We start from the raw sequence: 57,671 nt of genomic DNA on the forward strand, positions 1-57,671 counted from the left end.
GATTAACGCTTCTCTGAAGCTATATTCTTATTTTGAACTACAAAGAACTTATCTCCATTTGTTGTTCGCTTATGTACCAACGATCTTTAATTTGAACGGTTTGCGGAATAACCAAACTGTAATTTTTACCGGCTGCCGTAGCAAACTGTATGGTTATCTTAGTGATTTTAGTCATTATAGGCAACCCCTCCTGCCCTTCGTTTAACTGAATTTCGTCGTTTATGGTCAGGATGTTCGTTATCCTGGCGCCCTTAAGGCTTATACCCTGCCTGTTAATTTCGTATTGCAGCGTTTCAAAACTATTAACGGCGTTATCGGTCCCAATGGTTGATGCCTCATCGATCATTGCATCGGTATACACACTTTCCTTATCAACACTTTTAATAAAAAAGGTTAGCGCGGTAACATCGGGATAAATTTGTTTAAAGCCCGCCAGGTCGTTATTGGCAGTAGCCCTAAAAAAGCGTTCAGCAAGTTCGTGGGGTGTAGATTGTCCAGCGGCAAATCCGCAATACAAAAGCAATAAGTAAAATAATTTCATACCCTAATTTAGTTGGTTAGTTATATAACGCCAAAATGCAGTGGTAATATATACATTTTCAACAAATAAATTAAAATGGAAGCCCAGTTAATTGCTTAGATTTCTATTCTTTTAAAGATATAAACTTCTTATATTCTGCATTAGCAATAGAGTCCAATTCTAAACTGCTATAGTACTTTAAACAGGCTGAAAGAATAAACTTTTTTTTCACGTTTGTTTTACCATCTTCATCTTCAAAAGGCAATACTACTTGTGGTAAATCCCCAACTACTTTTTTACCTAAAAGATACGCTCTGTCCAGAACAATTGGAGTAAGTTCATCGTAAACAACAATTGGATCTTTTTTTCTAATTTGCCTGATAATAGTATCAGAATATCCTTCTGTAATGCAACCACAAAACACATGGGTTTTATAAGCATCAGTCCAATCATTTGTCAAAATGTGTGTATCGTTTATCTTACGGGATGCGCATCCCGTAAGAGTAATAATCAAAATTATAAATGCATATTTCATAGTTAACTATTCTAAAATCTAAGATTGCAACGCCTCAAAGAAATAACTACGTGTTTACTGCCTATTATTTTAAGGCTAAAAATTTTCTGTATTCTGCGTTAGCAATAGAATCTAATTCCTTACTCTTGTAATAGTGAAAGCAGGTAGCCATGTAATAATTTTGCCCCTCGGTACAATTTTCACACATAGATGGGGGAGGTATGTCCTTTGAAATCAATTTACCTAAACTCCTTGCTTTTTGCAGGCTTTCTAAACTTAAGCCATCATAAGGATTTAGCGCATCTTTCTTTTCAATTAATTTAAAGATAGAATCGTGTGCATAGCTTTCCTTTAAACACGTTATAAAGGCCTGGTCTTTGAAAGCATCGATCCAGGGGTTATCTGCACGATTGTAATCAAAATTAGAATAACTGTTTTTTGCACAACTATTTAAAATTAATATAAAACCTAAAAAGAATATATATTTCATATACCCATATTCTGTTTTTGGGTAATCACATCTCTGCATAACCAACAATACTAAATTTAGCTTTTTTTAAAAGAATTTTCCTTTTTTTAAGGTCACGCTTATTAAGTACATATATAACTCTTTTTGTTTCATTTAATTTTAGAATAGTAAAAAGGAAATCTGTCACTCCTATTGTATCAATAAAATCTGCATCAATAATTTTAGACTTATTTGTTTTTAAAAAATCTTTCCGTTTTACAATTCTATTCAATTTCTTATCAGGAAATTTTCCGTCTTCTTGTGTCCAAATTGTTAGCTGTTTGGACGGCGCTTCACTAAACTCATAAAAATTCAGAGAAGTGCTTGAAGATGATTGTAGTGTGAATTTAGTGAATTTTTGAACTTTTAATTGCGCTGTTTCTTCTAAAAGTAAATATAATGTATCTTGGGTTTTGATATATTCGGCGTCTTGGGCGAGGCTCTTAAATGCAATAAATATGAACAGGAGAATTTTTTTCATAACTTTAAGGTTCGAACATTACAGATCCAGCTACTAAATATTTAGTAAAGTAAAATAAATTTACTGAGTTAGGAGGATAAATAGTATTAAAAGATGAGCAAAACTGTAATCCCCATAAAGCTCAAGTGTGTAAAGTAGTCATCCCAATTCCAAGGTATTACTTGCTCAGAAGGCTGGAGTGGGATTACATTGTCCATAGGGGAATGTATTGCTACTCCATTTGGAAGTTCCGGGTGCGTCGTCAGATAGATTTGTTGCGGCGTATATAATGTATTTTTAATTTCAGTTAGTATTTGCTTTATTGTAGGTGTCATATGATTGACAAAAAAGTCATGCTGATTCTGATTTCCTGTAAATCCATTATAATATGTATTTATACATTCATCAAACTTCATATCATTTATGTCTAATATTGCCATCCCTATTTCCGGATTTCTTAACTTGACATTTAGAAAAGCATGAAGACATTCATGTATAATAGCAACAGCTAACACATCGTCAGATGTATCAAGTAGATGCGATTTGTCTATTTTGATAATGTTGCTTAACACGTTAGGAGAGGAATACGGTTGCAATTGACATAAACCATAAATCGTGGTGTTATTTGTTTGAGGTATCTCTTCGATAATAAACTTAGCATTTATTTTTGTGTTGTCGCCGAAGACGTTAATGAACATTTGTTTAAATGTAGGGGAAGTAACTACTTTGTTATAAATAGAATTAAACTTTACTTCTTCAGGAGTAGTTCCTGAAACTGCGGACATATCAATATTAAATGGTGACACAAAAGATTTATCTATATCAAATGACAATCCTGTCTTAATAGTTTCATTTATCAACTGTTTTATCCAAGCTACATTTTCTGGCGTATATCCGTTTTCTTGCAAGAAACTTGTTATTTTAATTACTTTGTCAAGATTATTAACATTATTCCAAAAATCCTTTTGCGCTATTGTAAGCTTATTTACAAAACGTGCATATTCGGCATTTGTGGGGCTGTATAAAACCTATAACAGCATCATCGCTATTATCTATAGAATGTCCTGGATTCGTAATTATTCCGTAATCGTTGCCCGGTGTGGGGTACGGTACGCCGGGTATAACGGTAGGAGGTGTACCGATTGTGCTGCCCGGGGGTGTAGGGTTAAAAGGGCCACCTGTGGGACTGCCGGTAGTGCCTCCACCATCACCAAAGCCGCTAAAACTATAAAGCGTAAATGTTCCATAATTGCTACCGCCAGACGGCACCTCTAAAGGCGTTGGGCATTCGCAGCCAGGACAAGCTACCCATCCATCTTTTACACTATGCCAGGTATAGCACGTACCGTTTATATTAATAACTGTACCACTGTAACCACCGCCGTTAGTTGTATATTCTTCATCTAAAGGTATAAAAGTCATTCCACCTGCCTCTTCCGAAGGAGAAAGCTCTATCCCTCTTGAAATTTTGTCTAATTGCTGTGGTGTAAAGCGATACTTCATTAAAAAGGTTAAATAACCTCCATTATATGGATGAAGAAAGAGATTTCCTGTAAACCATTATCAACATCCCTATATACTGGAAAAGACAACGAATGGTAGTTTCCACGTTGAATTAATAAAACTTTATCTGTATCAATATAAAATCGTATTTTGAATTGTATATAATCTTTTGGCTGATGCTGTTCTCTTTGGTGCTTTGTAATTTAAATTTAGAGAGAGCGTTCATAACACCTGGCATAGATTGTATATCATCCAATGATATCATGCGTTGTGTGACATTGCTTTGTTGATTAGAAGTCACAGATATTTCATCTTCCTGACAATTTGTGAGTAGTAAAAGGGCTAAGAAAAAAGCAAATACTTTGAATCGCAATAAATTTGTCTTCATATTGGTTTATAATTTGTTATGACAATCTTACAATTTGTATTTCAAACATCCTTACGGTTTTCCTCATTTTCATTACGGAAAATCCGCACTTAACATTTCGTTAAGAATTGCTAAAACAAAACAGCCTCCCGAAGATCGTGAGGCTGTTTTTATAAATCGTAATAATTACATCATATTAAAATGCAGTACTTATGTTTAATGTAAAACCTGTACTCTCCGGCACAAAGCGGCATACACCGCCCACACACACAAGGCCACCACGCTGGCGGCCATAGTTAGCTGCAATACGTGTAGCACCTATGCGGTAGGCACCCCCCATGTTGTAATAATGCGTGCGCTTGGTTGTATCATCGTTACCATAGTTGTAAATATCCCACACATAAAACGAGTACTTATCATCTATATTAAGCTCCAGTGTACCCCCTGCCCAGTTTTTCTTATCGGCATCGGCCCACATGTGCTCGCCTTCAAGGCGAATAGAACGTGTAGGGCTAAAGTTATAAATAGCCTCGGCATTTACAATATTGGTTTTTACCTTATCGCCGCCCTCCTGCCATTCTTTGTTATAAAACTGGTTAATGTAGTAAAATGCCGTATGCCAGGTTTCTGACAGCTGTTTTTTAACCTCAACATTATAATCTGAATAGTATTTTTCGCCTACGCCAAAAAACTTGGTATCGTAAGTAGCGGGGGTTAAGCGGTAATCTCCGGCAAGGTTATACCAGCTTGAAGCGTTAAACGCTACGTTAGTACCGTATTTACCACCCACAGCCGTTTCTTTGGCAAAGTTGTAAAAAACGTCAATCTGTCCTCCGGTCTCTCCTGCTTTCATTATGCTGGTGCCTATAAAGTCAACTTTAGTCTGCGCCTGGTAAACATAAATATTAGCCAGGTTGCTGTGGTGCTGTTTTGTAAGCGCCGGTGTAAAGTTTAACACCTTATCGTTATAATTAAGCGTGCTCGATGTAGCATCTACCGCCATAGGCTCCCTTTCAGACAGAAATTTAAAATTCTCGGTACGCCTAAGTGTAGCATCTATACCAAGGCCCTCTTTAGAATAGCCCAGGTTAACCAGCACGGCGTTACCGGCCTTTACAAAACTATTATCTATAGTATTTTGTGCATCAAGCACTCCATCTTTAGATTTATAGCTGTACTCGCCCGATGCGTAAAATGAATTATGGATAAAGTTAAACCTTCCGCTCACGGCATTGGTAAGCGCATCATAAGCTGTTATACCCTCAGGCAGCTCCTCATAACGGCCTACATAACTTGCTCCAAAAGAAAGGTCAGATTCTTCAAACTTAAACAGCTTGCTAAGGTTAAAGTCTGAGTCAAAACCATAAATATCGCCCTTGGCAACATCAAAACCACTACGCTGGCGGCCGTATAAAGCAGTAAGCTTTACATTATCGCTGGGGCGGAATATAATCCTGCCACCGCGAAGGGCGGTGTTAATACCCAGCGCACGGTCTTCCCATGCGCGCAACAGCATACCGCTGCCAAACTGCTCGTAAAAATAACCGGCAGTAAACTCAAACATGCCAATTTTATAACCTGCAAAATAAGTAGCAAGATCGGTACCCTTAAAACCCGGGTTGTAGTTTAGCAAGGCATTAGGCTCATAAGCCTCTACCTGTACCCCTGCCGAAAATCCACCTACCTGGTAGTTTACAAGCAGGTAATTGTTAGAGCGTATGGGCTTGCCGTTTATAGGGGCATTATCCTGGTCTACACCAGTACCTTTATCGTTAAGGTACCATTGCGAGTTAGATTCAAAGCCGCCGTACACCCTGCCGTAATCTTTTTTAGTTTCCTGTATTGTGTCGTTTTCCTGCGCGTAAACAGATCCTATAGAAAGCGGAAGCAGCAGTAGTAATAATTTCTTCATTTATATTAAAGCGTCTTCAGTTTTTCGTAAAGTTCTTTTTCGGCACCCTGGCTGTAACCATTGTGTATGTAAACTATTTTTTTGTTTTTAACAACTACAGTATATGGCACGTTAGCAATAGCTAAAGCCCTTTTTAAGTCCTGGTTGGTATCCAGCAAAATAGTATAAGGCCATTTTTTACCGTTTAGTAAAGGCTTAACACGCTTAGTAGTACGGGTATCATCTATAGATATGGCTACCACCTCCATATTCAATTCTTTGCTCCACTCTGCATAATTGCCGTTTATGGCATCAAGCTCATTAATGCATGGCACACACCATGTTGCCCAAAAAGAAAACACATAAAGTTTATCTTTCTCGCCAAAATCGGTCTTTACATTATAACTTTTATTGTTTTCAGATTTTATGCTCACGCTTGGCATCTCTTTTTGCGCATGGGCAGCTGCGGTAACAAATAAGAACAGCATTAATAGCTTTTTCATTTTTATAAATTTTTGTTAAATATTCCCGAGTCGCAATATTAAAAAATTTTTAAACTACAACCCCCTTTTTTAAGATAAATTATAACCCTATAGAATTTGTAGAATTATTATAATCACAGTTTTACGTCTAAAAATATAATTTTGGAACACTTTTTCGCACAAAATCTTAATAATAACTTTTTTTAGAAACATTTTTATTGAAAATATTTTACATAACAATTTTTTTACATAATTTTCGGCTCTATTTAAAAACGAAAACATAAACTAATATTAAAAATTACCTTTTAGATGAAAAAAACTTTACTTACTGCAATGTTTGCATTTGCCTGTCTTACAGCAAGTGCGCAAACACCTAATGATAGCCAGTCTCTTGTAGACGGCTCTAACGCCCCTGATTTTACCGCTGTAGATATTAACGGCGTTTCGCACTCACTTTATGCTGATTACTTAGACCAGGGTAAAAGTGTTGTAATAGATTTTTCTGCTACATGGTGTGGCCCATGCTGGAACTACCACCAAACACATGCTATGGCCGATTTTTATGAGGCTTACGGACCTAATGGCTCTGATGAGGCTGGGGTAATTTTTGTTGAAGGTGATGTTGCTAACACCACACTTGAAAACATTTATGGCGAACAGGGCCCTATTGCGCCAAGCCAGGGTAACTGGACAATTGGCAGCCCATACCCAATTATTGAAGATACCGAAGCTTTAGATCTTGGCGCTGCAAGCAAATATGATGTTGATTATTTCCCTACAATGTATGTTATTTGTGCTAACACTAAAACTACACTTAAGGCAGATCAGCTTCCTGCTGCACAGCTTAAAGCTAAAATTGGCACATGCCAAACATTAACAGGTGTGCCTAACCACGGCCAGGTTACACTTGCTACCACTACTTACAGAATTTGCGAAGACGGACAGCCAACTAACATTGCTGCTAAACTTAAAAACTTTGGTAACAACCAAATTACTGCTGCTACTGTAGTGGTTAAAGAAAATGGTACCGTTGTAGCTACTAAAAACTACACAGGCGCACTTAACCAGTTTGCTACTGCAGCAAGCGCTACTGTAGAGAATGTTGCTTTACATGCAGGCTCTGCTTACACTGTAGAACTTTTAGACATTAATGGTAGCGATGCATTTAACGAAGAACTTACTACTGTATCTTTTACCGTTGTTGCTGCTGAAGAATCTGAAAACAACATCTACGTACAGGTTTATACTGATAACTATCCTACAGAGATTTCTTGGGAACTTAAAGATTCAAGTGGTACTACTGTATTCCAGGCTGGCCCTTATGCAGGTAGCGCTAACGGTGGTGGAGCAGATGCCAATACAGTTAAGGATTATTATTTAGAACTTGAAGGAGATGCTGATTGCTATACTATAGTTTACAAAGATTCTTACGGAGACGGATGGTCTTTAGGAACAGAAGATTTTAAAGGTATTAAAGTATTAGACTATGCCGGCGAAGTTATTTACGAGCAAAATCCGGGTAACTTTGGCACAAGCCTAAGTGTAAACTCTGCGTTTAAAACAGATGGTACCATGGGCACAAGCGCTATAGCTTCTAAAAAACTTGGTGTGTATCCTAACCCTACCACTGGCATCCTTAACTTTAGCACTACAGAGGCTGTAGATGTTACAGTAACAGATGTTACAGGCAAAACTGTTTACACTGCGAAAACAGTAAATGATGGTGGCAGCGTTAACCTGTCTTCTTTACAAAAAGGCATGTACATTGTACAGCTTAAAGGTGCTACTACTCAAACTACAGAAAAAATTATTATTCAATAAGCGCACACTGTAGCAACATATATTACAAATAAGCTATCGGGTTCAGCGTGCTGCAGCCCGATAGCCTTTTTACTTAAATACAATTGCATTAATTAACTACACTTTTATATTACTTATTATCATGAAAAAAATTATTTTATTAGCTGCCCTTGCATTAGGCTCTTTTGTAAATGCACAGCAAATTACTGTAAACACACCGGGTGGAGGATCTCTCGAGGAAGGTGAAGTTTACACAACATCAAGCGTAGCGCTCCCCAATTTAAACGCAGATAACAAACTACGTTTTAATATTACTAACAATACTGAAGAGGATATTTATGTAAAAGTAAAAGTAACCTCTATTGATGGTAACGAAGAAGGCGGCAGCGTACAGCTTTGTTACTGGGTATGCTTTTATGACATAGCAGTTGGTACAGTAGTGCCTGATTTTACAGCAGGTACAGAAATTGCACCGGGTGCTACTACAACTTCGTCTGAAGATCACTTTATCAGTTTTTACACCGGTAACGGCAATGATGATGTAACCTACGGATTAGCATTTATTAAAACCGATGTTAACGGTACAGAGCTTGAGACACTTTTAAACTTTACATACAAATACCAGCCAACAGCAGCTGTTAAAGACCTTGCAGGTTTAAAAAACATGGGCCTTTCTATAAGCAACACTGTGGTTAAAAATGCATTAAATATTGATGCTACTGTTAATGCAGATGCACAGATTTATGATATGAACGGCAGGGTAGTATTTACAGGTAAAGTTGTAAATGGTACTAACGCACTTAATCTTTCTGGCTTAAGCACTGGTGTTTATACTGCAAGATTTAAAACCGCAGACAATAAAACTGCTGAAATTAAGTTAGTTAAAAACTAATTTATTCCATTTTATCATATCAGGAATACCTGTAACATTTACTAAATGAAAAAGTTATATACACTGCTTTTGTTTGTGGCACTATTATCCGGTTGTTCATCTGATTATCAGATACTGGACTCTATTACGCCACCTATATTAACGGCAGACAGTTCTACCGCAACCATTGGCGAGACTATTACGTTTACCGCTAAAAATGTTGATGGCGAAGATATTACTGCCAGTACAGAATTTACTGTAAATGGTAGCGCCATAACAGGTAATACGTTTACTTCTCAGGAAGAAGGTTCTTTTGAAGTTTTAGCATCGTTTCAAACCGTTAAGAGCAACCCATTAGTGGTTACTTTTGATGACGGGTCGCAGATAAACTTTAAAAAACGTGTGCTTATAGAAGATTATACCGGCACCTGGTGTGGCTTTTGCCCACGTGTAGCACATGCTATAGAGCTTACAGTAGCGCAAACCGATGCTGCTGTTCCTGTAGCAATACACAGGCCAAGCTCTAACCCGTCTGATGGTAACTATGATCCTTACAACTACGACACATCTGAACTGGAGGCTACATTAGCTGCGGCAGGATATCCTAAAGGGTACCTAAACCGCACCCTAAGATGGACGTTTCCTGAGCCTAACAATATAGCGCAGGCAATTGCTCTTACCCAGGGTGAAAATCCTAAGTTGGGGTTAGCGCTTACACCAATAGTTAGTGGCAATAACATCAACCTTAATGTAAATGTTAAGTTTAGTAAAGACTTTACGGGTGTTAAACTGGTGGTATACGTACTGGAAAATGGCTTACTATACGAACAACATAACTATACCGATTATTATGGCGGTGTAGATGTTATAGAAGAGTATCACCACAACCACGTACTAAGGAGCATCCTAACACCTCAATTAGGCGAGGCAATTAGCGCTACCGAAACTACATCGGGCCACACATTTACAAAATCATTTAATGTTTATGTGCCGTCAAACGTTGCAAATATGGCTAACTTAGAGTTTGTTGCTTTTGTGCTTGATGCAAGCGGCAAAGTAATAAATGTTCGTAAAGCGGCTTCGGGTGACACACAAGACTTTGAAGAATTATAGTATTCTTATTTCAAATATTAAAATGACTGCCAATTGGCAGTCATTTTTTGTTTTTAGTCGATTATATTTCAAGGTTTTAATAATTAGAATAAAATTAATGTAAATTTAGATATCTAGTTATAGGTACAGGCTAAAGACCAATCATCATTGTCTCCAATAAAATATATGATAAAAGTGAGTTTTTAATTTAATTTGAGTTGAGTAAAAAGGCTGCTGTTGCAGCTTTTTTGTTTTTTACACACAGCAAATCAATGCGATAACCTTTGCGTAAGAATTATTTAATGCTAAAGTTTTATTAAGGTTTATCTTCCTAAAACACTTTCTCTCTAACTTTATATGAGCAGACAGGACGTTTAAATAAAGCGTTAGCAACTGCTCTAAAAAAATTAAATAACCTAAAAAAATTATAGCCATGCACATCACTATTTTCAGGACTTTGTACAAACATGTTATCGACCACGACCTTATTGAGCGTATGTTAAAAAGAAACAACCTTATGTTTGAAAGAACATCGTATGAGGCTGGGTCCCGTTACAAAATACTATCTGATACAGAGACCGGATTGTTAAACTTTAAAAAGAGGCTAAACGAAATTTACCCGCAAATTTCTTTAAGCTTATAATTATACTCATCAGATTGTACACAACCTGTATTTTTCTGCCAATTAAAAACTTGCAGCACAGCTAACCCTGGTGCTGCATTTTTTTTGATAACTTTTACATTACACCCGTTAAGAACGGCTCTAAAACATCTATTTTTGTTTACAGGCTGAACGAAATTAAACTGTAAAATATATAACCGGATTATTAAAGTTGATTAAATATGGGGATGTTCGTGATTAGCAAGCGCTATAATGGAGAGTATAAATTTGTATTTACATCGCGAAAAGGCAAAACCATTTTTACCAGCATTAGCTGCAAACAAAAGTCAGACTGCGAAGTGATGATAGCCGCTATCAGGGATAATATAGAGCTATTTGCTTTTACTAAAAATGGTACTGCATCCGGTAAATATTTCTTCAGGCTATCTAAAGGTGGGCTTGTTTTGGCCACCAGCCGAAAATACTCAACCGAATTAAGCCTTAAAAAAGGCATCAATGAGATAATGAAGTACGTTTCCCGTGCAGAGATCCTTGATTTTTCCGACGGTGCATTTGTTTTTCCACCGGCAGACGAGGTTTTTGCAACAACAGAATAAGAACTATATAGTTTATAAACCACGATCCCCCGCAATTAGCTTTGCAGGGGATCGTGGTTTAAAACATAACCTAATTATTTTACAGCCGTAGCCTCAAATTCTACCTTTAAGGTTTCATAAAGGCTTACTACCTCCATCATGCTAACAGCAGCTTTAACACCATTTTTAGCTACCCAGTCCGCAAAAATACTAAAGTGCTCCCAAACCTCTGCAGGGGCAGTTGTATAAATAGTAAGACGGGCAATATTCTTCGCTTCATAACCGGCTTCGGTAATAACCTGTTCCAGATTATTCAGCGCCAGGGTAATTTGCGATTTCATATCCTCATTGCTGGATGTGCCGTCAGGATAAATTGCCGCCTGGCCCGAAACGTATAGCGTACTTTCTACATTTTTAACTTCAACAGCCTGAACATAACTGCGGTCAAACTGCCATTCCCACGGATTTATTTCTCTCTTTTCCATTATAATGATCTTTAAAATTGTTATACAAAGTTCTAAAGATCAAAACCGTTTTTACGTGAGAAACATCACAATCGCATGGTTTGGGAAAATCATGAAGATAACCTGCTTAGTGTTTCGCGAGAAACACCCAAATAGGATGCAATGAGTGTTTTAGACACCCGCTGAAAAAGCAACGGGTACTTTCTAACAAATTGGTCATAGCGCTCCTTAGCATTAGAGGTAAGGAATGATAATATGCGCTGTTGGGCTGCGATATGACCACCTGTTCCTTTTATAAGTAAAAAGTGTTCTATCTTAGGCAGGCCGGCACACAAATTATTATACGCCTCTAACGTAATGCAAAACACCTGTGTATCTTCAAGGCATTGTAACGACATCGAAGCCTTACCCCCATTATAAAAAGCAAAGTAATCACTCTCCCACCAGTCTTCCATAGCGAAAGAAACTATGTGCTCTTTGCCAAGTTCGTCATTATGCACGAGTTTTAAAAGCCCCGATATTACAAAATAATTATGCCTTACACTTTTCCCCTTCTCAATAAGAAAGTCATGCTTTTTGTAGCTTTCAACAGTAAAATGAGAAAGCACAAATGCAAACTCCTCATCGGTAAGTGGTAATAACTTCTCTATATGTTGCCTTAATACCTCATCCATGCATTAAAAATATGAATTCTATAGCAAAGTTAGATGTTTATAATATACTTAATCAGGGTTAGCTAATATCCTGAACAATTGCGCATTCGAACTAAAATATTGGTTCTCTATACTTATTTGAGATAGCCGGGCATTTACCAGGTTGTTTTCGCGCGAGTTTATCAGGAATATAGAACTTTCCCCAAACGAAAATAGCTTTTCTTCAGAATTTAGCATCGTGGTATAATCATTAACCAAAGCATCGATTATACCTTTTTGGCTGCGCAACGACTCAATCTCGGTTTGCTGCGCTAAAATTTTATTTTGAAGCTCCAGCCTTTGCTGACTCAAATCATACTCCGCATCCTGAATTTTTAACTTTGCAAGTTTTAAATTACCACGCTCCTTGCGTAAAAAAACAGGAAAGCTAAAGTTTACATTAAACTTATAATCTTCAGCCCTAAAACTATCAAAACGCTCCGGTTCAGATATGTAATTGTACCCCACATTAGCCTTAGGCAATAACATGTTGGCTTTAAGCTGCCTATTAACCTCTAAAATATCTAATTTTGTTTCAAGCGACTGTATTTTGGGGTGTGTATCCAGCTGGTTTACATCTACGGTCATCTCATTAGTGCGCAGCGTTTCGGGTAGTGTTTGCAACAGGTTTTGCTCTGGCCTAACTTTCTCGCCTAACTCCACCGGCACATCTTGTATCCATAAATAATTAGCAAGTTTAAGCCTGGCTTTAACCAGCTTAAGGTTTGCATTGGCAAGGTTTAGCTGCCTGTTGCGCACGGTTATACCTGCCTCTACACTATCTATAGCCGGTGAGTCGCCCAGTTCTATTAGCTGCTTTACACCCTCAAAACGTGTACTCGCAAAGCCCAAATAGCTTTTATAAAGCTCTGCTTCGGTATACGTTTGCTTCCAGTCAAAGTACGCTTCGCTGGCGCTGTACAGCACCTCTATAGCGCGTAATTTACGCTGCGCATCGCTAAGTTGCAACTGTAGTTTACCTTCCCTAACATCGGCCATGCGCTGGTTTATAAACAGTCCCTGCCCTAACGGTACACTTATTCCTAACGAGGTAAGCCCCGAATCCGGCGTGCGGTCCATTGGGTTGTAGTATTGCCCATTAGTATCATTAAACCCTGCTTTAATTTCTATACCATACCACGTAGGTATCTTAAAACTGCTGTTTAAAAGAGAATAATACTCGGTATCGTTAAACCTTTTTTTATCGTAATCTACCTCGATTTTAGGGTCAAAACCACCACGGGCCGCCATAAGCGCCGCCTGGGCATTAGTAACTTCCAGGTTGGCCTGCCTAACCAACGGATGATATTTTTTTACATACCCTAAAAACTCATTGTAACTTAGCTCCTCCTCATTAAATTCTGTAATTTCCTGCGCATACACACTTGGTATACAAAGCAAAATAAGCAGGAAATGTATTCTTATAAATTGCAACATATTATTTCTTCTCCTTACTTTTTACATCATCTACATTGGGCTTGTAATAGTTAGGCGGAAAGCCATTAAGGTTTCGCCATATTTCGTACCATACCGGTACAGTTTCCAGTAGCGCGATACTTTGCGCACCTGCACCTATACTCAACTCTTTAGGCCATTTTTCGGCATCACTGTCGGGCGATATCAAAATCCTGTATTTTCCATTAGGGCTAATAAAATTTTCTATAGCCACCACGCGGCCGCCATAAGTACCATAAGAGAGCTCCGGCCAACCGGAAAACACTATCCTGGGCCAGCCATCAAACCAAACGCGCACCTTAGCGCCGCGGTGTACCAACGGAAGGTCTATTGGATTAACGTAAGTTTCTACAGCAATATCATACCCGGCAGGCATAATGCTTACAATAGCGCTGCCTTCTTTTATAGTTTCGCCTAAACCGGCTATCAGCGCGCGGTTTACATAGCCGCTTTGCGGTGCGGTTATGTAATAGAGGCCGTTTCTCATGCTATAGTTTACATACTGGTTTTGCAGCTTATTAACCTGCGCCTCGGTATCATACTGTGTGCTAAGCGCCGTAAATTTATCGCTTTGCGATTTAGATATTTTCTCAGCATACTCTGCAGTAATACGGTTAATTTCAACCCTGGCATTTATAAGCTCGTTCTGGCTGCTCAACAGCTTATTTTCCTGAGTAATAATATAGGCCTCTGCCTCTTGTAGCTTTAGCCTTTTTTGCTCTACATCAGTCATAGGCTTAAGGCCTTCTTTATTAAGTGCGGTAGACCTGTTAAACTGGGTTTGCGCAATGCGAAGCTGCGTTTTAACGGCTTCAAGATCCATACTGTCACTCTTAATTTTTAGGTGCGCCTGCTTTATCTTATTTCGCGCCTGTTGCAGCTTTAACTGACGCTCTGTACCAAGTGACTGTGACTGGTTTTCGAGTGAGTTAACCTTATCACCATACGATTCTACAGCCATTTTTTTAGCATCAACCTGTTGCTGGGTGTTGGCTACCAGGTTAGGATCTAAATAATCCTCCTTAATTTCTGATATAAACAGTATGGTGTCACCCTTTTTAACGTAATCGCCTTCCTGAACGTACCATTTTTCTATACGTCCGGCAATAGCATTGTGTACGGTTTGCGGCCTATGGTCGGGCTTTAGGGTTGTAACAGCACCATCGCCCGATATATTCTGCGTCCACGGCAGGAAAAGGCAGGCAATTAAAAATATCAGGAAACCTATAATTATTTTGTTTAGTGTTTTATAATGGGGCCTGCGGGCTACACTTGTTATACTGGCATACTTACCGGGGGTAAGCAGTACCTCATTATTTTTAGATATATTAAGCATACATTAAAGCGTTATATCATTAGTAATTTCGCCATCGTTCACGGTTATCATACGGCGGCTTTTATTTTTCCAGGCGCTGTTTTTAGAAGCCACAATAAGTGTCCATTTATTTTCATCTGCCAGCAGGAAATCAATAATTTTATCCGATGTAACCTCATCCATCTTACCCGTGGGCTCTTCTAATATTAGTACCTCCGGCCTGTGCACTATGCTGCGTGCCAGTAATATTTTTTGCACATCTGACGCTGAAAGCTGCCTGCCACCGGGGTGTATATGGGTTTCTAAGCCATTAGGAAATGTTTTAATATACGGTGTAAGGCACACTGCATCCAAAGCCCATTTAAGGTCGGCATTAGCTATGTTGTCGTTGCCGTAAAGTATATTATCCCTAACGGTACCATCAAAAAGGGCTTCGCCATGCAGTAATGTGCCCGTTTTTGCCCTAAAAGTCTCTTCGTTTAGGCGGTTCATGTAATTATCAGTAACATAAACTGCACCATGATCGGGCTCTACAACACCAGCAAGAAGCTTTAATAGCGTGCTTTTACCCGCACCGTTTTTACCGGTAACCACTATTTTTTCGCCCTGCGAAATTTTAAGGCAGATGTTTTTAAGCGATTTTTTTTCAGAAAAAGGATAATTGTAATTAATACCCTCGATTTCTATATTTACACCGGTTGCGTCTTTATCTAAAGAAGTGGGGATTGCAGCTATTTGCATATCGGTAACCTGACCAATCTTTTCTACCGATGTTAACACATCATAAAAAGATTCGAGGCCAAATATTATTTTTTCTACAGAGTTGATTAAAAGTACAATTATAATTTCTGATGCTATAAACTGCCCGATATTCATCTGGTTGTTTATTACTAAAAACCCGCCAACAGATAAAAGCGCTGCCGTAATTACAACTTTAAAGATAACAAGCTGTATGTACTGCTTTTTCATTACGTTAAAGTGCTTTTCGCGATAATTTACATAATCGCTCACGTAGCCGTCATTCCTGCCAAGGGCATAATCAAACTGCCTTTTTTTGCTAAAGCTCTCCCTGTTGCGGGCAATTTCCTGCAGCCAGGCCGCTGCCTTATATTTATAGGTAGACTCTTTTAGACTGGTCTCTAACCCTTCTTTATACGAAAATTTAAAAATGATGTACAAAACCCCAATGAGCAGCAGCCCAATAACCAAAAAGAAAGAGTGGTAAAAAGCCAGCAGTATAATACCAAAGCCCACCTGCAAAAATGCAGTTGAAAAATCCAGCAGCAACTTAGCTGCCCCTTTTTGTACCATTAGGGTATCAAAAAAACGGTTGGCCTGTTCAGGGGCGTATTTTTCGTAAAGTTCTTTAAACTTTATGAGGGGCATACGGTAGGCAAACTCAAAAGAGGAGCGTACAAAGATGCGCTGTTGCAGGTTTTCGAGTATCCGCAGTTGCATAACCGTAAGTATACCTGCAAAGCCTACCCCAAGGGTTACCACAATTACAAGTACTATCCACGATACACTTACCTGCCCGCTTTGTATAAAATTAATAATGGCCTGCACGCCAAGCGGTAAAGAAAGGTTTACCAGCCCCGCAAACGCTGCGTAAAATATTATTTGGTAAACATCCCGTTTATCAAGTTTGAGTAAATTATAAAGTCGTTTAAATGGAGTCATAAATCATTATAAGTACGGTGATAATAAAAAAATAGCATACACGTATTTATGGAGGCATAAATAGTGTAACAGCCACAAGGATATCCTGAAGCCGGTTTACGTGGGGTACTTACAAAGTAATTTCGGGAGGGGGAACGTGGATTCTGTTATGCAGGATACCGGCCGAGTTAGTTTCGGTAGAATATAGTTTTTTACCGGAAATCTTTATGGTATAACTAAGCATAAAGCCGCTACATCCGGGTATAATATAATCTACAGCAAGTTTTATCTTATTGCTGTTGCCGCAACCTGCCTCATTGTCAGAATCCTCAAATTCTTCGGCAGCCGTATTGCATTTTAGCATCTTTTTAACCATACTCCAAACTATACAGTCTTTTTTGTGTATGTCATCGTTGGTAGTGGCAACCCTGTTAAGATTGTTAGACAGGTTAAGGCTACTGATTAAAAAATAGCCAATTAGCAGTACCTGGAGCACTTTACTGAATACGCTATTTTTTAATCCTTCCATCATAAAGCACTATAATCAACAATTGCGCCAAATATAACCACTATTAGTTAAAAACATAAATTTACTGCATTAAATATATGCAAATTAGTATTTTTAATGCAGTAAATTAAAATTTCTAATGTTGAGGGCAAGTTATTGTGAAATAGAACAATTACTATTTTTCCGTTTTGGTATAAGCACTTCTTACCCTGCTTAGTGTTTCGCGGGTAAGGCCCAGGAAGGATGCCACCATGCGCAGCGGAACGCGATTAAAAACATCTGGATAGGTTTTGATGAAATTTTCGTAGCGTTCTTCTGCCGTGCCGCTGATTATGCTGAGTATACGTTTTTGACTTGCATCATAACTCCTCGCGGTAAGCCTGTCAAACAACGCCTGTAGGTTAGGTATCGCTTTTAAAAGGGCATCCAAATCATTTTTTTCAATCATTATGACCTCACTATCCTCTAAAGCATCAATGTTTCCTTTAGAGGGATTGCCGGAGTTATAACTTTCATAATCGGCTATCCACCAGTTCTCTATCGCAAACCTCAATATATGCTCAGTACCGTCGTCTCCAACATTATACCAGCGCAAACAGCCTTTACATATAAAAGAGTTATAGCGGGAAACTTCGCCCTGCTGTACTAAATACTGCCTTTTACGGAGCTTTCTTGTTATGGCTTTAGCGCGCACCTGATCCAACTCATAATCAGTAAGGGAACCTTTTTCTTTTAAATATTCAGCAAAAATCTCAAACATAGCCCTTAGCTTTTCAACAAAGCTATATAAAATAATTTAGCTGAATGTATAGTTGAAATATTTTATAACCTGAAGCATAGAACAACAAAAGAAGCCTCATTACTAATTAGGCTTCTAAAACAATTAATGCTATTTATTATTTCAGGTTAGTAATGTTTAGTACACCACCATCTGAAATGATCTCGGTGCCCACTACGAAAGAAGATTCGCCTGAAGCCAGAAATACAGCCGCTTTACCAATATCCGACGGTTGCCCTATTCTTCCGGCAGGGATAAGGTCTACCCACAAATTCTTAACAGTTTCTACTTGTTCTTCCGGCAGGAATTTGTCAAAAACAGGAGTATCTATAGTTCCCGGAGAAAGCACATTTACCCTTATTTTCCTATCCAAAAGATCGAGCGAAAACCCCCGGGCAAATGATATTATGGCTGCCTTGGCACCCGCGTAAAGCGATTGCCCCGGGAAAGCCCTGTGCCCGGCTATAGAGCCTATAAGTACTATAGAGCCGCCATCATTCATAAAAGGCAATGCCCTTTGCACCGTAAAGTATACGCTTTTAAGGTTAAGGTTCATATTCTGGTCGTAACCAAATTCGCTTAATGTGGCCACCGACCCCATATCTACACCATCTACCACACCACCTGCGTTAACAACAACGGTGTCTATTTTACCAAACTTTTCATGGGTATCTTTAAACACGCGATCAAGGTCATCCATTATAGTTACATCGGCTTTAATGCCGATGAAATTTTCGCCCAGTGCCGCAACCGATTGGCTTAAGGTTTCCTGATTTCTACCTACAATTGCCCCGATGGCGCCTTCGCTTTCAAAAGCTTCTGCAATGCCAAATCCTATACCGCTGTTACCTCCCGTAACTACGGCTACTTTATTTTTTAATTTCATGATAGTATAAATTTTATCATGCAAATTTCAGGAAGTAAGGCCGTTGCCTGCGAGGACATTTGTTACATAATTAACGTGATAATTATCACGCTAATTATTATTACAATGGATTACATTTATAACTATATGAAACAAAAATGCCCCGCTAAACGGAGCATTTTGTAATATTTAAAGTAAGGTTTATAATATCTTAAAACTCAAAATTAAAGCCTTTTTTGGTAAGCTTTTCATAAATGGCTTCATCAAAAACATAAAGCTGCGCGGCCCTGTGGGTTACATCTTTTTGTTTTTCATCTAATGGCCTAAGCAGTTTCATGTGCAGTATTTTTCGCCTAAAGTTAGATTTATCCATTTTAATACCTAAAATTTCCTCATACAGTTTCATCAACTCAAAAAGTGTAAACTTTTCGGGCAATAAATTAAAACCTACGGGAGCCTGCCTAACGCGGTTTCTTAAATTAGCAAGGCTGTATTGAAAAATCTCGGTGTGGTCATAAATCAGCGGAGGGATTTCGTTAATCTTATACCACTTGGCATCAGATGCCGTAAAACCCGCCTTAACATTAAAATCTTCTTTTTTAATCATGGCAAAATACCCGATTGTAATAACCCGCCCTAACGGGAAACGATCCGGGTCGCCAAAGGCTTTAAGCTGCTCAAGGTAAATTTTATCAAGGCCGGTAAGTTCTGCCAGGAGCCTGTGTGCCGCAGCATCTATACTTTCTGTTGCCTTGATCCAGCCACCGGGAAGGCCCCATTCACCTTTACGGATACCCTCGCCGTGTTGTACAAGCAGCACTTCAAGGCTATCCTTATCAAATCCAAAAATAACGCAGTCAATTGTAATGGCGTTCATTACTGTTCGCTCTATTGTCCTGCCCGATTCTTTGTCTATAAATTTTTTTAACATATCGCTATTAAACCCCACGAATATAAGGAAAAGTCTAATTCTGTGCAAATACAATTTACAAATTAATAATCGCAAAATAGTGGGTTATAAATACATATCTCAAAAAATTTTATAGAATTTTTTGAGATATCAAAAATATGTCATACACTTGTAGTCATAAACACCATTATGTATAACGTTGTAGTGAATTGTTAAAAATTTTCCTGCAAATTAAAAATTAGCCTATGTATTTTTTAGGAATCGACCTTGGGAGCTCATCTATAAAGCTATCGGTACTGGATGCTGAAGCCGGTACAACGTTTGCTGCAGTGAGTGTGCCTGAGTTTGAGATGGACATATTTGCCCCGCAATTTGGCTGGGCAGAACAAGACCCGGAGCAATGGTGGAATTATGTGCAACAAGGCATTATTAGCCTTGGAAAAAAAACCGACCTTAAAAAAATAGCCGCGATAGGTATTGCTTACCAAATGCATGGCCTTGTTTTAACGGATGAACAGCTAAACCCAGTGCGACAATCAATAATTTGGTGCGATAGCCGTGCTGCCGCAATTGGCAATGCTGCTTATAATGCCATTGGGCAAGATAAAAGCCAGGGTATGATATTAGGAAGCCCGGGCAACTTTACGGCCTCTAAGATAAAATGGGTAAAAGATAACGAGCCTGATGTTTTTGCAAAGGCAAAATACATGATGCTTCCCGGCGACTTTATTGCCGCAAAATTATCGGGTGTTGCGCAAACCAGCACCTCAGGCTTATCTGAAGCTGCTTTGTGGAATTTTAGCGAAAATCGTTTGGCAATCGAGGTACTTGAAGCTATGGATATCCCGGCTTCTATCATACCGGAAGTTGTACCTTCTTTCGGCAGCCAAAGCGTAATAAACAGCGATGTTGCCACAACGTTAGGCTTAAACACCGATACTAAAATAACGTATCGCGCAGGCGACCAGCCCAACAATGCCCTTTCTTTAAACGTACTTAAACCAGGGGAAATTGCTACCACAGCAGGAACATCGGCGGTTATATATGCCGTTACAGATAAAGATGCATATGATAAAACAAACCGTGTAAATACTTTTTTACATGTTAATAATACCGAAACCGAAAAACGCAATGGTGTTTTGTTGTGCATAAACGGTTCGGGTATCTTGTACAAATGGCTGCGCATGGTTACCTCTTTGGGTAATGACACCGGCAACCTTATTTCTTACGAAAAATTAAATAATGAGGCTGCTAAGACCACACCTGGCGCTAAAGGCCTGCGCTTTTACCCTTTTGGTAATGGTGTAGAAAGGATCTTTAACAACGAGCCGGTTTTCTCAGGCATCCAGAACCTTAACTTCAACATACACCAAACACCGGAACTGGTACGTGCTGCCTGCGAGGGTATTGTATTTGCCATGAACTACGGCTTTGATATCATGAAAGATATTGGCGCATCGGGCAATGTGGTTCGCGCCGGTAAGGCCAACCTTTTTCTAAGCCCGCTTTTCCGCCAGATTTTTGCCAGCGTTACCCAAACCACGGTAGAGCTTTACAACACATCAGGCGCTGATGGCGCGGCACGCGGGGCCGCATTTGGCTACGGTTTTTATAATTCGATAAATGAAGCTTTTGATAACCTGCAATGCCAGGAAAGAATAGAGCCAAACAAAGATCTGTCGGCACAATACGGCGACATTTATCAGCAATGGAAAGAAAATATTAATATCATAAATAAAGAACATGAATACAATGAAACAGGCTTACTTTAAAAACGTTGACACTATTAAGTTTGAAGGCCGCGAAAGCAATAACCCACTTGCTTTTAAATGGTATGACGAAAGCCGAATTGTAGCAGGTAAAACTCTTAAAGAACATTTTAAGTTTGCAATGGCCTACTGGCACACGCTTGTAAACACCGGTAACGACCCTTTTGGCCCCGGTACTGAAAAGCATGCATGGGACAGCAATGAAGATGCCGTTGCCCGTGCTAAAGATAAAATGGATGCCGGTTTTGAATTCATGCAAAAACTTGGCATCCCGTACTACTGTTTTCATGATGTAGATTTAGTTGATGAAGCGCCAACCTTGGAAGAGTTTGAACAGCGCGTTAAAGCTGTAGTGGCCTACGCAAAGCAAAAACAGGAAGAAACGGGTATAAAATTACTTTGGGGCACAAGCAACCTGTTTAGTAATCCAAGATATATGAATGGCGCATCTACAAACCCTAACTTTGATGTAGTTGCTTATGCAGGCGCACAGGCTAAAATAGCTATAGATGCTACCATAGCTTTAGGCGGAGAGAACTACGTATTTTGGGGTGGTCGCGAAGGTTACATGAGCCTTTTAAATACCGATGTTCAGCGTGAGCAGGACCACCTTGCCCAATTTCTTACCATTTGCAGGGATTATGCCCGCAGCCAGGGTTTTAAAGGCAACTTCCTTATAGAGCCTAAGCCAATGGAGCCAATGAAACACCAGTATGATTTTGATGCTGCTACCTGTATAGGTTTCCTAAACAAATATGGGCTTCAAAACGATTTTAAATTAAACCTTGAGGTTAACCACGCTACACTTGCCGGCCACACTTTTGAGCACGAAATGCAGCTTGCTGCTAATGCAGGTATGCTGGGCAGCCTTGATGCTAACCGTGGCGATTACCAAAACGGCTGGGATACCGACCAGTTTCCTATAGATGTTTACGAAACCACACAGGCAATGCTTGTTTTACTGCAAAGCGGCGGCTTGCAGGGTGGTGGTGTAAACTTTGATGCCAAAGTGCGAAGGAACTCTACAGATGTTGAAGATAAATTTATTGCCCACATTAGCGGCATGGATGTTTTTGCACGCGGACTTATAAGTGCAGAACATATTATAAAAAACACTAATTATTTGCAGTTGCGCAAAGAGCGCTATGCATCATTTGACGGCGGCAACGGAGCAAGGTTTGAAAAAGGAGAACTTACTTTACAAAACCTGAACGAAATTGCCCGTGCAAACGGAGAACCTAAACCTATAAGCGGCAGGCAGGAATTATTTGAACAGATAATTGCTAACGCTTATTAGGACGAACCCTAACAAATACATAACCAAACTCTCTAATTTTTATGAAAAGTAAATTTTGTATCCCTCCGGGATTGCTTACGCTTTGCTTGTCATTTTTCTTCTCATTGGCCTCTTTTAGTGCCTTTGCGCAGCAAACAACCATTTCCGGTATTATAACTTCTTCTGAAGACGGACTTGGCCTGCCCGGCGTTAACGTTGTAGAAAAAGGCACCACAAACGGTGTAAGTACAGATTTAGATGGTAATTTCCAGATAAGTGTGGCCCCCAATGCCATACTTGTGGTAAGCTCTATTGGCTTTGCTACACAGGAAATTCCATCAGCAGGAAAAACAACTATTAATGTAACCCTTAAATCAGAATCTTCAGAGCTTGAAGAAATTGTGGTTGTAGGTTACGGTACACAAAAGCGTAAAGTTACTACCGCAGCTACTACCGTAGTTAGCGGCAGGGACCTTCAGCAAACAAACAGTATCGATGCTACAAGCGCTATACAGGGCCAGTCATCGGGTGTTAGTATTACACAAACCTCCGGCCAGCCGGGTGCAGGTATGGTGGTTAACATTCGTGGTGCAGGTACTGTAGGTAACGCCACCCCACTTTATGTGGTAGATGGTGTTGTTGTAGATAACGGTATTGGTTACCTTGACCCATCTATCATAGAGCGCATAGATGTGCTAAAAGATGCATCTGCGGCAGCTATTTATGGTGCACGTGCAGCAAACGGTGTTATACTTGTAACTACTAAAAAAGGTGCCGAAGGTAAAACAACAGTATCTTTTAATAGCTATACCGGTTTTCAGGAAAGCGCAAAAAGGCTTGATTTGCTAAATGCACGCGAGTATGCTACTATTTTAAATGAGGCGCGTGTAAACAGCGGCTTATCGCCACTTTACACTCAGGACCAGATTAACAACTCGCCAAACACCAACTGGCAGGACCAGATGTTTAACGATGGCGCTGTAAAACAAAACCACTCCCTGCTTATTAGCGGCGGTAACGATAAGGCAACTTACAATACCGGCCTTTCATATTTTGGACAGGAAGGCCTTATTGGCAGCCAAACAGGCCAGTCGCAATATGACAGGGTTACTTTTACGACTAACAGTACAATGAATGTTGTTAAAGACCACTTTAAAATTGGTGAGAACTTTTCATATTCACGCGTAAAAAGTAAAGGTATTGCAGATCAGGGCATCTATAACAACTCTTTAAGAGGGTTTTTAAATGCACCGCCAAATTATAATGTATATAACGCTGACGGGTCTTACGGATCATCTGACCTAAGCGCTGACTTAACTAATCCACTTGGCCTATTGTACTACACTAACTTCAAAGAAACTTACTCTAACCGTTTTGTAGCAAATGTATTTGCAGAAGTAGTGCCTGTTGAAGGGCTTACACTTCGCACATCGTTTGGTATAGATTCTTATACCGATGAGTACAGGGCATTTACCCCAATATACAGCCTGTCAACGGTATCGTATAGCGATTTATCAAGCGTTACTCAAAGTGCCAACAACAATTTCTCTTGGATTTGGGATAACACAGTACAGTACAAAAAAAGCTTTGGTAAGCATAACTTAGACCTGCTTGGTGGTATATCTGCCCGTGAGCGTATAACAAAAGTAACCAGTGCACTGGGCCGCGACCTACAGTTTAACGACTTTGCACACGCTTACCTTAACAACGTTTTAGACCCTACACAAAACAGGGTAACCGGCGATCGTTACGACTATAATATAGCGTCATATTTCGGTAGGGTATTATATGATTACGATAACAAATACCTGTTTACTGCAACGGTTCGCCGTGACGGTTCATCAGAATTTGGCAGCGAAAAGTGGGCTGTGTTCCCTTCATTCTCTGCAGGTTGGAATATTGACCAGGAAGCTTTTTGGAAAGAAAACAACGTAGTGAAAAGCGTAAAACTTCGCGGTAGCTGGGGACAAAATGGTAACGACCAGTTTAACAGGAGGTTTGCTTACATGTCTACCATCTCTACATTTGATAAAAGCTACCATTTTGGTACAGGCAACAACGAGCTTCCGCTTGATCCGGGAGCAAGCCCGGATGCATTAAACACGCCAGACCTTAAATGGGAAACATCAGAACAGCTTGACTTAGGTGTAGACTTGGTGTTGTTTAACAACTTTAACCTGACTTTTGACTGGTATAACAAAAAAACCAAAGACTGGTTAGTACAGGCAAGTGTACCTTACATTGCAGGTGCACAGGCACCTTATATAAACGGTGGTAACATAGAGAACAAAGGTTTTGAAATTGGCGCTTCTTACACGGCTAACCTTAACGAAGACTGGAAACTAACCGTTAACGCTAACCTTAGTAAAAATAAAAACGAGGTTACAAGAGTTGACAACCAAAACGGCATTATTTATGGCGAAAGCAACCTTTTATTCCAGGGTATAGATGAAATAAACCGTGTAGAAGAGGGCAAGCCAATTGGTTACTTTTATGGCCTTCAAACCAACGGTATCTTCCAAAACCAGGCCGAAATAGATGCGTATAACCAAAACGGTACTTTAGTACAGCCTAACGCACAACCGGGCGATGTACGATTTGTAGACCGCAACGGCGATGGTACTATTACTGCCGACGATAAAACTGAAATAGGCGACCCTAACCCGGATGTTTATTATGGTTTAAGCTTACAGCTTAACTACAAAGCTTTTGATTTCTCTGTATATACTTACGGCGTAGCAGGTAACCAGATAGCTTACAGCCCACGTGATTACTCAAGGCCGTTTTACAACTATACTACAGATGTATTTAGCCGCTGGACTACCGAAGGCAGCTCTAACACCATGCCGCGTGTAACCTATGGTACCGATGCTAATGGTAACTGGACTAAGTTTAGCGACCTTTACATGAGGGATGGCGACTTCTTTAGGATTAAAACCGTAACCGTAGGATGCGACTTTGCAAAACTAACCGATGTTATTGGTAAAACCTTCTCACAATTCAGGCTATACGCATCGGCAAACAACCTGTTTACCTTTACTAAATATCCTGGCCTTGACCCGGAAGTAGGCTTTGGAAACGCGAACCAGTCTTGGGCACGTGGTATAGATGTGGGCTCTTACCCGCAGCCAAGGACATTTATGATAGGATTAAGCGCTAACTTTTAAAATTTGCTTGAAATGAAAAATATATCTAAAGTTATTTTACTTTCATCCTTATTGTCGCTAAGCGCATGCTCGGATGAATTTGTAACCAATTCTCCTTATACCACTGTGGTAGAAGAGAACTTTTATAAAACACCGCAAGATGCCTTTAAAGGTCTTGTAGCGGTGTACGACATACTACAGCGTGAAGGCTATGGCACCTGGCTTATGAATACCGAAATGGCATCTGATGACGCTTATGGAGGGTTTGGTACTGCTGATAGTAATGTTGATGTAGAGCGCGACCGCTTTGAATTTGTTACCGATAAAGAAATGAATGCCGCTATATGGCAAAACAACTATATAGGTATATATCGTGCCAACATACTTTTAGAAAATCTTGACAATGTTGAGTGGGGCGGCCAGGAGGCACTTCGTGCACAGTATGAGGCCGAAGCGCGTTTTTTAAGGGCGTACTATCATTTTCAGCTGGCAAGGGTATTTGGCAAGATCGTTCCGTTAGATCACAGTATTACTGCCGACGAGTTTGAGTTGCCACGCGCCGAACCGGAAGTTACCTATGCCCTTATCGCAAACGATTTAAAATTTGCTGCAGATAACCTTGGCACCACAAATTATTCTACACCGGGTAACGCTGATTATGGCCGTATAACAAAATGGGCTGCAGAGGCATTTCTTGCCAAAGCATTTATTTTTTATACTGATTATTATAACAAGGCAGACCTTGCAGGTGTGGTAACCAAAGCAGAAGCTGTAACTTATATTAACGATGCCGTAAACAACAGTGGCCATAACCTTGTAGATAATTTTGCAAGCCTTTGGCTGGCTTCATCGGTATCAGAAGGTGTAACCTATGCAGGCGAAGGAAATACCGAAGTGGTATTGGCTATACGCCTTAATAGTTCGGGTAATGCAAACTGGGACCTTCATGAAGGTAACCGTTTTGCAGTGAATATTTCTACACGTGGTGGCGATCTTGACATTTATGGCCAGGGATGGGGCGGTGCGCCTGTAACGCCTTCGCTTTATAATGCGTATGCTCCGGGCGACACGCGCAGGGATGCTACAATAATAGACTATGTAGGCGAAGATCTTGACTTTGACCCTGTGACACGTGGCCAGCGCCAGTATACAGGCTATGGCTGGAAAAAAGGCACGCGTATAGTAGATGGTGCTTTTACCGGCGATTTCCAGATTGATAACTACGAAGACATAAACCTTATCCGTTTTGCCGATGTATTGCTTTTAGCCGCAGAACTTAACCTTGACAGTAACGCAGGGTTTGCACAAACCTGTCTTGACAGGGTACGTGCACGTGCTTATGGCGACACATCGCACAGTGTACCGGCTACTTATACAAACATATTAAATGAGCGCAGGCTGGAGCTTGCCCTTGAGGGCGACAGGTGGTTTGACCTTATAAGGCAGGACATGAATACTGTACAATCAGCTATAGAAGCTACGGATATGGGTGGCGAGTTTACAATAAACTTCAGGACTCAAACAGAGGGTTGGTTACCGTTACCACAATCTCAGATTCTCCTTTCAAATGGTGCAATACAACAAAATCCAGGTTGGCAATAAAAACTAAAAATTGATTGATTATGAAACAGATGTTAACTAAAGCGCTTGCTGCCGTAATGGCATTAGGATTATTATTTTCCTGCGAGCCGGTGGAAGACCGCGAAGACCTTCCGGCAACAAACCTTGACCCTTCTGAAATAAACATTTCAGTAACAAACGTTGGTAATGATGTTACCATGACCAACTCTACGCCGGATGTTATCCCGTACTGGAGCTATAAAGATGCTGCAGGTAATGAGTTAGGTCACTCTAACCAAAACACGGTAAATACAGTGTTCCCTTTTGCGGGTACCTATACTGTAGATTTTACAGCCTATACCCGTGGTGGCGCTGTGCAGGCAGCATCTAAAACGCTAATCATTGCAAGCAATGATTCAGAATATTTTAGCGCTCCGGAGTGGAGTAACCTAACTAACGGTGTTGCAGGCAAAACATGGGTATTAGATATGTCTGGCCCTATAGGATGGGCAGGTTTTGATTACCCATACAACCCTAACGGCGATGATTATTGGAACTGGTTTCCTGATTATGCAGGCAACGAATGGGTAATGCCTAATAAAGACTGGGGCGAAATGACTTTTAACCTTGATGGTGGTTATAATGTAAGCGTTACGCAAACCGCACTTATAACAGACGATCAAACTACAAAAACAGGAAACTTCAGCTACGATATTGCATCGCATTCTATGATGTTTAATGGCGCAGAAATGCTGTTTGGTGGCGATTACTATCCGGATGTAAGCAACTGGTCAAGCCTTAAGGTTGTTGAACTAACACCTACTTCGCTTCGCCTTTCGGTAGTGCGCGACCAGGCAAGGAACCCGAATGATGGGCCATGCCAGATCGTTTATCATTTTAAACCAAAAGAATAGCTTAATTGCCGGTAAGTGCTTAAAGCATTTACCGGCTTTTTTTAAACCAAACCAATGATTAAAACCTACACCAATACAATTACTAAAACCATTGCCGCACTGGGGCTATTAACTATAGCAGCTTGCAGCAGCACCGATAGTAAAACGTTATCTGACAGAAAAATGGCTTTCAACACCGGTTGGAAATTCCATTTAAATACCCCAGCAGATAAGGATACTATTACGGCTTCTACCCAATGGCGCGGGCTTAACCTGCCGCACGACTGGAGCATAGAAGGCGCATTTGATGAAAAAAGCCCTGCCGGTTATGGCGGAGGATCGCTTACGGGTGGCCTTGGCTGGTATAAAAAAACATTTACTGTAAAGGCAGAAGACAGTACAAAAATTACCTCGGTTGTGTTTGACGGTGTATACCGCAACAGCCAGGTTTGGATTAACGGCCATTATCTTGGCAAACGCCCTAACGGTTACATAGGCTTTAGGTATAACCTAACCCCTTACCTTAACTACGGCGATAAACAAAACGAAATAATTGTAAAGGCAGACAATTCTAAACAGCCTAACTCACGTTGGTATTCCGGATCAGGGATTTACCGTAACGTATGGATGGAAACCACCGGTAAAGTTCATGTAACGCACGATGGTACTTATATAACCACCCCCGTTGTTGCTAACGGCAAAGCAACCATTAAACTGCAAACAATACTTAAAAACGAATATGCTGCAGAGAAAGCAGCAACCATTACCACTACCATCTTTAAAGATGACAGTAAAATTACAGAGGTATCTAAAGAGGTCAAGCTATCGGCAAATGCTGAACAAACCTTGCAACAGGAAGCTACAGTAGAGAACCCTGTTTTATGGGATATAGAGCACCCTGAACTGTATACGGCTGTTACCGAAGTGAAAACCGACGACGAGGTTTTAGACACTTATGCGACACCTTTTGGCATCAGGACGTTTACTTTCGACCTTAACAAAGGTTTTATCCTTAACGGCAAACAGATTAAGATAAAAGGCGTTTGCCTGCACCACGACCTTGGGCCGCTGGGCTCGGCATTTAACACCCGTGCTATGGAGCGCGAGCTTCAGATAATGAAAGATATGGGCGTTAATGGTATCCGTACATCGCACAACCCTCCCGCACCGGAGCTTTTAGACCTTTGCGACAAAATGGGCTTTATTGTTATGGATGAAGCTTATGATATGTGGAAACAGCAAAAAAATCCTTTTGATTACAGTAACGACTGGGATAAATGGCATGTAACAGATCTTAAAGACCAATTGTTCAGGGACCGTAACCACCCAAGTGTGTTTATGTGGAGCATTGGTAACGAAATACCGGAACAATGGAACGAGAAAGGTGCTGCTATTGGCAAAGAGCTATCCGCTATTGTTAAGGCTATAGACCCTACACGCCCTGTAACGGCTGCCATGAACCCACCTATTGCGGTAAACCCTACCGAAGCCAATATCCAGTTTCATGAAACCGCCGATAAGCCTAATGCATTGGCAGGATCGGGCGCTTTAGATATCATAGGGTACAACTATGCGCACCAAACGTATGAAAAGCATAAGGTTAACTTTCCTAACACACCTTTTATAGCTACAGAGACTACATCGGCCTTAGCCACACGTGGTTATTATGATACAAAATCAGATACTATAAAAATGTGGCCTAAGCGTTGGGATATCCCTTTTCATGATGGCAACCCGGGCAATACCGTTTCGGCTTACGACCAGGTTCAGGCACCGTGGGGTTCTACCCACGAAACCACCTGGAAAGTCATTAAAAAGCACGATTACCTTGCAGGCATGTTTGTTTGGACGGGCTTTGATTATATAGGTGAGCCTACACCATATGAGTGGCCATCGGTAAGTTCGTATTTTGGTATTGTAGACCTTGCGGGCTTCCCTAAAGATGTTTACTACATGTACCAAAGTGAGTGGACTACCAAAGACGTACTGCACATTTTACCGCACTGGAACTGGAAGGCAGGCCAGGATGTAGATGTGTGGGCGTATTACAACAATGCCGATGAAGTAGAGCTTTATCTTAACGGAAAATCGTTAGGCAAAAAGAGTAAACAAGGCGATGACCTGCATATTATGTGGAGGGTACCTTACCAGCCGGGTACACTAAAAGCTGTTTCACGTAAAAACGGAAAAACTGTTTTAGAAAAAGAAATCAAAACTGCCGGTGCCCCTGCTGCCCTAAAAGCAACTGCCGACAGGGCAACCATCAACGCAGATGGCACCGACCTAAGCTATATTACTGTAGACATTACCGATGCTAACGGTGTATTTGCCGCAACAGCCAACAACGAAATTACTTTTAGCCTTAAGGGCAACGGTAAAATTGTTGGTGTTTGCAGTGGCGACCCGGTTAGCCATGAATCGTATAAAGGCAACAAGCATACAGCCCTTAGCGGCAAATGCCTTGTAATAGTTCAGGCCGGTGATAAAGCCGACAATCTTGAATTAACTGCCAGTGCTAAAGGCTTAAAAGAATCTACGGTTAGCATCACAACCAAAAAATAATACCTGTTTACCAATAAATAACCAAACCAACAGTAGTAAACATGAATAAAAATAATAGTTTAAAATGTCTTTTGGCGCTGCCAGCCCTGCTGCTTTTTAGTAGTGTCGCTACGGCACAGGTACAAAATGCAGATGTACTTAATGCTCCTATAGATGTGAGCAAAGATTTTGAAAATTACCTCAACACCTTTTATTTTGCCGATGAGCTTGCCTCGTTTGACCCTGGTACCGGAAAAGGGACGGTTAAATATGTAAGGTTTAATTACAAAACGCGCCAGGCTTTCAATAATATTGAGATGAAGCCGTATGTAGCGGAGCCAAACGAGTTTCCTACTACGGAATATGAGGTTGCACCCGTTCAGCCTTTTGCCATCCAGTTTGTGAGCGACCGTACCGTAAGGATAAAAATGAGTTCGAGGCCACAGTTTAACCAGCCGGAAGAATCGCTTATGCTGGTTAACGGTACTGCTCCCAACCACCCGGAAAGCTGGAAATATAGCAAGACAGCAACAGGCCACACTTATACCAGTAAATATGGTAAGGTAGAGATAATCGCCAAACCCTGGCATGTAAAAGTGTATGATGCTGCCGGTAAACTGCTAACATCTACCCTGCACGACGCCGATTTACAAAACACCTATACACCTACCCTGCCGTTTGCTTACGTGCGCCGCAACAGCGATTATAGCACAAGTATGGCACCGGTGTTTAGCCTCGAGCCAGACGAAAAAATATTTGGCTGCGGGGAATCGTTTACCAACTTTAATAAGCGTGGGCAAAAGGTAATTTTGTATACCGATGATGCCAACGGCGTACAGAACGAAACCATGTACAAACCTATTCCGTTTTACATGAGCAGCCGCGGTTATGGTGTGTTTATGCATACCTCCGCACCTATTACGGTCGATTTTGGTAAGTACTACACCACTGCCAATAAAATGATGCTGGGCGACGATGTTGCCGACTTGTTTATCTTCATCGGTGAGCCGAAAGATATATTGGATGAGTATACCGACCTGACCGGTAAGGCATCGATGCCGCCGCTATGGTCGTTCGGTTTATGGATGAGCCGTATTACGTATTTCTCAGAAAAAGAAGGCCGCGAAGTAGCTAAAAACCTTAGGAAAAACAAAATACCAAGTGATGTTATCCACTTTGATACCGGTTGGTTTGATGTAGACTGGAGAAACAATTACGAGTTTGCCTCTAAACGCTTTGACGACCCCGTTAAAATGATGTCCGACATGAAAAAAGACGGTTTTAATGTATGCCTTTGGCAGCTGCCGTACTTTACACCAAAAAATACCCTGTTTAACGAAATTGTAAGCCAGGGGCTTGCCGTAAAAGACAAAAAAGGCAACCTGCCTTATGAGGATGCCGTATTGGATTTTAGTAACCCTGCAACCGTAAAATGGTACCAGGCAAAACTTAAGCATTTGTTTGATCAGGGTGTTGGCGTGTTTAAAGTCGACTTTGGTGAAGCCGCACCCGTAGATGGCCTTTACCATTCCGGCCGTACCGGTTTTTACGAGCATAACCTGTACCCGTTGCGTTACAACAAGGCGGTGGCAGAAATTACGCAGAAAGAAAAAGGCTATACCCTTATCTGGGCGCGCAGTACCTGGGCCGGTAGCCAGCGTTACCCGTTACATTGGGGCGGTGATGCCGAGACCAATAACGGCGCTATAGCGGCTACGCTTCGTGGTGGCTTATCGTTAGGGTTATCAGGGTTTAGTTTCTGGAGCCACGACTTAGGTGGTTTCGTTACTAAGTCGCCGGAAAATTTATACCGCAGGTGGGCGCCGTTTGGCATGTTAACATCGCATGTGCGCAGCCACGGCGAGCCCCCAAGGGAACCCTGGCTGTACAGTGAAGACTTCTTAAAAGGCTTCAGGAATGCGGATAATATGCGTTATGAACTTATGCCATATATCTATGCACAAGCTAAAGAAAGTTCGGAAAAAGGGCTGCCAATGCTTCGTGCACTGTTTGTAGAGTTCCCTAACGATCCTGGGTCGTGGTTAATAGATAACCAATACCTTTTTGGGTCGGATCTATTGGTTGCACCACTGCTGGAAGAAGTTACAGAAAGGGACGTTTACCTGCCACCGGGGCAATGGATAGACTATCAGACCAAAAAAGTATACGATGGCGGATGGTACAAAATAAAGGCAGGCGACATACCTATTGTAGTGTTAGTTAAAAACGGTGCGGTTATTCCGCACATACAACTGGCACAATCAACACAGGATATGAACTGGAGCAAGCTTATCCTAAAAGTATATGCCACCGAAGGCACTGCAACAGCAACCGGAAAGGTATTTTTACCGGGCGGCGATACCGTACAAACGGTAACAACATCTAAAAAAGGTACTGCCTTTGAGTTAAGCCAGAACCCGCTAGGTACAAAGACAACATTTACAACACAATGGATAAAATAAGTTAATTATTTGGGTTAGTTGCTTAGAGAAACCGGGGCTTTGTTTTGACTTCCAGAGTCCCGGTTTTATAATGAACCTTCATAATTAAATAAAACAATTGTATGGGCAAATTTGCACTGTATATACTATTAGCATTAATGGCGTTGCCTGCGGAAGCGCAGCAAAAATACCCTTTCCAAAATCCTAAGCTGGATATTGAAAAGCGTATTGATAACCTGCTTTCGCTCATGACGCTCGATGAAAAAATTGCGGCATTGAGCACCAACCCATCGGTACCGCGCTTAGGCGTTAAAGGCACCGGCCATGTAGAGGGGCTTCATGGCCTGGCGCTTGGCGGCCCTGCAAAATGGGGCGGCAAAGATAAAGAGCCCGTACCTACAACCACCTTTCCGCAGGCGTATGGCCTGGGTGAAATGTGGGATGTTGATATGCTTCAAAAAGTAGCTAATGCAGAGGCTATAGAGACGCGCTATGCACTTCAGCATTACAACCGTGGCGCATTAGTAGTGCGTGCCCCAAATGCTGATTTAGCGCGCGACCCCCGCTGGGGCCGTACCGAAGAAAGCTATGGCGAAGATGCCTTTTTTAACGGCACACTTACGGTAGCGTTTGTAAAAGGGCTTCAGGGTAATAACCCTACTTATTGGCAAACGGCAGCTTTAATGAAACACTTTTTAGCCAACAGTAACGAAGATGGCCGTACCTACACATCATCTGATTTTGATGAGCGCTTGTGGAGGGAATATTATTCGGTGCCATTCAGGATGGGCATTACAGAAGGTGGAAGCCGCGCCTATATGGCGGCGTACAATAAAGTTAATGGCATACCGGCAATGGTACACCCTATGCTTAAAGATATAACGGTAAAAGAATGGGGCCAGAACGGTATCATCTGTACCGATGGCGGCGCTTTTGGGCTATTGTTATCGGATCATAAATATTATGCCGATAAATACCTGGGCGCTGCCGCAGCGGTTAAAGCGGGCATCAACCAGTTTTTAGATGATTATGCCGATGGTGTTTATGGTGCAGTAGCCAACGGCTACCTTAAAGAAAAAGACATTGATGATGTACTGCGTGGCGATTATCGCATCATGATAAAGCTGGGCATGTTAGACCCTGCCGAAGGCAACCCCTACGCGGCTATTGGCACCGCTAAAGATGCTGTTGACCCGTGGTTATCTGACGCGCATAAAAAACTGGCGTTAGAGGCAACGGAGAAATCGGTCGTGCTTTTAAAGAACGACCCCGCCAAAAACCTGCTACCTATAGACCGTACCAAGGTTAAACGCATTGCGGTAATCGGCCCACGGGCAGACGAAGTTTTGCTGGACTGGTATAGCGGTACCCCACCCTACACTATTACCCCACTTGCGGGTATTAAGGCCAAAGCAGGCGAAACTATAGAGATTACCTACGCTCTTAGCAATACCGATGGCAAAGCCGCCAAACTGGCTAAAGAGGCCGACCTGGTTATTGTACTGGTGGGCAACCACCCGTGGTGCAACGCCGGCTGGGCCGACTGTCCCGTGCCAAGCAACGGTAAAGAGGCGGTAGACCGACAGTCGATTACGTTAGAGCACGAAGATTTAATTAAAGTCGTCTACCAGGCCAACCCCAATACGGTCGCGGTTTTGATAAGCAGCTTTCCGTATGCTATAAACTGGACACAGCAAAATGTACCGGCAATAGTTCACATGGCACAAAACAGCCAGGAAACCGGTACTGCACTGGCTAATGTATTGTTTGGCGACTACAACCCCGCAGGCAGGCTTACCCAAACGTGGGTAAGCGATATTACAGACCTGCCCCCTTTCCTGGATTACAACATTCGTAACGGCCGTACCTACATGTATTTTAAAGGCAAGCCGTTGTATGCTTTTGGCTATGGCCTAAGTTATACTACATTTGTGTATAAGAGTTTAGATATAGATAAGCCATCGTTATCTAAAAATGGCAACCTGACCGTAAATGTAACCGTAACCAATACCGGCAGCCGCGATGGCGAAGAGGTGGTTCAGCTATACGTTAAGCATCTTAACTCTGCAATAGAGCGCCCCGTAAAAGAACTTAAGGCATTTAAAAGGGTGGCCTTAAAAGCAGGCGAAACTAAAACGATTGCCCTAACTTTACGTGCCAAAGACCTGGAGTACTGGAACACCAAAACTCAAAAATTTGAATTAGAACAAGGAACTATAGAATTACAGGCCGGTGGTGCATCGGATGCCATTATCCTGAAGAAGAACATTAATATAAATTAACCCAAAATATTTATGAAGAATAAAATTGTAAGCCTTTCGGCTATTGCCATGATACTGCTGGCTACTGCATGCAAAGACGAAACTACTACGAATGACACCGCAAAAAATGGCGAAACCGCTGTTTATGAAGGTAAGGAAATGAGTGATGAGTTTGATAAAGAGATTGATGGGATTGTTAGCAAAATGACCCTTGAAGAGAAAATAGGCATGCTGCACGGCTATAGCATGTTCACTAACGAAGGTGTAGAGCGCCTGGGCATACCGGAAGTGCATATGGCCGACGGCCCACTGGGTGTTCGTGAAGAAATTGAGCGTATGAGCTGGGCTCCCGCAGGCCGTACCGATGACTTTGCCACCTACTATCCTGCCGGTGCAGGCCTTTCGGCTACATGGAACCCGGAGATGGCAAGCACCTTTGGAAAATCGATAGGCGAAGAAGCCCGTGCCCGTGGTAAAGATGTATTACTGGCACCGGCATTCAATATCATCCGTACCCCACTTGGCGGCCGTACTTATGAGTACATGACCGAAGACCCGTTCCTTAACAAAACCCTTATTGTACCTTACGTTGTAGGTGTACAGGACCAAAATGTTGCTGCATGTATTAAGCATTATGCCGCTAACAACCAGGAAACCAACCGTGGTACGGTGGATGTACTTATAGATGAACGTACGCTACGCGAAATTTACCTGCCTGCTTTTGAAGCTGCGGTAACTAAAGCCAAAGCATATAGTGTAATGGGCGCTTACAACAAATTCAGGGGCGATTACCTTTGCGAAAATAAATACATGCTTCAGGATATTCTTAGGGGTGAGTGGGGCTTTAAAGGTATCGTGATATCGGATTGGGATGCGATACACAGCACCAAAAAAGCGCTTGAGGCAGGATCTGACCTTGAAATGGGTACCAACAAACCGTCTTTTGACGAATTTTACTTTGCAAAACCGCTTCTTGCCGCTGTAAAAGCCGGTACCGTTACCGAAGCCGAAGTAGACAAGCACGTAAAAAGGATCTTAAAAATGCTTTATAATATTAAAGCAATGGGTACCGCTAAAGACCGCGTAAAAGGCAGCATTAGTACCGATGCGCATTTTAAAGACGCTTACAACATTGCATCAGAATCGGTTGTATTGCTTAAGAACAATGAGAACCTGCTTCCATTAAAAGCAGATGCGCTTAAAAGCATTGCCGTTATTGGTGCTAATGCCACTGCAAAACACTCACAGGGTGGTTTTGGCGCGGGTGTAAAAACCAAACGTGAGGTTACTCCGTTAGAAGCACTTACGGCTAAATTGCCAAAATCGGTAACTATAAACTATGCCGAAGGTTACAAAACCGAATTCAAACCTAAAAAGGAAATGAAGTTTGGCGAAGTTACCCAGGAAGCTAAAGAAACCGTAAATGAGCTTGACCCTAAAATGGTTGCCGATGCAGTTGCTGCGGCTAAAAAATCAGATATCGCCATATTGTTTGTAGGTTCTAACCGTAATTACGAAACAGAAGCATCAGACCGTATGGACCTTAGCCTGCCTTTTGGACAGGAAAAACTTATTGCTGCCGTTAAAGCCGCAAACCCTAAAACCATTGTTGTTTTTGTTGCCGGTGCACCGTTTGATATCAACACGGTAGAAAAAGAAAATTCAACCATTGTTTGGAGCTGGTATAACGGATCTGAAGGTGGTAACGCCCTGGCAGACATCCTTCTTGGTAAAGTAAACCCATCGGGTAAACTGCCGTGGACAATGCCTAAAAAAATAGCCGATTCTCCTGCCCATGCTACCAATAGTTTTCCTGGTGGTGCCACTGCCGAATATAAAGAAGGCTTACTTGTAGGCTACCGTTGGTTTGATACTAAAAATGTTGAACCGCTTTACCCTTTTGGTTATGGCTTATCATATACTAAATTTGAACTTTCAGGGGTTAAAGCCGATAAAAAATCATACGGTACAGAAGATACCATCAAAATTACAGTTGATGTTAAAAACACCGGTAAGGCCAATGGTAAAGAGGTAGTACAGTTGTATTCTGCTAAAGCAGATTCTAAAGTTACCCGTGCAGCTAAAGAGCTTAAAGGTTTCAATAAAGTATCGGTTAAAGCCGGAAGTACCGAAACGGTTACCATTACTGTTCCTGTTAAAGAACTTGCTTACTACGATGTTGCTGCCAAAAAATGGACAGTAGAGCCGGGCACGTATACCTTTAAACTGGGTAATTCGTCAAGAAATATTACACAGGAAGTTACGGTTACTATAAAGTAACCTCACCCCAACCCCTCTCCGAAGGAGAGGGACCAGCTACACTATGTAGTAGTGAAAACTAATCAATATATTAATGTTTAATCACTGTCTGCTCCCCTCTCCTTCGGAGAGGGGCCGGGGTGAGGTAAAACTATGAAAAAAAACATATTACTACTGTCCGCACTGGCTTTAACCGGTTGTGCATCGCATAAAGATGTACCCGCGCAACGCCATTATGAACCCACGTGGGAATCGTTAGCACAATATGATGAAACCGCTGAGTGGTTTAAGGATGCCAAGTTTGGCATTTATGCACACTGGGGTGTGCTATCGGTTCCGGCGTATGCTAACGACTGGTACCCACGCAACATGCACATTATAGGGTCTGACGAGAACAAGCACCAGGTGGCAACATATGGGCCTCTTAATAAATTTGGCTACCATGATTTTGTGCCCATGTTTAAGGCCGAGAATTTTGATGCCAATGCCTGGGCCGACCTGTTTGTAAAAGCGGGCGCTAAATTTGGCGGCGTAGTGGCAGAGCACCACGACGGCTGGAGCAACTGGGACAGCAAAATTAACCCGTGGAACAGTATGGCTATGGGTCCGCACCGCGATTTGGTGGGCGAACTCTCTAAAGCCATTCATGGCCGTGGGTTAAAGCTGGTAACGTCGTTTCATAAAGACCGTAACCTGCAAATTAATAAGGATAACCCCGATAAGTGGGGCGACGATATTTCGTATTTCCCGTATAACCCTAATATGGCAACGTCGTCTAACGATCCGTTGTTGAGTATCATGTACGGCAATATACCGCCGGAGCAATTTTACAAGAACTGGCTGGGCGAACTGGGTGAACTTATAGACAATTACTCACCCGACCTTATTTACTTTGACAGTAAAATGACCAAGATCCCTGAAAAGTACAAGCAGGAGTTTTTGGCGCATTACTTTAACCACTCGGTTGCCACAAAGCAGCAGGTGGTTGTTACCCATAAAGAAGGTGAACTCCCTAAAACCGTAAGCGTTGAAGATTTTGAGAAGGGCCGTAATAACGCCATTACGCAGGATTTTTGGCTTACCGATGAAACGGTATCGGTTGGCAGCTGGAGTTACACCAACGACCTGGGGTTAAAGACCGCTGATGATATTATTGACCTGCTGGCCGATATTGTAAGCAAGAACGGCGCACTAATGCTTAACGTATCGCCTAAGGCAGATGGTACCGTACCACAAAACCAACAGGACATCCTGTTAGAAATTGGTAGCTGGCTAAACACTAACGGAGAGGCTATTTATGCATCGCGCACCTGGAATGTATTTGGCGAAGGCCCTGCAAAACAGGAAAAAGGCGGCATGTTTGTAGATAAGGTTACTTATGGCGCTAAAGATGTTCGTTACACCCGCAAAGGCAAAACTATCTATGCCATAGTTTTAGGATGGCCGGGGAGCAATACTGAGATGCTGTTGGAATCTTTTAGTGGTAAAACGCTAAACCAGATTCCGAAAGTGAAAAATTTAAGGGTTTTAGGGTCGGCTGAAGTTATAAAATATCACCTTGACGATGCCGGATTGCATTTTACAACCCCTGCCCAAAAAGTAGACGATAAAGCTTTTGTTGTAAAAATAGAGACAGAATAATCTTTACCAAAAAGATCACAATAAACTTATAGTCATTTTGACTTTATTGCTTTTGAATTTGTAAATTGCGCCCTGATTTTAAAAGGCTCATAGCTTAGTTATAAATACGCTGTAATAATTATATTCTAATAAAAGACACATTTACAGCACATTAATTAATAGAAAATGATACCAAAAAAACTGAATCTCCTGTTAGTAGGACTGGTAATGGCAGGCTGTTCATCTACACAATATCTAAAAACCGATGATGGTGTTGTTGTAAACATTAACAGCAGCGGTACTAACGATGTTAAAAAAGTTCGTGTGCAGGTGTTACGTGATGAGCTTGTACATATATCGGCCACTCCCCAAAATGAATTCCCTAAAGATTCCAGCTTAATAATAGTTCCCGGAATAAAGACAACGCCGTTTACGGTTAAAGACGTTGCCGACTCGGTAATGGTATCTACCTCACGTTTAAGAGTTATGATATCCAGAAAAGACGGTGGTGTTAACTTTAAGGATAAGAACGGCAAGGTTATTTTAGCCGAAAAACAAGGCGGCGGTAAAACATTTACCCCAATAGAGGTAGAGGGCACCAATGGCTATTCGGTAAGGCAAATATTTAACTCCCCGGCAGATGAGGCTTTTCACGGTTTGGGCCAGCACCAGGCAGATGAGTTTAACTACAAAGGTAAAAGCGAAGAGCTATTTCAATACAATACTAAAGTTTCGGTACCGTTTATTGTATCAAACAAAAATTACGGAGTACTGTGGGACAGCTATTCTTTAAGCCGTTTTGGCGATAGCCGCCCTTACAAGCAGCTAAACACCCTTTTTAAACTGTATGATAAAAAAGGCAATGCTGGGTCTTTAACAGGCACGTATATCTCTAATGTTAAAGATGTTAAAAACATTGAGCGCAAAGAAGAATCTATCTTTTTTGAAGATATTAAGAGTATTAAGAACCTGCCACAAAACTTTCCTTTAAAGAATGCCAATGTAACCTACGAGGGTGAAATTGAAGCACCTGAAAGCGGCGATTATAAATTTACCCTGTACTATGCAGGTTATGTAAAAGTATTTTTAGACAACAAATTAGTAGTTGCAGAACGCTGGAGGACAGCCTGGAATCCTAACAGTTATAAATTCTCATTACCATTACAGGCCGGTAAGCGCGTGCCTTTGCGTATAGAGTGGCGTCCTGACGGCGGTACATCTTATTGTGGTTTGCGCGCACTTGCACCTCAGCCGGTTGACGAAAAAAACAACCAGGTATGGTGGAGCGAAATGAGCAAAAAACTGGATTATTACTTTGTTTATGGCGATAATGCCGACGAGGTTATTAAAGGCTACCGAACGCTAACCGGTAAATCTCAGGTTATGCCTAAATGGGCTATGGGTTACTGGCAAAGCCGCGAGCGCTACAAAACCCAGGATGAGATAGTAGGTAATTTAAAAGAATTCAGGAAACGAAAATTCCCTATAGATAATATAGTACTTGACTGGAATTACTGGGAAGAGGATGCATGGGGAAGCCATGAGTTTGATGCAAAACGTTTCCCTGACCCTAAAGGTATGGTAGATGATATTCATGCATTAAACGCTAAAATGATGATCTCGGTTTGGCCGAAATTCTATAAAACCACCGAGCATTTTAAAGAGTTTGACACCAAAGGCTGGATGTATCAGCAGGCCATTAAAGATAATGTTCGCGACTGGGTAGGCCCGGGCTATGTAGGCTCTTTTTATGACGCATATTCGGGCGGGGCACGTAAATTATTCTGGAAACAGATCTATGACAATTTATACCCGCTGGGCATTGATGCCTGGTGGATGGATGCCAGCGAGCCTAACGTACTTGATTGTACTGATATGGAATACCGTAAAGCACTGTGTGGCCCTACGGCATTAGGATCGTCTACAGAGTTTTTTAATACCTATGCGTTGATGAATGCCGAAGCTATTTATAATGGCCAGCGTAGTGTTGAACCTAACAAAAGGGTGTTCCTGTTAACCCGTTCGGGCTTTGCAGGATTACAGCGCTACAGCACGGCAACATGGAGTGGCGACATCGCTACCCGTTGGGAGGATATGAAGGCACAAATATCTGCCGGACTTAACTTTGCAGTAAGTGGTATCCCTTACTGGACAATGGATATTGGTGGCTTTTGTGTAGAAGATAGGTACGTGAGCGGACAACAGGCTTATGATAAAGATGGCAAAGAAAACAGCGATTATAAAGAGTGGAGGGAGCTAAACACGCGTTGGTTCCAGTTTGGTGCCTTTGCACCGTTATACAGGGCACACGGGCAGTTTCCTTACCGTGAGCCGTGGAACATAGCACCTGATACGCACCCTGCTTACAAATCTATCTTATATTATACTAACTTAAGATACAGGTTAATGCCTTACATATATACTATGGCCGGTATGACCTATTTTAATAATTATACTATAATGCGTCCGTTATTTATGGACTTTGCAGCTGATAGCAAAACCGAGAACATAAGCGACCAGTTTATGTTTGGCCCTGCCTTTATGGTATGCCCGGTTTATAGCTATGAGGCACGCAAGCGTAATGTGTATTTCCCTGCCGGTTCTAACTGGTTCGATTTTTACACAGGAAAATATATAAGCGGTGGCCAGCAACTAAGTGTGGATGCCCCTTACGAGCATATTCCGTTATTCATCCGCGAAGGCGCAATTATTCCTGTAGGGCCGGAAATGCAATACAGTAATGAAAAACCTGCCGACAAAATAGTGTTGTACGTTTACAAAGGCAAAGACGGCAGCTTTACACTGTATGAGGATGAAGATAATAACTACAACTACGAAACAGGTAAATATTCTAACATTGCTTTTACTTATAACAATGCCAATAACACATTAACCATTGGCGAGCGTAAAGGCGAATTTACGGGCATGATTAAAAACCGCACATTTACTATTGTAACCGTTAGCAAAGACAAACCTAAAGCATTTACTTATGATGCCGAAGGGCAAACCGTAAACTATAATGGGCAAAAACAAACAATTACACTTAAGTAATTTTAATTTAGCCCTATCGAAGTATCGGGGCTACAACTATCACTACTAAATGATTTTTGAGCCTTAAGGATAGGGCTTTGGTTCCGTTAGGAAGTTGCGTAATAAAATAAGATTTCTATAAGATCCAAACGGATAATCATAATGATTATCCGTTTGGATCTTTATTAATTACTAACGTTCGGTTTTAATCTTTTCCCTGTGCTGAATACCCCATCGGGTCATGGCACTTACAAGCTCTTCGAGTGTGTGGCTATAGGGTAATAGCTCATACTCAATAGTTACAGGATATCCCACAGCTACTTTCTTTATTATAAAACCGTTCATCTCCAGTTCTTTTAATTCACTGGATAGTACTCGTGCAGAAATACCTTTAACCTGCCTTTGCAACTCGCTAAAACGATTGTTACCCCGCGCCATTGCAATAATTATCATCAGTTTCCACTTCCCTCCAATTACGTAAAGTGCATCGCTAACCGCGGTAAGCACCTTAGTGCATTCATCGGTAAATTCTTTATTTACCTCATGCTCTGACATATCTTTCATACTACTCGCATTATATTAGTTAGTAACCTTTAAGTAACAACTAATAAATTGTAATCAAATATAACATAATTTCGAATGATATAAACATTGTGTTTATAGTAACCATTAAAAAATTAAAAATTATGACACTTGAAATTAAGAACTAAAGAAACGTTGAGAGAATTAGTAGATGCTTATGCATTATTAGGTGATGAGAAAAAGATCTCAGAACAAATGTCCTTATTTACACCCGATGCGGTATATACAGTTTACATGAATGGCATTGTAGTGGCAGACATTAAAGGTACTGATAATTTACAGAAAGAATTTAATGGGCATGCAAGCGCGGTAAAAACGTATTTTACCCTAAATGGCCAGCACAATGTAAAAATAAGTGGAGACAGTGCAACGGGCACCTCTTTCTCTACAATAAAAATGATACGGGAGCACGAGGGAAAAGACATTATTACCGATTATAGTGTGAGATATGACGACACTTATATATTTCTGAACAACAAATGGTTAATTGCACAGCGTATCGGCCATTTTATAATTGTAGAGGCAAGGCCAATTAATAATTAAGTACATTCAGGCTATTATAAAAAACCTGCAATAGGTACTTTGCAGGTTTTTAGTTATTTAAATAAGTGTTAAAAAATAAATTTCGGTTGTAGGTATTTAGGTAATTACCTAAATTTGTGCTATGGAAATATTAGATATAATCAAGTCATTATCAAACGAGACACGTTTAAATATACTTAAATGGTTAAAAGACCCTTATGCCCATTTTCCTGAAGAGGAACTTAGTGAGGATACACCACAATTAGGTGTATGTGTATCTGATATTGCTAAAAAAGCAGAGATGTCTATCCCTACCGTTTCGGATTATTTAAAAACAATGTCATCAGCTAAAATTTTGATTGCCACCCGAAGAGGCCAGTGGACCTACTACAAAAGGAATGAGCAATTGCTTCAGGATTTGGCAATGCACATAAAAGATGTACTATAAAAAAAATTTATTATATAATTTAGGTATTTACCTAATTAACTAAACAAAAATGAAAGCAGCAATATTAAAACAATTTGGTCCTGTTGAAAATTTCGAAATTGCAGAAATTCCAACCCCTAAACCCGGATTCAAGGAAGTGTTAGTGCGGGTTTATGCAACATCTGTAAATCCTTTAGACTACCAGGTACGCCGCGGAGATTATAAAAACGAATTGGAGTTGCCTGTCATCACAGGCCATGACGTATCGGGAGAGATAGTCGAACTCGGCGTAGGGGTAGAGAACTTTAAAATTGGCGACGAAGTGTATTACACCCCAGAGATCTTTAAGGGATACGGAAGTTATGCTCAGTACCATTGTGCACACGAGTCTATCATTGGCCTGAAACCAAAGAACTTTAGCCATCTGGAGGCTGCTACGCTTCCGCTGGCAGCAGGTACAGCCTATGAAATGCTGGTTACAAGGGCGAAGCTGAAGATTAACCAGTCTATCCTTATTCACGGTGGCGCGGGTGGTGTAGGTATACCTACTATCCAAATTGCAAAGGCTATGGGCGCAACGGTTTATACTACAGCACGAAAAGTGCACCATAAATTTCTTCTCGAATTAGGTGCCGATTATGTGATTGACTACGAAAATGAAAATTACATCACAGCCATTCAGCAGCTGACTGATAATAAAGGAGTTGATGTTATAATTGATACCCTTGGGGGGAATACTCTCTCGGATAGCGGCAAGATACTCAGCCAGTTGGGGCAGGTAGTTACCATTGTTGATATTGACAAACCACAAAATCTTATTGAGGCATGGGGAAAAAATGCCACCTATCATTTTGTCTTTACCCGACAGAACAGGAATAAAATGGATGAGTTAACCAAGTTGGTTGAAAACAATAAGCTGAAGCCAATTTTAAATAAGGTCTTTACCTTGGAAGAGATAGGCAAAGCGCATAGTTTATTAGAAACCAAAGCCGGCGATAAAGATTTTTATGGTAAAATTGGAATAAGGATTGACTAAATCCCGAAAATGCTTATTAGTAATCTTCGCTTAGTCACGCCTCAAAATAAAAAATGCTCCTTATCAGGAGCATTTTTTGTTGCAAAGGAGAAAGGAACTCTAGTCTAACACCTTACACCTCTTTTTATGTTTTAAAACCATTAAATAAGTGATTTACTGAATTTAGAATTTTAAAAATTTATTTCACAATTTGTAGCGGCTATCTTTTCTGCTATTGTGCCGTAATTTTCTTTCTGTGGTTTTCACCCCAGCGAATCATAGCATCAATAACTTCTTTAAGCGTCCCGGCATATTCTGTTGAAGAGTACTCTACAGTAACCGGTTTTGTATCACATACCTTTCTGTTTACAAGTTGATTCATTTCCAGCTCATGCAACTCCTTTGATAATATTCGCGGCGAAATTCCCGATGCTCTTGACAACTCGCCAAAACGCTTGGTGCCCTCATTTACTAATATCGAAAGAATCAGCAATTTCCACTTCCCATTTACTACATATAGCGTATCCTGTATTGCAGAATGTACGTTTTCGCACGCCACACCTGATGATTTATTTTTCATAGTATCCTATTTGTAACTACTTACCTTTTGGTAATTGATTACAAATATACCGTATTAACTACCCACCTTTGTACTTTAACTAAAATAAATGGAAATGGAAAAATTTAAAGACATGGTTGTAATAATTACCGGCGGAAATAGTGGCATTGGTTATGCTACCGCAAAAGAGTTTAAGTTACAGGGCGCAAAGGTATTAATAACAGGGAAAAGACAGGATGCTTTGGATAAAGCATCAATAGAGCTTGGCGTAAAAGCGAAAATTACTGATCAGGCAAATTTAAAACATATCGATGAGCTGGTAGCTGAAATACAATCCTCTTTAGGAAAGGTTGATATTTTGTTTATTAATGCAGGTGTGGCCTCTTTTGCTCCCATTGCATATACCTCAGAAGAGCAGTTTGATACGATGATTAATGTGAATTTTAAAGGAAGTTTTTTTACACTTCAAAAATTCATTCCTATTTTAAATGATGGGGCTTCTGTCATCTTTTTAACCTCGGGAAATACAGCACTTGCTATGGAAAACAGTTCGGTTTACTCTGCCACCAAATCTGCAGTCAGCCACTTGGCAAAAATCGCAGCGAAAGAACTTTCTTCACGAAAAATCAGGGTTAATACAGTTAATCCGGGTCCGACAGAAACGGAAATGCAGAGCAAGTTCGGTATGGATGAAGCCACATTAAAAGGCATGAAAAGCAAGATGATTAGCCAGGTACCTCTCGCCAAAATGGGTGCGCCAGAAGATGTGGCAAAAATGGTGGCATACTTATCAGACAATACGGTTTCCTCTTTTATTACCGGAGCGGAATTTTTTATTGACGGAGGTATGGCTTTATAATTTAAAACAAATTAAACATGAATACAAAAACTAAAACTATCACTGGCTGGGTATTAAGTGCCCTGATCTGTCTAATGCTTGGTGCATCTGCTATTGACAAAATCATAGGAAGTGAACATGCCTTAAAAATGGGTGCATCCTTCGGATTATCTTCAACAGTGTATTCCATATTAGGAATAATCGAGATTCTATCAGTTATATTGTTCCTGTATACAAGGACAGGAATCCTGGGCATGCTATTACTATCATCTTATTTAGGTGGTGCCATTGCTACTCATTTACAGCATCAGCATAATATTTTATTTCCGATGTTCTTTGAGGCTGCTATATGGATTGCGGCCGTAATACGTTTCCCAGAGCTCACGCAGAGATTATCTGTATCTAAGATATCAAAATAAGCATACCGTGTGATTATGTTTAACCGGCATTTGAGAGAATGCTGTGCTGCGGTTGGAAACACCTGCATAAAGGTTATTTGTTATACAGCTAAAGGAGAACTGAAGATTCTGGCAGCAGTGATATATAAAATGCTCCCGAATGGGAGCATTTTTTGCTTTGCAGAGGGGAAGGGATTCGAACCCTCGATACCCTTTTGGAGTATACACGCTTTCCAGGCGTGCGCCTTAGACCACTCGGCCACCCCTCTATGTTTTATTCGGCTGCAAAAATAGAATTAAAAAACGGATATTTAAAATTATTCCGATAATTCGCCGCGCAGTGCGGTTTCAAACTGGTGCTTAAAATCTGTATGCGGAATGCCCTGCCCCAGCAGGTACATCATCTTGGTAATGGCAGCCTCGGTAGTAATGTCGGCGCCACTAATAACGCCTATTTCTTTAAGCAGGGTACTGGTTTCATAATGGCCCATGTTTACACGCCCTCCTGAGCATTGGGTTACATTAACCACTTGCAGTCCGCCATTTATAGCATTTTGCAGTATGTTAATGAACCAGTCTTCGGATGGGGCATTGCCGGCACCGTAGGTTTCCAGTACAATACCTTTAAGGCCCGGGATGTTTACAATAGCCTGAAGCACCTGCACATTTAGGCCCGGAAACATTTTTACAATAGCTACATCGTCTTCAAACTTTAAGCCTACCTGTAGTTCCTGGTTATTTTCTTTTTGAAGAAGATATTCTTTGTTGATCTTAAGGTGTACGCCGCTTTCTGCCAGGGCAGGATAGTTGGGCGATGTAAAGGCATTAAAATGTTCGGCGCTGATTTTTGTGGTGCGGTTACCTCGGTACAGCTTGTATTCAAAATACAGGCATACTTCGCGTACTACAGGCTGGCCTTCGTGGCGCAATGAGGCTATCTGTATGGCCGTTATAAGGTTTTCTTTAGCATCGGTACGTAAATCGCCTATAGGTAGCTGAGAGCCCGTAAAAACCACCGGCTTGTTTAAGTTTTGCAGCATAAAGCTTAACGCCGATGCCGAATATGACATGGTATCGCTGCCGTGCAGTATTACAAAACCATCATAATTATTGTAGTTTTCCTGAATTAACAAGGCAATCTTAACCCATTTGCCAGGCTCCATGTTAGAGGAATCTATGGGGCTGTCAAAAGATACCGTTTGTATATCGCAGTCCAGCTGCTTAAGCTCGGGTATGTTTTGCAGGAGTTTTTTAAAGTTGAATACCTTTAGCGCACCGGTCTCAAAATTCTTAACCATGCCTATGGTACCACCGGTATATATAAGCAGGATATTGGGCTTAGGCATCCTGGTACTTCATTTTATTAACTACCGGGTTAGCATACATGGCAAGGAAACCATCGCGCAATATCTTATTTTCAATATCTATACGCATTTCAAGGCGCCTTTCAAACACCTGTTTTTCCTTTTCGGTATACTTATCGGCAAAACGGGTAGTATTGTGTACAAGATCGTATGCAATGTAATTGGTAGGCCAAAGCTTGTAGGTAGAGAGTATAGAATCGTCTATAACCTGTGCCAATGCCTGTATTTGCTTGTTTACGTTCTCGTTAGTGGCCGTAATAGCATCAAGCTCGGTGTCCAGTACATCTCCTACGTGTATGTGTATCCTTTTCTTTTGACCCATAATGCCGCTAAGCAGGGTATTAAAGTCTTCATTCTTTTCTTTTACATACACTTCGGCTTTAGCCTGGGCTAAAAGCTGTGGCATTTTAAGTGCATCGGTAGGATCATATTCATACGAAATGGAAACCGGTACGATCTTAACCTTTTTAAAGAAATCCATAAGGTTTTGCTCGTCTGATGCCATGGCAAGCATTTTTAAAACGCCCTGCTGTGTACTATCATTTCCATCTTTAGTACGGCCTTCGCGCTGGGCTATCCAAACCGAGCGGTTCTCTCGCGTAAGCAATTGGCAAATGTATTCGCTCATTAACTTAGAGCTTTGCAGCAGTTCGCGTGGCGAAAGCCCGCGCTGTACAACAAAGTTGCGGTTAAGCCTTGAGAGTACGTGCAAAAATGTTTTTTGCACCAGGTTATCGCCAATGGCCGAAGCCGTCATGATAAGGCCATGATCTAACAAACAAACATTAAGCAACGAGGTATCTAAGATAATATCCCTATGGTTGGATATGTAAAGGTAAGGAGCGTGCTTATCCAGCTTTTCAAAGCCGGAGGTTGTTAAGCCTTCAGAGCTTTTTTCGAGTACTTTTTGTACTGCGTTGTATATAAAATTAGCCTGGAAATCGCGTTTAGAATGAGTTTTGGTGAGCTGTTCTGCCCAAACCTCTTCTTTAACGTCGGGAAAAGTAAAGCTCATGAGCGCTTTCATCATAGGGTGGTGTACTACACTACGTAGGGCCTCATTTACTTCGCTGTCATAAAAAGGCCTGATATGATCAAATTTCGACATGTACTTAATTAAGGTTTAAACTATCTGCAAATGAACAAAAATTTATTGAATTTAACCGAAATTCTTTGTTAAATCCCGTATATATCTTTAGAATTTTGAGTGGTTATCTGCGCAATTTCTTCTATCGTAACCCCATAAATTTCGGCAAGCTTTTGAGCAACAAGGGGTATGTAGCTGCTCTCGTTGCGCCTGCCCCTGTGCGGCACGGGGGCCAGGTAAGGCGCATCGGTTTCTAACACAATGTATTGCGGGGGTATGTCTTTTAAAAACTCGTCTATCTTACCATTTTTAAACGTGGCCACCCCGCCTATCCCCAACTTCATATTGTAAGAAATGGCTTTTTGTGCCTGTTCAAAATCGCCGGTAAAGCAATGAAATATCCCGAACAAATCAGCCCCTTTTTCCTCTTCTAAAACATCAAACGTTTCATTAAAGGCATCGCGGCAATGTATGTTTATGGGCAGCTTATAGTTTTTTGCAAGCTGTACCTGGTGTTTAAAGGCGTGTTGCTGTTGGGTAAGCCGGGTTTTATCCCAGTAGAGGTCTACCCCTATTTCGCCCACGGCATAAAATTTATGGTTGGCCAGCTGCGCTTCTACATGCGCCAGCTCTTCTAAATAATTTTCTTTTACATAGGTGGGGTGCAGCCCCATCATTAAAAAAACATTATCGGGGTACTGCTTTTCCATTGCATACATCTGCTGCGTGTAGGTAGAATCTATAGACGGCACAAAAAGCCTGCTAACACCGGCATCAAAGGCGCGCTGCATCATGGCATCCCGGTCGGCCGCAAACTCTTCGCTGTATAAATGCGTATGTGTATCGGTAAGTATCATGTTGTATTTCTAAACGGTAAAATTACAAACTTGGCGTGGCTTTTGCCCTGTATATCTAAATTTAAATTATTTTTGAATCACCAGAAACCAGTTCTAAAAAATGGATACCCTTCAAAGCACCTTAAAAAACAAAGGCTACAAACGCATAAAGTTTAAAATTAGCAAAACACAACACCTGCTGCTAAAAGGCAAAATAAATGGCATAGACGGCCACTTTATATTAGATACCGGAGCCTCTAACAGCTGCGTGGGCTTTGAAGGCATTAACCATTTTACCCTCCTGGCAGCCGACTCTGATACCCGTGCCGCAGGTGCAGGCGGTATAGGTATGGTAACGCAAACATCGGTCAAAAACAATTTAAAGCTGGGCCGCTGGAGCACTAAAAAGTTGGCACTGGTTATTTTTGATATGTCGCACGTTAACCAGGCATTGCAACAATATAAAGCCAAACCTGTACACGGTATAATTGGGGCCGATATTCTTATAAAAGGCAAGGCAATAATAGATTACAATAACTTTTGTTTGTATTTGAAGTAGTGCACGTTCATTAAATGCAATAACAATTATTCTTTAGCCAAATTAAATGATTTTATTATTCAGAAAATACGCAACCTAAAAGCTTATAGAGCATCTGATATTAAAACCACTTAAATTATTAGCTATGAAAAAATTGTTACTATTATTATTATTCAGTGTTTCTGCATTTGCCCAACCTAATATTGGCGAGCCTATAACTGTTGTTGTTTGCGATCAGGACGAATACACCATGAATGGTGCTACATTCGTTGATCTTACTGTAAACAACACTATTGTATTGAACGGGCTTAGCCCAGATGAATATAGCGTGTCATATTATGAAACAGAACAATATGCCGTTAACGGTACTAACGCGATAGAAAATCCTCAAGCAGCCTACGTAAGTAATGGCCAAAGTATTTTTATTAAAGTTGCACAAATAGGTCAGCCTGCCAATTTCGCTATTGCGTATTTTTCTATTGTAATTAACATTATTCCGATTATTAATAATCCAACGGCACTTGTACGTTGCAATGAGGCGTTACCAAACGATTTTATGACATCTTTTGACCTTACTACAAAAGACAACGAAATAACCGGAGATTGCATAGGCTGTAGTGTTGAGTATTTTTGGAGTGAAAATAACTCTCTTATTGACAATCCTACTAATTTTACTAACTACACCAATCCGCAAGTGCTAAATGTAAAAGTGACGTCTGTAAATGGATGTGAAGCTTATACCACATTAACTATTAAAGTACTGCCACTACCACTTTATATGGGAATGCCTGACTTATATTCCTGCAATGGAATTTTTGACCTTACCCAGAATAACAATCTTTATGACAGTTCATTTATTATTACCCATTATGCTACTTTAGAAGACGCATTAAACAATGTTAATCCATTTCCCAACCCTACTACCTACAGCAGCCAAAATGGAATTGTTTTTGTAAGAGTAGCCATACCAGCACCTAACCCTAACGAACCTGTTTGCTCTCAAATATACGAACAACAATTGGTAGTAAATAATTTAGAAGTTGAAGGTATCGCATCTGTTGGCAATGATATAGTTATAACACTCAATTCATCCGAAACATATCTATACACAATAAGCTCGGCACCGACATCGGCCGAATTAATCAGCCAGAATTCCAATATTTTTACGGATATGCCTTTTGGCTCATACACTTTTGTGATACAGAATAGTTGTGGAAATATTGTAACTATAACTTTTGACCACATTTTAACAGCCCCTCTTGGAGAAACAACACAAACTTTTACCGAAGGCGAAACCCTTGCCAACCTGGAAGTGGAGGGCGAAAACATACAATGGTATGCTACCGAAACCGGAGATAATCTATTAAACATTGAGACTTTACTTGTAGATGGTGCCATTTACTATGCATCTCAAACTATAGATGGTGTAGAGAGCACACAAAGGCTTGGCGTTACCGTTACAAAGGTTTTAGGCTTAGATAATGACACTATACCGGGATTAAGCTATTTCCCTAACCCGGTAAAAAACACATTTACAGTAACAAATAGCAACACTATAGATGACATAAGTGTTTACAATACTTTAGGCCAGCTGGTGCTTACAACGGCTATCAACAGCACTGAGGGAACAATAGATTTTTCGGCTTTTAACAATGGCATCTATTTTATAAAAGTTACAGCCGGTAAAAACCAGCAAACTATTAAGGTTGTAAAGCAATAGTAAAAGATATTACATTTCTATAGCTCCGCAAATTGCGGAGCTTTTTTATTCCCAGAGAAGAGATTTAAGTTAATCATCACGTTAGTAGGTAGTTTTTATTACTTTTGAAAAAAATTACTACCATGAAAAAACTCTACGCTTTTTATTTATTACTTTTTAGCATTACCATGTATGCACAGCCTAACATTGGCATGCCCCAAGATCTATATGCCTGCGACGAAAATGAAAATGGGTTTGCCACGTTTGACCTGAGCTGGAACGATGAATCTGCTTTAGGAACATTAAACCCGGAAGATTACACGGTTGCTTACTTTCAAACCAATGCAGATGCCCAGGCAAACGCTAACCCGATACCTGTTTTTTACAGTAATACCATTGCTTACAACCAAACGGTTTATGTAAGGGTGAGCGAAAATGAAAATTCTGATAATTTTGCAGTGGCAGACTTTGATTTAATCGTAACAAGTACATTTGAAGTTGAAAACATAGTGTCTGTTGGCTATGATTTTACAGTAACGCTTAGTGCGCCAGGGCTGTATCAATACACCGTGGTTGCTGCTCCAGCCGGGGCACCTATAGTGTTACCCTTTGCACAGGAGTCTAACATCTTTACAGATATGCCTTTTGGCCAATATTCTCTAATGATAGAGAACGGCTGCGTAAATGCTGTAACCATAACTTTTGACCATATGTTAACGGCTCCTGTAGGCGAGTCCATACAAACATTGATAGAGGGCCAAACCCTTGCCGACGTGGAAGTGGAAGGCGAAAACATACAATGGTATGCTACTGAAACAGGTGATAATCCGCTTGCAATGACAACACTGCTGGTAAATGAAACAACATATTATGCAGCACAATCTATAGACGGGACGGAAAGCACGCAACGTTTAGCTGTTACGGTTCACCTGGTAACATTAGGCGTAAATAATAACCAATTTGCCGCGCTTAGATACTACCCTAACCCGGTAGTAAACAACCTTAGCATTAGCAATACTGTTGCTATTGATGCTATAGAGGTTTACAACACATTAGGCCAGCAGGTGCTTACAACAAAGCCTAATGCAACAGGAGCTACAATAAATTTCAGCTCGTTTAATAGCGGTATTTATTTTGTGAAAATACAAAGTGGCAATGCCCAAAAAACTATTAGGGTAATTAAGCAGTAAACTGTTTACACACAAATCACATAAGGCTCTGCAATGCAGGGCTTTTTTTCTGCCTGATAACCGCTATTGATTATCATACGATAATTTATCTTTTTTTGAAAAACATATCATTTTGACGTTTTACCAAAAGACAAATAGTTAAAAAACGAATATCATCTGTAAGAAATTAGCCAAAATTATACTTTTTATTAAAATATTTTCATTTAATTAACTGAAAAACAAGCACATACTCAATGTAAATATATTGTAAACTTAATAGCAATTAATTTTACCAGTTTATAAAATTTAAATATCATTGCAGCACTAACAAAAACACTTATAACAATCAATTACCCATGAAAAAATTATTCCTTTTTACATGCCTTTCAGCTTTAGCTTTAACGTTTAATTCTTGTTCTGATGATGATAACAAATCTAACGAAACTGACGGCACCTCAGGTACAGTAACTTTTAAAGTAAATGGTGTTGCTAAAACATACAACACTATTACTGTTAATCCGGAATCTGAAGTATCTGATGGCGAAACGTTTGAGTGGATCACTATTACAGCTTCACCCGAAGGCTCGGCTTCAGAATTTGTAACTTTCGAGCTTGAAAAAGAAGCAGTTGGTGCTGATGCTTCAAACTATTTTGAGTACGTTGAGAACAACGTAACTTACTACTGGGATAATGAGTTTAACGTTAACACGTTAACCAACAATAATGATAAAGTTAAAGGCACATTCTCCGGAACAGTATCAATTTACGATGCCAACGCCCAGGAAACTGTAACTAAAACAATCAGCGAAGGTACTTTTGATATCAACAGATAATCATTACTGATAATTTCAGAGGCCCTGTTTATTAATTTAAACAGGGCTTTTTTATTTATATTAGCACCCTTAAACCCAATTTTGTATTGATGAAAAAGATATTACTACTTACCTGCCTTTGTATTTTTACACTAAATTTTAGTTCGTGCTCTAATGATGATGACGCTGCAAAACAAGGCGGCAGCATAAGTTTTACTATTAATGGTGAACAACATGTTTTTAATGATGTAACAATACACCCATCGCAAAGTTATGAGCGCGAAAATGAGGGTTACAGGTCTGCGTTTGCTGGAGAAAGTGAAGGCAACACATCCATACGCATTACCTTCCCTGTTACAGATGCTGCTGTAAACGGCAACGGCTTAATAGAATATATGGCCGATAACCAAATTTTTTTTGATAACAACCAGGTAACCCTTACCTATACCCAAAATAGTAACCATAAACTTAAAGGTACTTTTAGCGGCACCTTTACAAACGGTTATTTTGAAGATTCTCCGGATTACCAGGAGCGGACAATTACAAACGGTACTTTTGATATTACGTATTAAAACAAAAAACGCCCACTAAATAGTGGGCGTTTTGTATATATAAAACTTAGTAACTTACTATAGTTCTAATGCTTTTTTAGGATTGTTATCCATAAGCAGTTCTGTTGGGTTTTCTAAGCCTTCTTTAACCGCTACAAGGAAACCAACCGACTCACGCCCATCGATGATCCTGTGGTCGTAAGAAAGGGCAACGTACATCATAGGGTGTATCTCTACTTTACCGTTAACGGCAATAGGGCGCTCTATAATGTTGTGCATACCAAGGATACCGCTTTGCGGAGGATTAATGATAGGGGTAGAAAGCATACTGCCAAACACACCACCATTGGTAATGGTAAACGTACCCCCTGTCATATCATCTACAGTGATCTGTCCGTCGCGGGCACGTAGTGCAAGGCGTTTAATTTCTGCCTCAATACCACGGAAAGAAAGCGTCTCGGCATTTCTTACCACCGGTACCATAAGGCCTTTAGGGCCCGATACGGCAATAGAGATATCAACAAAATCGTAAGCCACTTTATAGTCGCCATCCATCATAGAGTTAACATCCGGGAACAACTGTAACGCCCTTACAACCGCTTTAGTAAAGAACGACATATAACCTAAGCCTAAACCGCCATGCTTGGCTTTAAAGGCATCTTTATACTCGTTTCTAAGCGTGTTAATAGGTGTCATGTTTACCTCGTTAAACGTGGTAAGCATAGCTGTTTCATTCTTGGCAGCCACAAGGCGCTCTGCCACTTTACGGCGAAGCATAGATAGTTTTGTACGCTCGCTGCCACGGTTACCGTTTGTGGGGGTACCCATAGAAACTTGCTGGTTAGCATTAACCGCATCGTCTTTAGTTATCCTTCCGCCTTTACCTGTACCGCTTACGGTTGCAGGGTCAACGCTTTTTTCGTCTAATATTTTTTTAGCAGCCGGAGAAGGAGTACCCGCAGCATAGCTTTTCTCTGCAGCAGGTGCAGCAGGCTTAGCTTCTTCATTTTTAGGCTCTTCTTTAGGTGCTTCCGGTTTTTTCTCTTCGGCTTTAGGCGCTTCTTCTTTCTTTTCTTCTTTTGCAGGGGCAGCATCGCCACCACCCGGCTTTTCAGCATCGGTATCAATAAGGCATACTACCTGCCCTACGGCAACAGCATCGCCTTCTTCTGCCTTTAGAGTAATAATACCTGCTGCTTCGGCAGGAAGCTCCAGGGTTGCTTTATCCGAATCTACTTCGGCAATTGCCTGGTCTTTCTCTACATAATCACCATCTTTAACCAGCCATGTTGCTATTTCAACTTCTGTAATCGATTCCCCCGGCGAAGGAACTTTCATTTCTAAAATCATATTGGTATAATTTTATATTGTGTTGCTATATTATTGAAAACTCAAAAATACAATTAATTAAATAAATTCTTATCAAAAACCATTGCTATAGCAGCGGCATGGCGTTTTTTAGATCGGGTATAACTACCCGCAGCCGGTGCGCTGTATGCTTTAAGCGATGCCACACGAAGTTTTACCTCGGTAAAGTTCATTAGCATATAGCTGTAAGCACCCATGTTGCGTGGCTCTTCCTGTGCCCATACATAATCATCGGCATTAGGGTATTTGGCTATAATTTCTTTAAGCTGCTCTACCGGTAGTGGGAACAGTTGCTCTATCCTTACAAAGGCTACATCATCGCGTTTAAGGTTTTCCCTTTCGGCAATAAGGTCGTAATAGAATTTACCGGTACAGAAAACAAGCGTTTTAACCTTGTCTGCCTGTACAGCAGTATCATCCAGCACTTCCTGGAACGAGCCGTTTGCAAACTCATCTGCCGTAGATACCACAAGCGGGTGGCGCAGTAAACTCTTAGGAGTAAACACGATAAGCGGCTTGCGGAACGTGGTTTTCATTTGCCTCCTTAACAGGTGGAAAAAGTTAGCCGGTGTAGTACAATCGGCCACATACATGTTGTGGTTGGCACAAAGTTGCAGGTAACGCTCCATACGGGCGCTGCTGTGCTCTGCACCCTGGCCTTCATAACCGTGTGGCAATAGCATAACCAAGCCGTTCTGGTTGTTCCATTTATCTTCGGCAGCACTAATGTACTGATCCAGCATTATCTGGGCACCGTTAGAGAAATCTCCAAACTGGGCCTCCCATATGGTAAGCGCTTTAGGGTTGGCAAGGGCATAACCATAATCAAAACCTACCACAGCATACTCTGACAGTAGTGAATTGAAGATGTTGAATTTACCTTTTGCATCTTTAATGTTGTTAAGGGCTACATATTCTTCTTCAGAATCTTCTACCTTAACTACAGCGTGGCGGTGCGAAAAGGTACCCCTCTCTACATCCTGGCCCGATATACGCACATCATACCCTTCGGTAAGCAGCGACCCGTAAGCTAAAAGCTCGGCCATGGCCCAGTCCAGCTTATCGGTTTCAAAATACATATTCTTCCTGTCGTTAACCAGCTTTTGTATCTTGCTTATAAATTTCTTATCGGCAGGAAGCTCTGTTATAACCTTTGCAATATCAGTAAGTATATCTTTAGAGAAAGCAGTGTTTACTTTTTGAAGCATCACATCGGCACCTGCCTGCTCATAACCTTCCCACTCATTTTGCATAAATGG

51 protein-coding genes and 1 tRNA gene (1 of these 52 cut by a window edge) are annotated in these 57,671 nt (G+C 40.9%); 26 read left to right on the forward strand and 26 right to left on the reverse strand.

Annotated features, from left to right (window positions below; all coding sequences use genetic code 11):
- Nucleotides 1-37: 37 nt before the first annotated feature.
- From FMM05_RS04620 to FMM05_RS04660, 9 genes are all read right to left on the reverse strand, one after another.
- On the reverse strand, nt 38-541 hold the full coding sequence (locus FMM05_RS04620) for a hypothetical protein (RefSeq protein ID WP_143372164.1): 504 nt from the start codon (nt 539-541) through the stop codon (nt 38-40).
- Nucleotides 542-644: 103 nt separating this feature from the next.
- A complete protein-coding gene (locus tag FMM05_RS04625) occupies nt 645-1,055 on the reverse strand; it encodes a hypothetical protein (protein WP_143372165.1) in 411 nt (136 codons plus the stop codon).
- A 64-nt stretch (nt 1,056-1,119) separates the two neighbouring features.
- Nucleotides 1,120-1,524 carry a hypothetical protein gene (locus FMM05_RS04630; protein WP_143372166.1) on the reverse strand — a complete coding sequence of 135 codons (405 nt, stop codon included), beginning with the start codon at nt 1,522-1,524 and terminating at the stop codon, nt 1,120-1,122.
- Between the two features lie 25 nt (nt 1,525-1,549).
- Entirely contained in the window at nt 1,550-2,023 is a 474-nt protein-coding gene (locus tag FMM05_RS04635; RefSeq protein ID WP_143372167.1) for a hypothetical protein, read from the reverse strand.
- Nucleotides 2,024-2,109: 86 nt separating this feature from the next.
- The gene (locus tag FMM05_RS04640; protein WP_143372168.1) at nt 2,110-2,910 is read right to left on the reverse strand and encodes a hypothetical protein; all 801 of its coding nucleotides are present in this window, start codon (nt 2,908-2,910) and stop codon (nt 2,110-2,112) included.
- 73 nt (nt 2,911-2,983) lie between these two features.
- A complete protein-coding gene (locus tag FMM05_RS04645) occupies nt 2,984-3,505 on the reverse strand; it encodes a hypothetical protein (RefSeq protein WP_143372169.1) in 522 nt (173 codons plus the stop codon).
- A 112-nt stretch (nt 3,506-3,617) separates the two neighbouring features.
- Complete coding sequence (locus FMM05_RS04650) at nt 3,618-3,893, reverse strand: hypothetical protein (protein ID WP_143372170.1); 276 nt, start codon at nt 3,891-3,893, stop codon at nt 3,618-3,620.
- A gap of 175 nt (nt 3,894-4,068) precedes the next feature.
- A complete protein-coding gene (locus FMM05_RS04655; protein ID WP_143372171.1) occupies nt 4,069-5,784 on the reverse strand; it encodes a DUF6029 family protein in 1,716 nt (571 codons plus the stop codon).
- A 5-nt stretch (nt 5,785-5,789) separates the two neighbouring features.
- On the reverse strand, nt 5,790-6,266 hold the full coding sequence (locus FMM05_RS04660) for a TlpA family protein disulfide reductase (RefSeq protein ID WP_143372172.1): 477 nt from the start codon (nt 6,264-6,266) through the stop codon (nt 5,790-5,792).
- A gap of 288 nt (nt 6,267-6,554) precedes the next feature.
- Here FMM05_RS04660 and FMM05_RS04665 point away from each other — a divergent pair, with 288 nt between their 5' ends.
- From FMM05_RS04665 to FMM05_RS04685, 5 genes are all read left to right on the forward strand, one after another.
- Nucleotides 6,555-8,066, forward strand: coding sequence for a T9SS type A sorting domain-containing protein (locus FMM05_RS04665; protein ID WP_143372173.1), 1,512 nt, complete (start codon nt 6,555-6,557; stop codon nt 8,064-8,066).
- A gap of 121 nt (nt 8,067-8,187) precedes the next feature.
- Complete coding sequence (locus tag FMM05_RS04670) at nt 8,188-8,937, forward strand: T9SS type A sorting domain-containing protein (protein WP_143372174.1); 750 nt, start codon at nt 8,188-8,190, stop codon at nt 8,935-8,937.
- Between the two features lie 45 nt (nt 8,938-8,982).
- Nucleotides 8,983-10,029: an Omp28-related outer membrane protein gene (locus FMM05_RS04675; protein ID WP_143372175.1), complete on the forward strand. Its 1,047-nt coding sequence runs from the start codon at nt 8,983-8,985 to the stop codon at nt 10,027-10,029.
- A 412-nt stretch (nt 10,030-10,441) separates the two neighbouring features.
- Nucleotides 10,442-10,651, forward strand: a complete 210-nt coding sequence (locus tag FMM05_RS04680; RefSeq protein ID WP_143372176.1) for a hypothetical protein — start codon at nt 10,442-10,444, stop codon at nt 10,649-10,651.
- Nucleotides 10,652-10,851: 200 nt separating this feature from the next.
- Nucleotides 10,852-11,226 (forward strand): YegP family protein, encoded by a 375-nt coding sequence (locus tag FMM05_RS04685; RefSeq protein ID WP_143372177.1) that lies wholly within the window; start codon nt 10,852-10,854, stop codon nt 11,224-11,226.
- 74 nt (nt 11,227-11,300) lie between these two features.
- Here FMM05_RS04685 and FMM05_RS04690 read toward each other — a convergent pair whose 3' ends face one another.
- From FMM05_RS04690 to FMM05_RS04730, 9 genes are all read right to left on the reverse strand, one after another.
- Nucleotides 11,301-11,690, reverse strand: coding sequence for a RidA family protein (locus FMM05_RS04690; RefSeq protein WP_143372178.1), 390 nt, complete (start codon nt 11,688-11,690; stop codon nt 11,301-11,303).
- 89 nt (nt 11,691-11,779) lie between these two features.
- Nucleotides 11,780-12,343: a Crp/Fnr family transcriptional regulator gene (locus FMM05_RS04695; protein ID WP_143372179.1), complete on the reverse strand. Its 564-nt coding sequence runs from the start codon at nt 12,341-12,343 to the stop codon at nt 11,780-11,782.
- Between the two features lie 48 nt (nt 12,344-12,391).
- Nucleotides 12,392-13,798, reverse strand: a complete 1,407-nt coding sequence (locus tag FMM05_RS04700) for a TolC family protein (RefSeq protein WP_143372180.1) — start codon at nt 13,796-13,798, stop codon at nt 12,392-12,394.
- A gap of 1 nt (nt 13,799) precedes the next feature.
- The gene (locus FMM05_RS04705) at nt 13,800-15,152 is read right to left on the reverse strand and encodes an HlyD family secretion protein (protein WP_143372181.1); all 1,353 of its coding nucleotides are present in this window, start codon (nt 15,150-15,152) and stop codon (nt 13,800-13,802) included.
- 3 nt (nt 15,153-15,155) lie between these two features.
- The gene (locus tag FMM05_RS04710; protein ID WP_143372182.1) at nt 15,156-16,811 is read right to left on the reverse strand and encodes a peptidase domain-containing ABC transporter; all 1,656 of its coding nucleotides are present in this window, start codon (nt 16,809-16,811) and stop codon (nt 15,156-15,158) included.
- 109 nt (nt 16,812-16,920) lie between these two features.
- The gene (locus FMM05_RS04715) at nt 16,921-17,322 is read right to left on the reverse strand and encodes a hypothetical protein (protein ID WP_143372183.1); all 402 of its coding nucleotides are present in this window, start codon (nt 17,320-17,322) and stop codon (nt 16,921-16,923) included.
- A 151-nt stretch (nt 17,323-17,473) separates the two neighbouring features.
- Complete coding sequence (locus FMM05_RS04720) at nt 17,474-18,058, reverse strand: Crp/Fnr family transcriptional regulator (protein ID WP_143372184.1); 585 nt, start codon at nt 18,056-18,058, stop codon at nt 17,474-17,476.
- 136 nt (nt 18,059-18,194) lie between these two features.
- Entirely contained in the window at nt 18,195-18,962 is a 768-nt protein-coding gene (locus FMM05_RS04725; RefSeq protein WP_143372185.1) for an SDR family oxidoreductase, read from the reverse strand.
- Nucleotides 18,963-19,152: 190 nt separating this feature from the next.
- Complete coding sequence (locus FMM05_RS04730; RefSeq protein ID WP_143372186.1) at nt 19,153-19,872, reverse strand: NUDIX hydrolase; 720 nt, start codon at nt 19,870-19,872, stop codon at nt 19,153-19,155.
- Nucleotides 19,873-20,096: 224 nt separating this feature from the next.
- On the opposite strand from FMM05_RS04730, the gene FMM05_RS04735 reads away from it, so the two are divergent.
- The 11 genes from FMM05_RS04735 (at nt 20,097) to FMM05_RS04785 (ending at nt 42,668) form a co-directional block, all read left to right on the forward strand.
- On the forward strand, nt 20,097-21,623 hold the full coding sequence (locus FMM05_RS04735; protein ID WP_143372187.1) for a xylulokinase: 1,527 nt from the start codon (nt 20,097-20,099) through the stop codon (nt 21,621-21,623).
- A complete protein-coding gene (gene xylA, locus FMM05_RS04740) occupies nt 21,595-22,917 on the forward strand; it encodes a xylose isomerase (RefSeq protein WP_221932246.1) in 1,323 nt (440 codons plus the stop codon). The genes FMM05_RS04735 and xylA overlap by 29 nt, the downstream gene beginning before the upstream one ends.
- A gap of 41 nt (nt 22,918-22,958) precedes the next feature.
- Nucleotides 22,959-26,063: a SusC/RagA family TonB-linked outer membrane protein gene (locus tag FMM05_RS04745; protein ID WP_185965502.1), complete on the forward strand. Its 3,105-nt coding sequence runs from the start codon at nt 22,959-22,961 to the stop codon at nt 26,061-26,063.
- A 12-nt stretch (nt 26,064-26,075) separates the two neighbouring features.
- Nucleotides 26,076-27,644, forward strand: a complete 1,569-nt coding sequence (locus FMM05_RS04750) for a RagB/SusD family nutrient uptake outer membrane protein (RefSeq protein WP_143372188.1) — start codon at nt 26,076-26,078, stop codon at nt 27,642-27,644.
- A 20-nt stretch (nt 27,645-27,664) separates the two neighbouring features.
- Entirely contained in the window at nt 27,665-28,516 is an 852-nt protein-coding gene (locus tag FMM05_RS04755; protein ID WP_143372189.1) for a hypothetical protein, read from the forward strand.
- A gap of 54 nt (nt 28,517-28,570) precedes the next feature.
- Nucleotides 28,571-31,057 (forward strand): glycoside hydrolase family 2 TIM barrel-domain containing protein, encoded by a 2,487-nt coding sequence (locus FMM05_RS04760; RefSeq protein ID WP_143372190.1) that lies wholly within the window; start codon nt 28,571-28,573, stop codon nt 31,055-31,057.
- A 41-nt stretch (nt 31,058-31,098) separates the two neighbouring features.
- Nucleotides 31,099-33,498: a glycoside hydrolase family 31 protein gene (locus FMM05_RS04765; RefSeq protein WP_143372191.1), complete on the forward strand. Its 2,400-nt coding sequence runs from the start codon at nt 31,099-31,101 to the stop codon at nt 33,496-33,498.
- Nucleotides 33,499-33,599: 101 nt separating this feature from the next.
- On the forward strand, nt 33,600-35,759 hold the full coding sequence (locus tag FMM05_RS04770; protein WP_143372192.1) for a glycoside hydrolase family 3 C-terminal domain-containing protein: 2,160 nt from the start codon (nt 33,600-33,602) through the stop codon (nt 35,757-35,759).
- A gap of 12 nt (nt 35,760-35,771) precedes the next feature.
- Complete coding sequence (locus tag FMM05_RS04775; RefSeq protein WP_185965503.1) at nt 35,772-38,018, forward strand: glycoside hydrolase family 3 C-terminal domain-containing protein; 2,247 nt, start codon at nt 35,772-35,774, stop codon at nt 38,016-38,018.
- 132 nt (nt 38,019-38,150) lie between these two features.
- The gene (locus FMM05_RS04780; protein ID WP_143372193.1) at nt 38,151-39,638 is read left to right on the forward strand and encodes an alpha-L-fucosidase; all 1,488 of its coding nucleotides are present in this window, start codon (nt 38,151-38,153) and stop codon (nt 39,636-39,638) included.
- Nucleotides 39,639-39,803: 165 nt separating this feature from the next.
- Entirely contained in the window at nt 39,804-42,668 is a 2,865-nt protein-coding gene (locus FMM05_RS04785; RefSeq protein WP_143372194.1) for a TIM-barrel domain-containing protein, read from the forward strand.
- A 171-nt stretch (nt 42,669-42,839) separates the two neighbouring features.
- Here the strand turns inward: FMM05_RS04785 and FMM05_RS04790 are convergent, their stop codons facing one another.
- Nucleotides 42,840-43,211, reverse strand: coding sequence for a winged helix-turn-helix transcriptional regulator (locus FMM05_RS04790; protein ID WP_143372195.1), 372 nt, complete (start codon nt 43,209-43,211; stop codon nt 42,840-42,842).
- 129 nt (nt 43,212-43,340) lie between these two features.
- Between FMM05_RS04790 and FMM05_RS04795 the strand changes: the two genes are divergently transcribed.
- From FMM05_RS04795 to FMM05_RS04805, 3 genes are all read left to right on the forward strand, one after another.
- The gene (locus FMM05_RS04795) at nt 43,341-43,772 is read left to right on the forward strand and encodes a nuclear transport factor 2 family protein (RefSeq protein ID WP_143372196.1); all 432 of its coding nucleotides are present in this window, start codon (nt 43,341-43,343) and stop codon (nt 43,770-43,772) included.
- 121 nt (nt 43,773-43,893) lie between these two features.
- The gene (locus tag FMM05_RS04800) at nt 43,894-44,199 is read left to right on the forward strand and encodes an ArsR/SmtB family transcription factor (RefSeq protein WP_143372197.1); all 306 of its coding nucleotides are present in this window, start codon (nt 43,894-43,896) and stop codon (nt 44,197-44,199) included.
- A gap of 49 nt (nt 44,200-44,248) precedes the next feature.
- Nucleotides 44,249-45,214: a zinc-dependent alcohol dehydrogenase family protein gene (locus FMM05_RS04805; RefSeq protein ID WP_143372198.1), complete on the forward strand. Its 966-nt coding sequence runs from the start codon at nt 44,249-44,251 to the stop codon at nt 45,212-45,214.
- A 211-nt stretch (nt 45,215-45,425) separates the two neighbouring features.
- Here FMM05_RS04805 and FMM05_RS04810 read toward each other — a convergent pair whose 3' ends face one another.
- The gene (locus FMM05_RS04810; RefSeq protein ID WP_143372199.1) at nt 45,426-45,773 is read right to left on the reverse strand and encodes a winged helix-turn-helix transcriptional regulator; all 348 of its coding nucleotides are present in this window, start codon (nt 45,771-45,773) and stop codon (nt 45,426-45,428) included.
- 94 nt (nt 45,774-45,867) lie between these two features.
- Between FMM05_RS04810 and FMM05_RS04815 the strand changes: the two genes are divergently transcribed.
- Both FMM05_RS04815 and FMM05_RS04820 read left to right on the forward strand, forming a co-directional pair.
- Nucleotides 45,868-46,611: an SDR family oxidoreductase gene (locus FMM05_RS04815; RefSeq protein ID WP_143372200.1), complete on the forward strand. Its 744-nt coding sequence runs from the start codon at nt 45,868-45,870 to the stop codon at nt 46,609-46,611.
- Between the two features lie 17 nt (nt 46,612-46,628).
- The gene (locus FMM05_RS04820) at nt 46,629-47,009 is read left to right on the forward strand and encodes a DoxX family protein (RefSeq protein ID WP_143372201.1); all 381 of its coding nucleotides are present in this window, start codon (nt 46,629-46,631) and stop codon (nt 47,007-47,009) included.
- A gap of 160 nt (nt 47,010-47,169) precedes the next feature.
- On the opposite strand, the gene FMM05_RS04825 is transcribed toward FMM05_RS04820, so the two are convergent.
- The 4 genes from FMM05_RS04825 to FMM05_RS04840 all read right to left on the reverse strand — a co-directional run bounded on the left by FMM05_RS04825 (nt 47,170) and on the right by FMM05_RS04840 (nt 50,296).
- Nucleotides 47,170-47,257, reverse strand: a tRNA-Ser gene (locus tag FMM05_RS04825).
- A gap of 48 nt (nt 47,258-47,305) precedes the next feature.
- Nucleotides 47,306-48,334 (reverse strand): asparaginase, encoded by a 1,029-nt coding sequence (locus tag FMM05_RS04830; RefSeq protein WP_143372202.1) that lies wholly within the window; start codon nt 48,332-48,334, stop codon nt 47,306-47,308.
- Nucleotides 48,327-49,460 (reverse strand): 1-acyl-sn-glycerol-3-phosphate acyltransferase, encoded by a 1,134-nt coding sequence (locus FMM05_RS04835; RefSeq protein WP_143372203.1) that lies wholly within the window; start codon nt 49,458-49,460, stop codon nt 48,327-48,329. The genes FMM05_RS04830 and FMM05_RS04835 overlap by 8 nt, the downstream gene beginning before the upstream one ends.
- Before the next feature lie 68 nt (nt 49,461-49,528).
- A complete protein-coding gene (locus FMM05_RS04840) occupies nt 49,529-50,296 on the reverse strand; it encodes a TatD family hydrolase (RefSeq protein WP_143372204.1) in 768 nt (255 codons plus the stop codon).
- 100 nt (nt 50,297-50,396) lie between these two features.
- Here FMM05_RS04840 and FMM05_RS04845 point away from each other — a divergent pair, with 100 nt between their 5' ends.
- The 5 genes from FMM05_RS04845 (at nt 50,397) to FMM05_RS04865 (ending at nt 55,065) form a co-directional block, all read left to right on the forward strand.
- Nucleotides 50,397-50,834, forward strand: coding sequence for a retropepsin-like aspartic protease (locus FMM05_RS04845; RefSeq protein WP_143372205.1), 438 nt, complete (start codon nt 50,397-50,399; stop codon nt 50,832-50,834).
- Between the two features lie 124 nt (nt 50,835-50,958).
- Complete coding sequence (locus FMM05_RS04850; RefSeq protein ID WP_143372206.1) at nt 50,959-52,533, forward strand: T9SS type A sorting domain-containing protein; 1,575 nt, start codon at nt 50,959-50,961, stop codon at nt 52,531-52,533.
- Nucleotides 52,534-52,655: 122 nt separating this feature from the next.
- A complete protein-coding gene (locus FMM05_RS04855; RefSeq protein WP_143372207.1) occupies nt 52,656-53,702 on the forward strand; it encodes a T9SS type A sorting domain-containing protein in 1,047 nt (348 codons plus the stop codon).
- A 335-nt stretch (nt 53,703-54,037) separates the two neighbouring features.
- Nucleotides 54,038-54,514: a hypothetical protein gene (locus FMM05_RS04860; protein WP_143372208.1), complete on the forward strand. Its 477-nt coding sequence runs from the start codon at nt 54,038-54,040 to the stop codon at nt 54,512-54,514.
- 89 nt (nt 54,515-54,603) lie between these two features.
- Nucleotides 54,604-55,065, forward strand: a complete 462-nt coding sequence (locus FMM05_RS04865; protein ID WP_143372209.1) for a hypothetical protein — start codon at nt 54,604-54,606, stop codon at nt 55,063-55,065.
- 57 nt (nt 55,066-55,122) lie between these two features.
- Here the strand turns inward: FMM05_RS04865 and odhB are convergent, their stop codons facing one another.
- Together odhB and FMM05_RS04875 are read right to left on the reverse strand one after the other, a co-directional pair.
- A complete protein-coding gene (gene odhB, locus FMM05_RS04870; protein WP_143372210.1) occupies nt 55,123-56,394 on the reverse strand; it encodes a 2-oxoglutarate dehydrogenase complex dihydrolipoyllysine-residue succinyltransferase in 1,272 nt (423 codons plus the stop codon).
- A 53-nt stretch (nt 56,395-56,447) separates the two neighbouring features.
- Nucleotides 56,448-57,671, reverse strand: the end of a protein-coding gene (locus FMM05_RS04875; RefSeq protein WP_143372211.1) for a 2-oxoglutarate dehydrogenase E1 component. The gene runs 1,584 nt beyond the window's last position; 1,224 of the gene's 2,808 nt are visible here — the last part of the coding sequence; its start codon lies off the right edge, out of view; the stop codon is at nt 56,448-56,450.

Source organism: Flavobacterium zepuense, assembly GCF_007097145.1.
Classification (GTDB): Bacteria; Bacteroidota; Bacteroidia; order Flavobacteriales; family Flavobacteriaceae; genus Flavobacterium; species Flavobacterium zepuense.

Coding starts and splice junctions, on each gene's coding strand:
- FMM05_RS04620 (WP_143372164.1), bottom strand. CDS start 541: ATGAAATTATTTTACTTATTGCTTTTGTATTGCGGATTTGCCGCTGGA.
- FMM05_RS04625 (WP_143372165.1), bottom strand. CDS start 1,055: ATGAAATATGCATTTATAATTTTGATTATTACTCTTACGGGATGCGCA.
- FMM05_RS04630 (WP_143372166.1), bottom strand. CDS start 1,524: ATGAAATATATATTCTTTTTAGGTTTTATATTAATTTTAAATAGTTGT.
- FMM05_RS04635 (WP_143372167.1), bottom strand. CDS start 2,023: ATGAAAAAAATTCTCCTGTTCATATTTATTGCATTTAAGAGCCTCGCC.
- FMM05_RS04645 (WP_143372169.1), bottom strand. CDS start 3,505: ATGAAGTATCGCTTTACACCACAGCAATTAGACAAAATTTCAAGAGGG.
- FMM05_RS04650 (WP_143372170.1), bottom strand. CDS start 3,893: ATGAAGACAAATTTATTGCGATTCAAAGTATTTGCTTTTTTCTTAGCC.
- FMM05_RS04655 (WP_143372171.1), bottom strand. CDS start 5,784: ATGAAGAAATTATTACTACTGCTGCTTCCGCTTTCTATAGGATCTGTT.
- FMM05_RS04660 (WP_143372172.1), bottom strand. CDS start 6,266: ATGAAAAAGCTATTAATGCTGTTCTTATTTGTTACCGCAGCTGCCCAT.
- FMM05_RS04665 (WP_143372173.1), top strand. CDS start 6,555: ATGAAAAAAACTTTACTTACTGCAATGTTTGCATTTGCCTGTCTTACA.
- FMM05_RS04670 (WP_143372174.1), top strand. CDS start 8,188: ATGAAAAAAATTATTTTATTAGCTGCCCTTGCATTAGGCTCTTTTGTA.
- FMM05_RS04675 (WP_143372175.1), top strand. CDS start 8,983: ATGAAAAAGTTATATACACTGCTTTTGTTTGTGGCACTATTATCCGGT.
- FMM05_RS04680 (WP_143372176.1), top strand. CDS start 10,442: ATGCACATCACTATTTTCAGGACTTTGTACAAACATGTTATCGACCAC.
- FMM05_RS04685 (WP_143372177.1), top strand. CDS start 10,852: ATGGGGATGTTCGTGATTAGCAAGCGCTATAATGGAGAGTATAAATTT.
- FMM05_RS04690 (WP_143372178.1), bottom strand. CDS start 11,690: ATGGAAAAGAGAGAAATAAATCCGTGGGAATGGCAGTTTGACCGCAGT.
- FMM05_RS04695 (WP_143372179.1), bottom strand. CDS start 12,343: ATGGATGAGGTATTAAGGCAACATATAGAGAAGTTATTACCACTTACC.
- FMM05_RS04700 (WP_143372180.1), bottom strand. CDS start 13,798: ATGTTGCAATTTATAAGAATACATTTCCTGCTTATTTTGCTTTGTATA.
- FMM05_RS04705 (WP_143372181.1), bottom strand. CDS start 15,152: ATGCTTAATATATCTAAAAATAATGAGGTACTGCTTACCCCCGGTAAG.
- FMM05_RS04710 (WP_143372182.1), bottom strand. CDS start 16,811: ATGACTCCATTTAAACGACTTTATAATTTACTCAAACTTGATAAACGG.
- FMM05_RS04715 (WP_143372183.1), bottom strand. CDS start 17,322: ATGATGGAAGGATTAAAAAATAGCGTATTCAGTAAAGTGCTCCAGGTA.
- FMM05_RS04720 (WP_143372184.1), bottom strand. CDS start 18,058: ATGTTTGAGATTTTTGCTGAATATTTAAAAGAAAAAGGTTCCCTTACT.
- FMM05_RS04725 (WP_143372185.1), bottom strand. CDS start 18,962: ATGAAATTAAAAAATAAAGTAGCCGTAGTTACGGGAGGTAACAGCGGT.
- FMM05_RS04730 (WP_143372186.1), bottom strand. CDS start 19,872: ATGTTAAAAAAATTTATAGACAAAGAATCGGGCAGGACAATAGAGCGA.
- FMM05_RS04735 (WP_143372187.1), top strand. CDS start 20,097: ATGTATTTTTTAGGAATCGACCTTGGGAGCTCATCTATAAAGCTATCG.
- xylA (WP_221932246.1), top strand. CDS start 21,595: ATGAATACAATGAAACAGGCTTACTTTAAAAACGTTGACACTATTAAG.
- FMM05_RS04745 (WP_185965502.1), top strand. CDS start 22,959: ATGAAAAGTAAATTTTGTATCCCTCCGGGATTGCTTACGCTTTGCTTG.
- FMM05_RS04750 (WP_143372188.1), top strand. CDS start 26,076: ATGAAAAATATATCTAAAGTTATTTTACTTTCATCCTTATTGTCGCTA.
- FMM05_RS04755 (WP_143372189.1), top strand. CDS start 27,665: ATGAAACAGATGTTAACTAAAGCGCTTGCTGCCGTAATGGCATTAGGA.
- FMM05_RS04760 (WP_143372190.1), top strand. CDS start 28,571: ATGATTAAAACCTACACCAATACAATTACTAAAACCATTGCCGCACTG.
- FMM05_RS04765 (WP_143372191.1), top strand. CDS start 31,099: ATGAATAAAAATAATAGTTTAAAATGTCTTTTGGCGCTGCCAGCCCTG.
- FMM05_RS04770 (WP_143372192.1), top strand. CDS start 33,600: ATGGGCAAATTTGCACTGTATATACTATTAGCATTAATGGCGTTGCCT.
- FMM05_RS04775 (WP_185965503.1), top strand. CDS start 35,772: ATGAAGAATAAAATTGTAAGCCTTTCGGCTATTGCCATGATACTGCTG.
- FMM05_RS04780 (WP_143372193.1), top strand. CDS start 38,151: ATGAAAAAAAACATATTACTACTGTCCGCACTGGCTTTAACCGGTTGT.
- FMM05_RS04785 (WP_143372194.1), top strand. CDS start 39,804: ATGATACCAAAAAAACTGAATCTCCTGTTAGTAGGACTGGTAATGGCA.
- FMM05_RS04790 (WP_143372195.1), bottom strand. CDS start 43,211: ATGAAAGATATGTCAGAGCATGAGGTAAATAAAGAATTTACCGATGAA.
- FMM05_RS04800 (WP_143372197.1), top strand. CDS start 43,894: ATGGAAATATTAGATATAATCAAGTCATTATCAAACGAGACACGTTTA.
- FMM05_RS04805 (WP_143372198.1), top strand. CDS start 44,249: ATGAAAGCAGCAATATTAAAACAATTTGGTCCTGTTGAAAATTTCGAA.
- FMM05_RS04810 (WP_143372199.1), bottom strand. CDS start 45,773: ATGAAAAATAAATCATCAGGTGTGGCGTGCGAAAACGTACATTCTGCA.
- FMM05_RS04815 (WP_143372200.1), top strand. CDS start 45,868: ATGGAAAAATTTAAAGACATGGTTGTAATAATTACCGGCGGAAATAGT.
- FMM05_RS04820 (WP_143372201.1), top strand. CDS start 46,629: ATGAATACAAAAACTAAAACTATCACTGGCTGGGTATTAAGTGCCCTG.
- FMM05_RS04830 (WP_143372202.1), bottom strand. CDS start 48,334: ATGCCTAAGCCCAATATCCTGCTTATATATACCGGTGGTACCATAGGC.
- FMM05_RS04835 (WP_143372203.1), bottom strand. CDS start 49,460: ATGTCGAAATTTGATCATATCAGGCCTTTTTATGACAGCGAAGTAAAT.
- FMM05_RS04840 (WP_143372204.1), bottom strand. CDS start 50,296: ATGATACTTACCGATACACATACGCATTTATACAGCGAAGAGTTTGCG.
- FMM05_RS04845 (WP_143372205.1), top strand. CDS start 50,397: ATGGATACCCTTCAAAGCACCTTAAAAAACAAAGGCTACAAACGCATA.
- FMM05_RS04850 (WP_143372206.1), top strand. CDS start 50,959: ATGAAAAAATTGTTACTATTATTATTATTCAGTGTTTCTGCATTTGCC.
- FMM05_RS04855 (WP_143372207.1), top strand. CDS start 52,656: ATGAAAAAACTCTACGCTTTTTATTTATTACTTTTTAGCATTACCATG.
- FMM05_RS04860 (WP_143372208.1), top strand. CDS start 54,038: ATGAAAAAATTATTCCTTTTTACATGCCTTTCAGCTTTAGCTTTAACG.
- FMM05_RS04865 (WP_143372209.1), top strand. CDS start 54,604: ATGAAAAAGATATTACTACTTACCTGCCTTTGTATTTTTACACTAAAT.
- odhB (WP_143372210.1), bottom strand. CDS start 56,394: ATGATTTTAGAAATGAAAGTTCCTTCGCCGGGGGAATCGATTACAGAA.